5 protein-coding genes (1 of these 5 cut by a window edge) are annotated in these 43,248 nt (G+C 69.2%); 2 read left to right on the forward strand and 3 right to left on the reverse strand.

All coding sequences use genetic code 11. The features are described from left to right. The 3 genes in view from DI276_RS21780 to DI276_RS21835 are tightly spaced (at most 36 nt apart) and all read right to left on the reverse strand, a layout consistent with a single transcriptional unit that may run on beyond the window. Positions 1-5,111: the beginning of a type I polyketide synthase gene (locus DI276_RS21780; protein ID WP_112266210.1), read on the reverse strand. Its footprint begins 24,697 nt before the window's first position; only the first 5,111 of its 29,808 coding nucleotides appear in the window; its start codon is at positions 5,109-5,111; its stop codon lies beyond the left edge, outside the window. A gap of 24 nt (positions 5,112-5,135) precedes the next feature. Then, positions 5,136-32,759, reverse strand: coding sequence for a type I polyketide synthase (locus DI276_RS52250; RefSeq protein ID WP_232836815.1), 27,624 nt, complete (start codon positions 32,757-32,759; stop codon positions 5,136-5,138). Positions 32,760-32,795: 36 nt separating this feature from the next. After that, on the reverse strand, positions 32,796-40,592 hold the full coding sequence (locus DI276_RS21835; protein WP_112266212.1) for a type I polyketide synthase: 7,797 nt from the start codon (positions 40,590-40,592) through the stop codon (positions 32,796-32,798). Positions 40,593-40,860: 268 nt separating this feature from the next. Here DI276_RS21835 and DI276_RS21840 point away from each other — a divergent pair, with 268 nt between their 5' ends. Together DI276_RS21840 and DI276_RS21845 are read left to right on the forward strand one after the other, a co-directional pair. Then, entirely contained in the window at positions 40,861-41,883 is a 1,023-nt protein-coding gene (locus DI276_RS21840) for an FkbO/Hyg5 family chorismatase (RefSeq protein ID WP_112266214.1), read from the forward strand. A gap of 35 nt (positions 41,884-41,918) precedes the next feature. After that, entirely contained in the window at positions 41,919-43,127 is a 1,209-nt protein-coding gene (locus tag DI276_RS21845; RefSeq protein WP_112266216.1) for a 3-deoxy-7-phosphoheptulonate synthase, read from the forward strand. The last annotated feature ends 121 nt before the right edge of the window (positions 43,128-43,248 follow it).

Raw genomic sequence — 43,248 nt, forward strand, 5'->3', positions numbered from 1 at the left:
GCCGGGAAGCCCGTGACACCGTCGCGTTCCTCGAACACCAGGCGCCACAGGTCTTCCGGCGACGACACGCCACCGGGGTACTGGCAGGCCATGCCGACGATCACGACCGGGTCGTCGGAAACCGCGACAGAAGCCACCTCCGGCACCAAGTCAGTTGCGCCGAACAGCTCGTCCAGCAGGTAGGAGGCCAACGCACCGGCGGTCGGGTAGTCGAAGATCAGCGTCGCGGGCAAGCGGATGCCGGTCGACGCGGTCAGGCGGTTGCGCAGCTCGACGGCGGTCAGCGAGTCGAAGCCGAGGCCCTGGAACGTGCGCGTGCGGTCCACTTCGGACGCACTGCCGTGCCCGAGCACCGCGGCCACCTCGGTCGCGACCAGATCCAGCAGCGACTCCAGTCGGGCGTCCGGCGCCAGCCGCGACAGCGAGGCAACCAGACCGTCGGCGGCAACGGACTGGGCCGCAGCGCGCCGCTTCGGCGTCTTGATCAGGCCGCGCAGCAACGGCGGCGGAGCGCCCTGGGCACGCAGCGCCGGAAGGTCCAACCGCAGCGGCAGCAGGAAAGCGTCGGAACCGGCTGCTCCGGCGTCGAACAACGCGAGACCGTCGGCGACCGAGAGCGGCGGCATGCCGGAGCGGGCGATGCGCTGCATGTCGGCGTCCGACATCGCCGCGGTCATGCCCGAAGTTTGTTCCCAAGCACCCCAGGCCAAAGCGACCGCGTGCTGGCCCGAAGCGCGCCGCACCCGCGCCAGAGCGTCGAGGAAAGCGTTGGCAGCGGCGTAGTTCGCCTGCCCCGCACCACCGAATGTGCCCGCAGCCGAGGAGAACAGCACAAAAGGCACGTCAGGCAGCAACGAGTGCAGGTGCAGAGCCGCGTCGGCCTTCGGACGCAGCACGGTGTCCAGGCGCGAAGGATCAAGCGACTCGACAACACCGTCGTCCAGCACCGCAGCGGTGTGCACGACACCGCCGATGGAGTGCCGCGACAGCAACGACTCCAACGCCGAACGGTCGGAGACGTCACACGCCTCCACGATCACGTCCGCACCCAACTCCTGCAACGCCGACACGTCAGCCGAACCGGTGCGTGAGACCAGCAGCAGCTCGCGAACACCGTGCTCAGCAACGAGGTGCCGGGCCACCAGCTGTCCAAGTCCACCGGTGCCACCGGTGATCAGCACGCGACCGGACCACGACAGCCGCTCGGTGGGCAGAGCGGCCCGAGCCAGCCGAGCCGCCAGCACGACACCATCGCGGATCGCCAGCACCGGCTCGTCGGTCGTCAACGCGTGCAGCACCGCGCCAACCGAAGCCTCGGAAAGATCCAGGTCCACCAGCACAAAACGGCCGGGGTGCTCGGACTGCGCCGACCGCACGAGACCACGCGCGGCAGCAGCGGCGAGGTCATCGCCATCGACCGCGCCGCGAGTCACGAACGCGAGCCGGCCAGAAGGCCGCGACACGAACTCCTGGATCAGCGCCAGCACCCGCGAGCACGTCTCCCGCACATCGGTGCCGACAACAGGCACCAGCGTCAGGTCAGCGTCCGTGAGCTCGGCGACGACCGGCCCCGCGGCCAGAGATAGGACATCCGGCCCGAGCACCGCGACGGTCTGCTCCGCGAACCCGACCGGCAGCTCCACCGGCGCCCACTCGATGCGGAACAGCGAGTCACGTTCAACGGACCCCAGCTCGTCAACGGGAACCGGACGCGTCTGCAAAGCCTCAACGGACGCAACAGGAGCACCGGTCGCATCAGCGACGGCGATCTCCATCGAACCGTCCTCGCCCCGCGACAACCGCACCCGCACCGCCGACGCGCCCGAAGCGTGCAGAGACACGCCCTGCCACGAGAACGGCAACCCGCCCCGGCTGATCGACCCGAGATCACCGAACCCGGCAGCGTGCATGCCTGCGTCCAGCAACGCCGGATGCAGCCCGAAAGCACCACCGTCGACACCTTCAGGCAGCGCGACCTCGGCATGCACGACGCCGTCACCGCCACGCCACACCGCCTGCAGGCCCTGGAAAACCGGCCCGTAGTCGAAGCCCATGTCGGTGAAGCGCTCGTAGGAGCCAGAAACATCTACAGCCTCGGCACCAGCCGGCGGCCACACCGAAGCATCGAACGACACAGCGGAAGCGCCCGAGCCCAGCACACCGGAAGCGTGCTGAAGCCAAGGCGTGTCAACAGCTCCCTCGAGTCGCGAGAAGATCGCGACCGACCGACGTCCGGCAGAGTCCGCCGCACCAACGGAAACCTGCACCTGAACGGCAGCATCCGGCGTCAGCACCAAAGGTGCGGCAAGCGTCAGCTCCTCAACGCGAGAACAACCCACCTCGTCGGCGGCCCGCACGGCAAGCTCCAGGAACGCGGTGCCGGCGAACAGCACCCGCCCCATCACCACGTGATCAGCCAGCCACGGGTGCGTGGCCAACGACAGCCGCGACGTGAACAGATGCCCGGCCGAACCAGCCAGTTCCACCGCCGCACCGAGCAACGGGTGGCCGACCGATCCAAGGCCGGCTCCCCGCACGTCACCCGACGAGGCCAACGGACGTGGCCAGAACCGCTGCCGCTGGAACGCATACGTCGGCAGATCGACCCGAGCAGCGCCGGAGCCCTCGAACAACCGAGCCCAGTCGACCGGAACACCGGACACGTGCAGGCGAGCCAGGCCGGAGACGAACGCGAGCTCTTCGCCCCGGTCCTTGCGCAGCACCGGAACCGCGCCGTCGACCAGCGCCGACAGCACCCCGTCCGGCCCGATCTCGACGAACGTCCGCTCTCCCAGAGCCGTCACGTTGTCGTGGAACCGCACCGCGTCGCGCACGTGCGAAACCCAGTACTCAGGCGATGTCACGTCACCGGAAGCCTGGAACGGGATCGAAGGAGCGTTGAACGTCAGCCCGGAGACAACCGACCGGAACGCGGCGAGCATCGGCTCCATCAGCGGCGAGTGGAACGCGTGCGACACGGAAAGCCGCTTCGTCTTGCGATCCTCGAACCGCGCGGCAACCGCGAGCGCTTCCTCTTCCACACCAGCAACGACAACCGCAGCGGGCCCGTTGACCGCGGCGATCGACACGCCAGCGGTCAAGAACGGCGCGAGCTCGTCTTCGGTCGCCTGCACCGCGATCATCACGCCACCCGCAGGCAGCCCCTGCATGAGCGTCGCCCGCGCGGTGACCAGCGCAGACGCATCCTCAAGCGAAAGCACCCCGGCGACGTGCGCCGCCGCGATCTCACCGATCGAGTGGCCCGCGACGTGCTCCGGCACGATCCCGAACGACTCCATCAGCCGGTACAGAGCCACCTGCAACGCGAACAGGGCGGGCTGCGTGAAGCGAGTCTGGTCCAAAGCTTCGGCGTCCGAGCCCCACATCACCGACCGCAGCGACGGGTCGAGGTGCGAGAGAACCTCGTCGAAAGCGGCAGCGAAGACCGGGAACCGGGCGTGCAGCTCACGGCCCATCCCGAGGCGCTGCGATCCTTGGCCGGAGAAGAGGAACGCGAGCGTGTGCTCCTCCACCGCCACACCGCGCGCCAACTCCGTGCCGTCCGGCAGCACCACCACACGCTGCTCGAACGAAGCACGTGCCGTCGCCAGGGTGAACGCGATGTCCAGCGGCGACAGGGCATCCGCGACTGACTGCAGCCGAACCCGCTGCTCCTCCAGGGCAGCCGGGGTGCGGCCGGACAGAACCCACGGCAGCACACCAGGAGCAGCGACGTCCGCAGCCTCGACCACCAAGGGAGGTGCCTGCTCGAGAATCACGTGCGCGTTCGTGCCGGAAACGCCGAACGCGGACACACCGGCGCGCAACGGCCGGTCGACGGAAGGCCACGGCCGCGCGTCGTGCAGCAGCGACACGTTGCCCTTGGTCCAGTCGACCTGGGTGGACGGCGTGCCGAGGTGCAGGGTCTTGGGCAGCACTCCGTTCTGCAGCGCCATGACGACCTTGATCACACCGGCGACGCCCGCCGCGCCCTGCGGGTGGCCGATGTTCGACTTGACCGACCCGAGGTAGAGCGGTTCGGTGCGGTCCTGGCCGTAGACCGAGAGAATCGCCTGCGCCTCGATGGGATCGCCCAAAGTAGTACCCGTGCCATGCGCTTCCACAGCGTCCACATCGGACGGCGCGAGGCCGCCGTTCTGCAGCGCCTGGCGGATGACGCGCTGCTGTGACGGCCCGTTCGGTGCGGTGAGGCCGTTCGACGCGCCGTCCTGGTTGACGGCGGAACCGCGGACGACGGCGAGGATCTGGTCGCCGGCGCGCTGGGCGTCGGAAAGGCGCTTCAGCACCAGCACACCGACGCCTTCGGACCAGCCGGTGCCGTCCGCGTCGTCGGAGAACGCCTTGCAGCGCCCGTTCCCGGCGAGCCCGCCCTGCGAGGTGAAGGCGGCGAACCCGGCGGGCGTGGTCATGACGGCGACGCCACCGGCCAGCGCGAGGTCGCATTCGCCGCCGCGCAACGCCTGGGCGGCGAGGTGCAGCGCCACGAGTGACGACGAGCAGGCGGTGTCGACGGTGACCGCCGGGCCCTCCAGCCCGAGCAGGTAGGAGATGCGGCCGGACAGCACGGAAGCGGCGAAGGCCGTCGTGGCGTAGAGGCCGACGTCCTCGCCGGAGCGCGAGAGCAGGTCGGCGTAGTCCTGCGAGGTGGTGCCCATGAACACGCCGGTCCGGGTGCCGCGCAACGACTGCGCGTTCACGCCCGCGCGTTCCAGGGCCTCCCAGGCGGTTTCGAGCAGAAGGCGCTGCTGCGGGTCCATCACGACGGCTTCGCGGGGCGAGATGCCGAAGAACCCGGCGTCGAACGACGCCGGGTCTTCGAGGAAGCCGCCTTCGATCGTGGCGGTGTCGAGCTCGGAAACGTCCCATCCGCGATCGGCGGGGAATGCGCCGATCACGTCCCTGCCTTCCGCGACGACCTGCCAGAGGTCCTCCGGCGAGGCCACCCCGCCGGGGTACCGGCACCCGATGCCCACGATCGCGATCGGTTCCACCGCTGCCGCGATCAGCTGCTGGTTCTGCTTGCGCAGCCGGTCGATCTCCTTCAGTGACGACCGCAGAGCCTCGACGTACTGGTTAGCAGAGGTGGTCATCGCGCTTCCTTCTCGGATCGCCCGCTAGTTCATGGCATCCCCGATCGCCAGACGCAGGAGGGCTTCGCCGTCCATGTCGTCGATCGATTCCGCCTCGGCTGCAAGCACAACATCCGGAGCGCTGTTGTTTTCCCCACTCTCCTGGGCAAGTTGCAGGACGAGGTCGAGCAGGCCGGCCCTGCGCAGGCGGCTGACGGGGATCGACGCCAGCGTCTCCCGGATGTGCGCCTCGGGGTCGTCTGCGGCCGCGACCTCGCCGAGCAGCTCCGTGCGGATGAACTGGGCCAGCGCCGCGGGTGTCGGGTAGTCGAACACCAGCGTCGCGGGCAGCGCCACGCCTGTGACCGCCTTGAGGCGGTTGCGCAGGTCGACGGCTGTCACCGAGTCGAAGCCGACGTCGCGGAACGCCCTCGTCGGCCCGAACGCCTCCGCGCTCTCGAAGCCCAGCGTCGCCGCTGCTTCGGTGCGGACGAGGTCGAGCAGCGTGCGTGTCCGTTCCGCCTCGGGCAACGCCAGCAGCCGCTCCTTGAGCCCCGAGTCCGTCGCTTCTGGCTCTTCCAGGGCTTTCTGGACCGACGGGATGCCGATCAGCAGCGGGCTCGGCCTGGACGCGGTGAAGCTCGGCGCGAACTTCTCCCAGTCCATGTTGGTGATCGTCAACGATGTGTGGCCGTCCTCGACCGCCTGCTGCAGCGCGGTGATCGCGAGGTCCGGTTTCATCGTGTGGACGCCGCGGCGGCGCAGCTGTTCGGCGCCTTCCTCGTTCTCCGACGCCATCCCGGAGTCGGCCCAGGCACCCCACGCGATCGAGGTGGCTTTCAGCCCTTGGGACCGGCGGAAGTGCGCGAGGCCGTCGAGGTAGGCGTTGGAGGCGGCGTACGCGGGTTGCGCGCCACTGCCCCAGCTCGCCGCGCCGGACGAGAACAGGATGAACGCGTCCAGCTCGCTCGTCAGCTCGTGCAGCAGCCAGGCACTCGTCATCTTGGCCTTGAGCAGGCGATCCAGCTGGTCGATGCCGAGCTCGTCGGTCGGCGCGTTGCCTTCGACGATGCCGGCCGCGTGCACGACCGCTCGCAGATCGGTGACGCTGTCGATCACCGACTTGAGGCTTTCGCGATCCGACGCGTCGCAGGCCGCGATGGTGACGCGGGCTCCGAACGCTTCGAGTTCTTGACGCAGTTCCTGCGCGCCAGGTGCTTGGTCACCGCGGCGGCTGGTGAGCAGCACGTGCTCGGCGCCACGTCCGGCGACCCAGCGGGCGACGTGGCCACCCAACGCGCCGGTGCCACCGGTGATCAGAACTGTGCCGCGCGGCGTCCACTCGGTGGACTTCGGCGCGCGCTGGGCGGGAACAAGCCTGCGACCGTAGACGCCGGTGTCACGGACCGCCAGCTGGTCCTCGCCGCCGCCGTTGGTGATCGCGGCGACCAGGCCCTGTTCGATCTGGCCGTCGATCGTCTCCGGCAGGTCGACCAGGCCACCCCAGCGGCGCGGCAGGTCCAGCGCGGCGGCCCTGCCGAGGCCCCACAACGCGACCTGCTCCGGGTTGGTGACGTGGTCGGTGGCGCCGGTCGAGATCGCCTGCTTCGTGACGGCCCAGAACGGTGCGGTGCTGCCGACGTCGCCGAGTGCCTGGACGAGCAGGACGTTCAGCGCAAGGCCGAGCGGCGTCGAGGTGAACTCGTCGTGCGGCGTGTTCTCCGTGCCGAGCAACGAGATCACGCCGACCGGTTCGATGCCGATCAGCTCGGTGGCCAGCAGCGCGCGTTCGGCGTTGTTGCTGACCGTGATCCTCACGACGTCGTCGCCGAACGTCTTCAGCACCGCTTCGGTCCACTCGTCGGTCTGCTCGGGGACCGCCGCGAGCCACGTACCGTTGATCCCGGTCGCCTGGACGCCTCGCAGCAGCTGCCACGAGTCGCGGTAACGCCATCCGTCTACTGTGGACTGCTGTTGTTGCCTCGCGCGCCATTCCCTGAGTGCCGGAACGACGTTCTCCGCGTCCACGCCGAGCGCTTCCGTGAGGTCGCCGTTCTCGACGAGCTGCCAGAACGCGCTGTCCTCGGCGGTTTCCGTCTTGGCGCTCGCCTTCGGCCAGAACCTGCTGCGGCTGAACGGGTACGTCGGCAGGTCGATCTTCTTCCCGCCTGGGTATCGCCACTGGACGTCGAGACCCGCGACCCATGCCTCGGCGAGGCTCACGGTGAACCTTCGGCTGTTGCCCTGGTCGCGCCTGAGCGAGCCGACCGTGACCAGCTCCGCGCCGTCCGCGTCGGCCGTGGCCTGCGCGGACATCGTGAGCACCGGGTGCGGGCTCGACTCGACGAACACCCGGTAGCCGTCCTCGATCAGCTTCCGCGTGACGGCGACGAACTCGATGGGCCTGCGCGCGTTCTCGTACCAGTAATCGGCGTCGAGGGTCGCGGTGTCGATGCGCTCGCCCTTGACCGTCGAGTAGAACGCGATGTCGCTCGACCGCGGCGTGATCGTGCCGAGCAGGTCCATGAGCTTTTCGCGCAGTGGCTCGACCTGCGGCCCGTGCGAGGCGACCGTGCTTGCCACCACCCTCGCCCGGATCTCCCTGGCCTGGCACAGTTCCACGAACTCGTTGAGCTCCTGCAGCGCGCCGGCGACCGTGCACGCGTTGGGACTGTTGATACCTGCGATGGACAACACCGGCCACTGCTCGATCAGCTTGCGCGTCTCCTCGACCGGGAGTGCTACTGAGGCGACCGCACCGTTGCCGACGAGTTCGTCCGCGAACAGCTGGGACCGCAGGACCACGATCTTGGCCGCTTCGTCGAGGCTGAGCGCCCCGGCGATGTAGGCGGCGGCGATCTCCCCCTGGGAGTGGCCGACGACCGCGGCCGGCTCGACGCCGTTCTGTCGCCACGTCTCGGCCAGCGACACCATCACCGCGAACAGCGTCGGCTGCAGGATCTCGATGCGTTCCAACAGCTCGGCCTCGCCCCGCAGGACATCGACGACCGACCAGTCGACGAGCTTGCCGATCGCCTCTTCGCACTCCGCCATGCTTCGCGCGAACGTCTCGTCCTCGTCCAGCAGTTCGACCGCCATGCCGTGCCACTGGCTTCCCTGGCCGGGGAAGATGAACACCGGCGCACTCTCTTGCGCCACACCCTGGACCACTTCGTCCCCGATGAGCACCGCACGGTGATCGAACACCGACCGCGTCGTCAACAACGAGAACCCGATGTCCTCCGCCTTGCCTTCGAGCGCGCGCACCTGCTCGATGCGAGCCTTCAGCGAGGCCGGCGACTTCGCCGACACCACCAACGGAATCGATCCCGCCTGGGCCCCCCGGGGGGAGACCGAGGTCCCCACTCCAATCGTCGCATCCGGCACCGACGATCCAGCGTTGCGAAGATCCACAACGGCCGAGTTGTCCACAGTCGCTGAGTTGTCCACAGATTCCGCAGCGGCGCCCTGGCCAGGCGTTTCAGTGAGTACGCTGGAAACCGGGGGGACCCCCGCGCGCGAGACGGCCGATGGCGGCGCCTCTTCGAGGATCATGTGCGCGTTGGTGCCCGAGATGCCGAACGCCGAGACGCCCGCCCGGCGCGCGTGGCCGTTCGGCGACCACTCACGGGCCGATGTCAGCAGCTCGACCGTGCCCGCCGACCAGTCGATGTGCGAAGAAGGCGCGGCGACGTGCAGCGTCTGCGGGAGCACGCCGTGCTGCAGTGCCAGCACCATCTTGATCACGCCCGCGACACCCGCGGCCGCCTGCGTGTGGCCGATGTTCGACTTCACCGAACCCAGCCACAGCGGCGATGACCGGTCCGCGCCGTAGGTGTTGATCAGGGCTTGAGCCTCGATCGGGTCACCCAGCGCCGTACCCGTGCCGTGTGCCTCGACGGCGTCGACATCGCCAACGGACAGACCGGCGTTCGCGAGAGCAGCACGGATCACCCGCTGCTGCGAGGGGCCGTTCGGCGCGGTCAGGCCGTTGGAAGCGCCGTCCTGGTTGACCGCCGAGCCGCGAATCACCGCCAGCACCTGGTGGCCGTTGCGCACCGCGTCGGACAGCCGTTCCATCACGACCATGCCGACGCCCTCGGACCAGCCCGCGCCGTCGGCGTCGTCGGAGAACGCCTTCGACCGGCCGTTAGCCGCCAGCGCACCCTGCCGGGTGAGCTCGGCGAACGCGTAGGGCGTGGTCATGATCGTCGCGCCGCCGGATACGGCGAGCGAGCACTCACCGCCGCGCAGCGCCTGCACCGCGAGATGCATCGCCACAAGAGAGGCGGAACACGCTGTGTCGACGGTGACCGCGGGGCCCTCGAAGCCGAAGGTGTACGACAGGCGACCGGAGATGACCGAGGCCGCGAGACCCGTGGCCGCGTGTCCTTCCGTGTCTTCCGCCGACGACGTCAGCAGCGTTGCGTAGTCCTGGCCGTTGGTGCCGACAAACACACCGGTCTGCGAACCGCGCAACGAGAGGGGGTCGACGCCAACGCGCTCAAAAGCTTCCCACGTCGTCTCGAGGAGGAACCGCTGCTGCGGGTCCATTGCGAGAGCCTCACGCGGCGAGATCCCGAAGAACGCCGGGTCGAAGTCCGCGGTCCCGGCCAGGAAGCCGGCTTCGCGGGTGATCGACGTCGACAGCACCGACTCCACGTCCCAGTCGCGGTCGACCGGGAACGCGCCCATGCCGTCACGTCCGTCGAGCAGCAGCTGCCACAGCTCCTCAGGCGTGTTCACCTCACCGGGGAAGCGGCACGCCATACCGACGATGGCGATCGGTTCGTCGTTGCGCGCGACGACGGTGTCCGACGACTGAGCCGCACCACCGCGCAGATGGTCGGCAAGGCGGCGTGGCGTCGGGTAGTCGTAGATCAGCGAGGCGGGCAGCGTCTGACCGGTCGCCGCCGACAGCTGGTTGCGCAGCTCGACCGCGGTCAGCGAGTCGAACCCGAGGTCGCGGAACTCCTTGTCCACGCCCACCGCGTGCGGTCCGGCGTAACCGAGCACCGACGCGACGGCCGTCCGCACGGCCTCCAGCACGTCACCACCGAAAACAACCTTCTTACGCGCCTTGGGCTTCGCCGGCAGAATCGCGACACCAACAGTCGGCGCCTCCTCCGCGACCGCACGCCACATCGACTCCACTGCCAGGTCCGGCCGCATCGTGATCGCGCTCAGGTCCGCACCGACACCGTCGGCCATGCCGGAACCGGCCCACGCACCCCACGCGATCGACGTGGCGGGTAGCCCGGCGGTTCGTCGGTCTCGCGCGATCGCGTCGAGCACGGCGTTCGCGGCCGCGTAGTTCGCCTGGCCGGGATTCCCGAGCGCACCGGCGACCGACGAGAACAGCACGAAGGCGTCCAGTTCCAGCGAGCGCGTCAACTCGTCGAGCACCAACGCAGACAAAACCTTCGAGCGGAACACGTCCGCGAACCGTTCCGGCGCAAGACTTTCCAGCACGCCGTCACTCAGCACGCCAGCCGTGTGCACGATGGCGTTCGGCGAATACGTGCTCAGCAGCTCGGAAACCGCCGCCCGGTCCGCAACGTCGCACGCCACGATCTCCGCGCCGAGCTCGTCGCGCAGCTCAACTGCACCTGGCGCACCGAGCCCGCGCCGGCTGACCAGCACGATCTTGTCGACGCCACGTTCCTTCAGGTCGCGGGCGACGTGCGTGCCGAGCGCCCCCGTGCCGCCGGTCACGATGACGGTGCCAGCAGGCTCCCACATCGCCTCAGTCGGCTCGGCAGCGTTGTAACGTCGCGCGAACACTCCGTCCGCCCGGATCTCAACCTCGACCTCATCGCCGACGAGCACCGCAGCGAGCTGAGCGACGTCGCCAGTGACGTCGACCAAACCGCCCCACTGCGCGGGCAGCTCCAGCCCCGCCACCCGGCCGAGACCCCAGACCGCGCTCTGCGTCGCACTGGTCGCCGCGCCGCGCGTCACCGCCCATACGGGGGCACTGACACCCTTGCGCGCCAACGACTGGATCAGCTCCATCGTCGCGATCACGCCACGCGGCACGCCGTTCTCATCAACAGCACCGTCCAACGCCAGCAGTGACACGATCCCGTCGAACGGGCCCTCCGGAACCTCCTGCACCACGGTGCCGCTGACCGCCGCCGCAACCTCGCGAGCAAAGTCGTCCTCCGCGCCGAGAACCAGCCAGGTACCCGAAACCGAGCCGCGCGGCGTGATCCGTTCCCACGACTCACGATGGCGCCACGAGTCCACAGAGGACCTTGCTCGGTCGACCGGCGCGACGTCAAGCACAGTCGGCCAGTAGCGCTCGTGCTGGAACGCGTACGTCGGCAGGTCCACCCGCCGCGCTCCCGTGCCCTCGAACAGTGAGCTCCAGTCCACGGTCGCGCCACTGACGTGCAGGCGAGCGAGCCCAGCGACGAACGTCTGCTCCTCACCACGGTCCTTGCGCTGCAACGGGATACCGCTGACCATCGCCGACAGCACGCCATCGGGTCCGATCTCCAGGAACGTGCTGCCGTCGAGCGTCCGCATCGTGTCGTGGAATCGCACGGTGTCGCGGACATGCCGGACCCAGTGCTCGGGCGAAGTAACGTCACCGTGCACCACGAGCGGGATCTCCGGAGCGTTGAACGTCAGTCCGGAGATGGCCGAGCGGAAGTCGGCCAGCATCGGGTCCATCAGCGGCGAGTGGAAGGCATGCGACACCGCAAGCCGTTTCGTCCGACGGCCCTCAAACGAGGCGGCGATCGCGAGGACTTCCTCCTCGACCCCGGCGACGACCACCGCGTTCGGCCCGTTGACCGCTGCGATCGACACACCAGGCGTGAGCGTGATCTCGTCCTCGCTCGCCTCGATCGCGATCATCGCGCCACCAGTGGGCAACGCCTGCATCAGCGAGGCCCGCGTGGAGATCAGCGTGCACGCGTCTTCGAGGCTGAACACGCCCGCGACATGCGCGGCCGCGATCTCGCCGATCGAGTGACCGGCGAGCCGATCGGCCTTGATCCCGAACGACTCCGCGAGCCGGTAGAGCGCCACTTCCAGCGCGAAGATCGCGGGCTGCGCATTGCCGGTCTGGTTCAACGACTCCGCGTCGTCGCCCCACATGATCGACCGCAACGACGGGTCGAGGTGCGCGAGCACCGCGTCGAAAGCGTCCGCGAACACCGGGAACCGCTCGTACAACTCCCGGCCCATGCCGAGCCGCTGCGAGCCCTGCCCGGTGAACAGCAGCGCCAGGTCGCGCTCGGCCACCTCTCCCCTGGCGATCTCGACGCCGTCGACGAGCACCACCCGGTGCTCGAACGAGCTGCGCGACACCGCCAGCGAGTAGGCGAGGTCGAGCTGCGAGGCATCCACCGAGCCAAGGCGCGCAAGCTGATCAGCCAGCGCCTCCTCGGACCGGCCAGACACCACCAGCGGCGCTACCGAGGCGCTGACCGTCACCTCAGGAACCGCCGCCGCGAACTCCGGCGCCTCCTCGATGATCACGTGTGCGTTCGTGCCGGAGACACCGAACGACGAGACGCCGGCCCGGCGCGGGTGGCCGTTGCCGGCCCAGTCACGACGTTCGGTGAGCAGCTCGACGTTGCCGGTCTGCCACTCCACATTGGACGACGGTGCGTCGACGTGCAGCGTCTGCGGCAGCACACCGTGGCGCAACGCCATGATCATCTTGATCACGCCCGCGACACCACCGGCCGACTGCGGGTGGCCGAGGTTCGACTTGATGGAGCCGAGCAGCAGCGGCGTTTCCCGGTTCTGCCCGTACGTGGCAAGCACGGCCTGCGCCTCGATCGGGTCGCCCAGCGTCGTGCCCGTGCCGTGCGCTTCGACCGCGTCCACCTCGGACGGATGCAGCCCGGCGGTGGCCAGCGCCTGCCGGATAACGCGTTGCTGCGACGGACCGTTCGGCGCGGTCAGCCCGTTGGAGGCGCCGTCCTGGTTGATCGCGGAGCCGCGCAGCACGGCGAGCACCTCATGACCGTGTTTCCGCGCATCGGAGAGTCGTTCCAGCAGCACCACGCCGGCGCCCTCGGACCAGCCAGTGCCGTCGGCGGCTTCGGCGAAGGCCTTGCAGCGGCCGTCCGGTGCGAGCCCGCCGGCCGCCGTGAAGGCGGAGTATGCGTTCGGTGTGGTCATGACCGCGACACCACCGGCCAGCGCGAGGTCGCACTCACCGTTGCGCAGAGCCTGCGCGGCCCAGTGCATGGCAACGAGCGACGACGAACAGGCGGTGTCGATCGTGACCGCGGGGCCTTCGAGTCCGAGCAGGTAGGAGATGCGGCCGGACAGGACTGACGCCGAGAACGCCGTCGTCGCGTAGGGGCCGGTCTCCTCCAGCGACCGGTTAAGCAGCGACTCGTAGTCCTGCCCGGTCGTGCCGACGAAGACGCCGGTCAGGCTGCCCTGCAAGGAGGTCGGGTCGATGCCTGCGCGTTCCAAGGCCTCCCAGGAGGTTTCCAGGAGCAGGCGCTGCTGCGGGTCCATCACGACCGCTTCGCGCGGCGAGATGCCGAAGAAGCCCGCGTCGAAGTCGGCGACGGCGTCGAGGAAGCCGCCCTCGAACGTGGAGCTGGCGAGCCGGTCCAGGTCCCAGCCGCGGTCGGTCGGGAACCGGGAGATCACGTCGCGGCCCTCGAACACCAGGTCCCACAGCGCTTCCGGCGTGGTGACGCCACCGGGGTAGCGGCAGCCGATGCCGACGATCGCGATCGGGTCGTCCGTGACCTGGGTGGCCGCGCGGACCTCGATCTGTTGTGTGCCACCGAACAGCTCGTCTCGCAGGTGCTGTGAGAGCGTCGTCGCGGTCGGGTAGTCGAACACGAGCGTCGCGGGCAGTGCGAGGCCGGTCGCGGTCTTGAGGCGGTTGCGCATCTCGACCGCGGTGACCGAGTCGAAACCGAGCTCGCGGAACGCCCTGCCGACCGGGACCTGGTCGCTTTCCGCGTAACCCAACGTCTTCGCTGCCTCTGCTCGGACCAGGTCGAGCAGCGCGCGGTCTCGTTCGGCTTCACTCAGCTTGGCCAGCCGCTGCTTGAGCTCCGACTCCTCAACGGGTTCCTCGGCGAGGGCGGCGCGTACTTCGGGAATGCCGGTGAGCAGCGGGCTCGGGCGTTCGGCGGTGAAGCTGGGCGCGAACTTGGCCCAGTCGATGTTGGTGACGGTGAGCTGGGTCTGGTCGTCGGCGACGGCCTGGCGCAGCACCCTCATCGCGAGCTCGGGCGGCATCGAGCCGATGCCGATCCGTTGCAGCGCCTCGTACATGCCGTGGTCGGCCGCCATGCCGGCGTCTGCCCACGCACCCCACGCGATCGACGTCGCCTTGAGACCCTGCGACCGGCGCAGGTGGGCGAGGCCGTCGAGGTAGGCGTTGGCCGCGCCGTACGCGGGCTGGCCGCCGCTGCCCCAGCTCGCCGCACCGGACGAGAACAGGATGAAACGCGCTTCCGGCGCCAGTTCGTGCAGGTGCTTCGCCGCGGTGATCTTCGTGTCGAGCAACGCGGTGATGTCCTCGTAGCGGAGCTCGTCGATCGGGGCGTCGCCAGTGCCGATGCCCGCCGCGTGGACGACCGTCGAGAGGTCGTCGATGCTCGCGAGCAGGTTTGCCAGCGCTTCCCGGTCTGCTGCGTCGCAGGCCGCGATCGTCACGCGCGTGGTGCTTTCCAGCTCTGCCTTGAGTTCTCGAGCGCCAGGGGCGTCGAGGCCGCGTCGGCTGGTGAGCACCAGGTGCTCGGCGCCGGCCTCGGCCATCCAGCGCGCCACGTGGCCGCCCAGCGCACCGGTGCCGCCGGTGATCAGCACCGTGCCAGACGCCTGGAAATCAGGGCTGTGGTGGGCGTTCGTGCGGACGAGACGGCGGGCGAACACGCCGTTGTCCCTGATCGCGACCTGGTCCTCGGTGCCGGTCAACGCAGCTGCGAACCGTTGCGCGGCTTTGGCGTCCAGCGTCTCGGGCAGGTCGATCAGGCCGCCCCAGCGACGCGGCAGGTCGAGCGCGGCGACGCGGCCGAGCCCCCAGATCGCGGTCCGGTCCGGGTCCACGGTCTCGGTGCCGATCGCGACGGCCTGGCGTGTGACGGCCCAGATCGGCGCGCTGACTCCGGCTTCGGCGAGTGCTTGGACCAGGGTGATCGTCGCTTGCAGGCCGGTCATCGCGATGACGCCGTCGATCGTCTCCGGCAGTCGTGCGATGAGGTCTTCCCGGCTGATCTGCTCGTCGACGTCGATGTGCACGGCGTTCAGCGCGTCGATCACGTCTTGGGCTTCGGTGCCGGACGTGACGACGAGCCACGTGCCGGTGGCCGTTCCCGTGACGATGACCGGGGTCCACTGGTCGCGGTAGCGCCAGGTGTCCATTGTGGATTCGGACTTGCGCCGGTTGCGCCACTGCGCGAGCGTTTGCGCGACACCTTGCTCGACGCCGAAGTCCTCGAGACCGCCGTTGTCGACGAGCTCCCAGAACTCGGCGTCGACCGGGTCGGAGGTGTCCTTGACCAGCGGTTCCGGCCAGAACCTCTGCCGGTCGAACGGATACGTCGGCAGCACTACCTTCTTGGCGTTGGGGTACCGCCACTGGACGCCGGGCCCCGCGACCCACGCCTCGGCGAGCGAGGTGGTGAACCGCTGCTTGTCGCCCTGGTCGCGGCGCAGCGAGCCGATCGCGACGATCTCGGTGTTGATCGCTTCCGCCGTCTGCTGCGCGGGCAGCATCAGCACCGGGTGCGCACTGTTTTCGATCAGCACGCGGTGGCCGTCTTGGACAAGCCTCTCGACGACCTTGGCGAAGCTGACGGGCTGACGGGCGTTCTGGAACCAGTACTCGGCGTCCAGGTTGACGGTGTCGATGCGCTCGGCCGTGACGGTCGAGTAGAACGGCACGCTGCTGGTCTGCGGCGTGATGTCGTGGAACAGCTCCAGGATCTGGTCGCGGAGCCGGTCGACCTGCGCGCAGTGCGAGGCGACCGTGCTGCCGATCACGCGGGCTCGGATGTCCTTGGCGACGCAGCTCTCCACGAACTTCTCGAGCTCGGGGATCGCGCCGGCGACCGTGCAGGCGTGCGGGCTGTTGACGCCCGCGATCGCCAGCTCTTCCGGCAGCAACTTCTCGACTTCGTGTGCCGGCAGGGCGATGCTGGCGACCGCGCCGTTGCCGACGAGCTCGTCCGCGAACAGCTGCGACCGCTTCACCACGATCTGCGCGGCCTGGTCGAGGCTGAGCGCACCGGCGATGTAAGCGGCCGCGATCTCCCCTTGCGAGTGGCCGACGACCGCCGCGGGCTCCACCCCGTTGGCGCGCCACGTCTGGGCGAGCGAGATCATGATCGCGAACAGCGCGGGCTGCAGGATCTCGATGCGTTCGAGAAGTTCGGCGTCGCCGCGCAGCACCTCGATGACCGACCAGCCGGTCTGGTCCGCGATCGCCCGGTCCGCCTCGGCCATCCACCGCGCGAACGTCTCGTCCTCGTCGAGCAGCGCGACCGCCATGCCGGGCCACTGACTGCCCTGGCCGGGGAACACGAACACCGGCCCCGGTCCGTCCGCCACCGCGCCTTCGACGACCTCGTCGCCGATGATCACCGCCCGGTGCTCGAACCTGCTCCGCCCGGCCAGCGAGAACCCGACGTCGATCGGCTCCGCGCCGTCCGCCACCAGCGCCTTGATCCGCTCGACCTGGGCCCGCAGCGCCCCCGCCGACTTGGCCGACACCGCCAACGGCATCGCCCCAGCCGACACCGCCCCGACCTGCGGAATCGATCCCGATTGGCCGACCCCCAGGGGGGAGCCACCCCCCATCCCCATCATCTCAGGCAGGTCCGACAATTCCGGGGCCTCGAGGATGACGTGCGCGTTCGTGCCCGAGATGCCGAACGACGACACACCGGCGCGACGCGGCCGGGACACCTGAGGCCAGTCACGCGACGACGTGAGCAGCTCGACGGCACCCGCGTCCCACTCGATGTGCGAAGAGGGCGCGGACACGTGCAGCGTCTGCGGCAGCACGCCGTGCTGCAGCGCCATGATCATCTTGATTACGCCGGCGACACCGGCCGCCGACTGGGTGTGGCCGATGTTCGACTTGATCGAGCCCAGGTAGAGCGGCTCGGCGCGGTCCTGCCCGTACACCGCGAGCAGCGCCTGCGCCTCGATCGGGTCACCCAGCGACGTGCCCGTGCCGTGGGCTTCGACGGCGTCGACGTCAGCCGCGGAAAGGCCCGCCGATGCCAAAGCGGCACGGATCACCCGTTGCTGCGAAGGACCGTTCGGCGCGGTCAGGCCGTTGGAGGCACCGTCCTGGTTGACGGCCGTGCCCTTCAGGACCGCGAGGATGTTGTGGCCGTGCCGCACGGCGTCCGACTGCCGCTCCAGCACGAGCAGACCGACGCCCTCGGAGAACCCGGTGCCGTCCGCGCCCTCGGAGAACGCCTTGCACCGCCCGTCCGAGGAAACGCCGCGCTGCCGGGAGATCTCGACGTACGTCGCGGGCGTCGACATCACCGCGACACCACCGGCGAGCGCCAGCGACGACTCCCCCGTCCGCAGCGACTGCACGGCGAGGTGCATTGCCACCAAAGAAGAAGAGCACGCGGTGTCGATCGTGACGGCCGGGCCTTCGAGACCGAGCACATAGGACACTCGGCCGGACGCGACCGACGGCGACGATCCGGTGCCGTGGTGGCCCTCGAACTCACCGCCGAGCAGCTGCGCGTAGTCGTTGTACATGACGCCGGCGAACACACCGGTCGCGCTGCCCCGCAACGAGACCGGGTCGATCCCGGCACGTTCGAACGCCTCCCACGCCGTCTCCAGCAGCAGGCGCTGCTGCGAGTCGGTGGCCAGCGCCTCCCGCGGCGACATCCCGAAGAACGCCGGGTCGAAGTCGCCCGCGTCGTGCAGGAAGCCGCCGAGCCGCGTGGCCGAGGTGCCGATGTCGTTGCCGGAGAACAAGGTGTCGAGGTCCCAGCCGCGGTCGGACGGGAACTCGGAGATCGCGTCCGTGCCGTCGAGCACCAGCTGCCACAGTTCCTCGGGTGTCGACACCCCGCCGGGGAACCTGCACGCCATGCCCACGACAACGATCGGGTCGTCGTCCGAAACCGTCCGCGTCGCAACAACCGCGCCGCCGTCCGCGCCGAACAGCTCGTCGCGCAGGAACGTCGCCAGCACGTGCGCCGTCGGGTAGTCGAACACCAACGTAGCGGGCAGCCGCAGCCCGGTCACCGCCGTGAGACGGTTGCGCAGGTCGACGGCGGTCAACGAGTCGAAGCCTAGGTCGCGGAACGCCCGCCCGGCGTCGAAGCTCTCCAACGCCAGCACCGCGCTGACCTGCGCGCGGATCAGCTCAAGCAGCGCGTCGAGGCGTTCGGCGGCCCCCAACGGACGCAGCTTCGCAGCCAGGCCGGTCGCCGCGTCCGATCCGGCGACCGTGCGGCGCGCGCGAGTCCGGATCAGGCCGCGCAGCAACGGAGGAACGTCGCCCTGCGCTCGCAACGTCGCCAGGTCCAGGCGCGCGGGCAGCAGCACCGCTTCGCCGCTCGCAACCGCCGCGTCGAACAGCGCGGTGCCCTGCGCCGGGGTGATCGGCGGCATTCCAGCCCGCACCAGGCGTTCCCGGTCGGCATCGGTCAGCGAACCGGTGAGGCCGACCGTGGCCTCCCAGGTGCCCCAGGCCAGCGACACGGTGTTCGGCCGGTGCTGGGCGAGCGCGTCGAGGAACGCGTTGGCCGCGGCGTAGTTGCCCTGGCCCGCGCCGCCGAGAATGCCCGCAGCAGACGAGAACAGCACGATCCTGGCGTCCGGCAACAGTTCGTGCAGGTGCCATGCCGCGTCGACCTTGGGTCGCAGCACAGTGTCGAACTGCTCGGGCGTCAGCGACTCGATCACGCCGTCGTCCAGCACGCCGGCCGTGTGCACAACGGACTTCACAGCGTGCTTCTTCAGCAGCCGCTGCACCGCTTTGCGGTCACTGACGTCGCACTTGACGACCTTGACGGTCGCGTCCACCTGCCAGTCCGGCTTCTTGCCGCTCCGGCTGGCGATGATCAGTTCCGTAACGCCGCGCGCTGCCACGAGGTGCTGCGCGATCACGCCACCGAGTCCACCGCCGCCGGTGATCAGGACCGGGCTTTCCCAGACGATCTCCTGCGCCGCTGCGACACGGCTCAGGCGCGGCGCCTGCAGCTGTCCTTGCCTGATGCGCAGCTGCGGTTCGTCCGCGGCAAGCGCTTGCGGCAGAACGGCGTCGTCGTCGATGTCGACCAGCACGAACCGGCCGGGATGCTCGGACTGCGCCGACCGCACCAGCCCCCACACCGCCTGACCGGCGAGATCTCCTTCGCGCGTCACGAAAGCCAGCCGCTCAGCGCGTTCGCCGGAGATCCACTCCTGGAGCTTGGCGAGCACCCGTGACGTCAGCGTCCGCGTCGATTCGATGACGTTGCCGTCGCCGACGACGTGCTCGACGACCACGTTTTCCGCTGCTTCAGCAGGCAACGCGACCGGCGTCCACTCGACCCGGAACAGCGAGTCGCGATCGATCTCGTTCTGCGGCAACGCAACAGGCCGCACGACGAGCGACTCGACCGTCGCGACCGGCTGTCCGGCCGTGTCGGCGAGCGCTATCTCCATCGCGTCGCCGTTGGACCGCAACCGAACCCGCAGCTCCGTCGCACCGGTGGCATGCAGCGACACGCCTTCCCACGAGAACGGCAGTCCAGCGCCGTCCTTCGCGAGCAATGCGGCGTGCAGCGCTGAGTCCAGCAACGCCGGGTGCAACCCGAACCCCGTCGTGTCCTCGGACGTGACGACCTCGGCGTACACGTCGTCGCCGTCCCGCCACACCGCACGCAGTCCCTGGAACGCGGGCCCGTACTCGAAGCCCATGTCCGCGAACCGTTCGTAAGCCCCTTCAACGTCAACGCTTTCCGCGTTCGGCGGCCACGTCGTCGCGTCGAAGTCACTGTCTACACTGCCTGCAGACAGACTTCCAGAAGCGTGCTCGACCCACGGTGCGTCGTCCTCGGTGCGCGAGTAGATCACGAACCGGCGCCCGCTGGAGTCCTCACCTCGGACCACGACCTGCAGCTGCACCGAGCCGGCGAGCACGAGCGGCGCGGAGATCGTGAGCTCGTCCAGCTTCTCGCAGCCGATCTCGTCCCCGGCCCTGACCGCCAGCTCGACGAACGCCGTGCCGGGCAACAGAGCTGTGCTGCTGACCGCGTGATCCGCCAGCCACGGGTGCGAGCGCGCCGACAACCTCGACGTGAACAGCACGTCCTCGCTGCCCGCGACACTGACCGCCGCACCGAGCAGCGGATGCTCCACCGCGCTGAGTCCCAGCCCGGACGGGTCACCGGAGCGAACCCGCCGCGCCGGCCAGAACCGCTGCCGTTGGAAGGCGTACGTCGGCAGGTCGATCAGCTTGCCACCAGGAAAGTCCCAGGTGACGTCCAGCCCGCTGACATGGGCCTGCGCCAGTGCCTTGAGCAGCTGCTCGGGTCCGCCCTCGTTGCGCCTGAGGGTCCCGAGCACGACCGCGTCGTGGTCACCCGCGGTCTGCTCGACACCGATCGTCAGCACCGGGTGCGCGCTCGGCTCGACGAAGAACCGGAAACCGTCGCGCAGCAAGGCGTTCGTGGCTTTCTCGAACTCGACCGTCTGCCTCAGGTTGGTGAACCAGTAGCCGGCGTCCATGATCGCGGTGTCGATCGGCTCGCCGGTCACCGTGGAGTACAGCGGGATCGTGCTGGTGCGGGGTTCGATTCCGGTGAGGTCGTTGAGCACCCGCTCGCGAATCGCCTCGACCTGTGGCGTGTGCGACGCGTAGTCCACCGCGATCATCCGGGCCCGGACTTCGCGTTCGACGCACTCGGCCACGATCTCCGCGAGCGCCTCGACCTCACCGGCGACCACCGTCGACCGCGGCCCGTTGACCGCCGCGACCGCCACCCGTTCCCCGTAACGCGCGATCAGCGGCCGCACCTCGTCGACGGGCAACGACACCGACAACATGCCACCACGCCGCGACAACGCCTCATCAACAGCCTGCGACCGCAACGCCACCACACGTGCCGCGTCCTGCAGGCTCAACGCCCCGGCAACGGCCGCCGCCGCGATCTCACCCTGCGAGTGCCCGACAACCGCCTGCGGCTCAACGCCATACGAGCGCCACACCTCGGCCAACGACACCATGACCGCCCACAACACCGGCTGCACGACGTCGACCTGATCCAGCGGCAACTCTTCGCTGAGCACCTCGACCAGCGACCAGCTCACGTACGGCCGCAACGCCTCGTCGCACTCCGCGATCCGGCGCGCGAACACCTCGTTGCTCGCCAGCAGCTCACGTCCCATGCCGACCCACTGCGAGCCCTGGCCGGGGAACACGAACACGGCCTTGCCCGCAGTCGCGACCTGCCCGGTGACCACCTCGTCCCCGATGACCACCGCCCGATGATCAAAGCTCGCCCGCGCCGCCAACGTGAACCCGACATCAACCGCGTCAGCCTCAACCGCCCTGACCCGCTCGACCTGAGCTTCCAACGCCTCCGCCGACTTGGCCGACACCAGCCACGGCGTCGGAATCGATCCCGACTGGGGGCCCCGGGGGGAGACCGAGGTCCCCACTCCAATCATCTCACCCGGCACCGACGAATCCGGGCCGCGGAGACCGACCACGGCCGAGCTGTCCACAGGCGTCGAGTTGTCCACAGAAAACGGGGTGGGGGTTGCGGCCTCGAGGATGAGGTGGGAGTTGGTGCCGGAGACGCCGAACGACGAGACGCCAGCGCGGCGTGGACGATCCACGGAAGGCCAGGAGCGCGTGGAGGTGAGCAGCTCGACAGCGCCGGTCTCCCAGTCGACGTGCGAGGACGGCGACGTGATGTGCAGCGTGCGCGGCAACACGCCGTGCTGCAGCGCCTGCACCATCTTGATCACCGACGCGACACCCGCGGCGGCCTGGGAGTGGCCGATGTTCGACTTGATGGAGCCGAGCAGCAATGGCGTGGAGCGGTCCTGGCCATAGGTGGCCAACAAAGCCTGCGCCTCGATCGGGTCGCCCAGCGGGGTGCCGGTGCCGTGCGCCTCGACGGCGTCGACATCGGCGACCGACAGCCCGGCCGAGGCCAGCGCCGCGCGGATCACCCGTTGCTGCGACGGGCCGTTGGGCGCGGTCAGGCCGTTCGAAGCGCCGTCCTGGTTGACCGCCGAGCCGCGGATGACCGCGAGGATGCGGTGGCCGTTGCGCAAAGCGTCCGACTGGCGTTCCAGCACCACCTGGCCGATGCCCTCGGCCCAGCCGACGCCGTCCGCGGAGTCGGAGAACGCCTTGGAGCGTCCGTCTTCGGAAACACCGCGTTGCCGGGAGAACTCGATGAACGTCGACGGCGTCGACATCACCGTCACACCACCGGCGAGCGCGAGCGAGCACTCCCCCGACCGCAGCGACTGGATCGCCCAGTGCATCGCCACGAGCGACGACGAGCACGCCGTGTCGACCGTGACCGCGGGCCCCTCGAAGCCGAACACGTAGGACACGCGGCCCGACGCAACGCTGCCCGCGCTGCCCTGCCCCTGGTGCCCTTCCATGTCGCCGCCACCGACGACGGACTGGTAGTCGTTGTACATCAAGCCGGTGAACACACCGGTCGCGCTGCCCCGCAACGAGGTCGGGTCGATGCCCGCGCGTTCGAGGGCTTCCCAGGCGGTCTCCAGCAGCAGGCGCTGCTGGGTGTCGGTCGCCAGCGCCTCCCGCGGCGACATCCCGAAGAACGACGGATCGAACTCGGCCGCGTCGTGCAGGAAGCCACCGGACCGCGTGTAGGAGGTGCCGATGTGGTCCGGATCCGGGTGGTAGAGGCCTTCGAGGTCCCAGCCGCGGTCGGCCGGGAACCCGGTCACCGCGTCGACCTCGTCGATCACTAGCCGCCACAGCTCTTCCGGCGTCGTGACACCGCCAGGGTAACGGCACGCCATGCCGACGATGACGATCGGATCATCCGAAGTGGACACCAACGCGGGCAACGACTCCACCGGCGAGACCGCACCTAGCAGTTCGTCGCGCAGATAGGACGCCAGCGCGCCGGACGTCGGATAGTCGAAGATCAACGTCGCGGGCAGGCGGATACCGGTCGACGCGGTCAGCCGGTTGCGCAGCTCGACGGCGGTCAGCGAGTCGAACCCGAGGTCGCGGAACTGCTGCGCCGGATCAACGGCATGCGCGCCACCGTGGCCCAGGACGCCCGCCACTTCGGCGCGAACGACCTCGAGCAACGCCTCCAGCCGGTCGGCTTCGGACAACGCCGACAGCCTCGACACCAACGTGACCGCGGTGTCGGAACCCGCGACGGAACGCTTCGAGCGCGTCCGCACCAAGCCGCGCAGCAGCGGAGCCACGTCACCCTTGGCCCGCAGCACAGCGAGGTCGAGCCGGGCCGGCACCAAGGCACCTTCGTGCGCGATGGCCGCGTCGAACAGCTCAACGCCCTGCTCCACCGAGATCGGCGGCATGCCGGCGCGTCGCATGCGTTCGACGTCCACTTCGGACAGATGCCCGGCCATGCCGCCTTCCCAGGCGCCCCAGGCCAGCGACACCGTGTTCGGCCGGTGCTCTGCGAGGGCGTCGAGGAACGCGTTGGCGGCCGCGTAGTTGCCCTGGCCCGCGCTGCCGAGCGTGCCGGCCACCGACGAGAACAACACGAGCTTGGCCTCAGGCAACAGCTCATGCAGGTTCCAGGCCGCGTCGACCTTGGACCGCAGGACAGCCGACACCCGCTCGGGCGTCAGCGACTCGATCACACCGTCGTCCAGCACACCGGCGGCGTGCACGATCGACCGGACCGGATGCTTCCTCACCAGCTTCTGCACGGCCTTGCGGTCGCTGACATCGCATTTCGCGACCGTGACCCGCGCGTCCAGCTCGACAACCCACTCCGGCTTCTCACCGCGCCGGCTGACCAGCACCAGCTCGTCAACACCCCGCGCGACAAGATGTTTCGCGATGACACCACCCAACCCGCCGGTACCGCCGGTGATCAGCACCGGGCCCTGCCACGCGACCTCGCGCTGCACGGCGGCAACCCGCGCGAGCCGAGCGGCCTTCACCACGCCGGCACGAATGATCAGCTCGGGCTCGTCGATGCCCAACGCCCGCGACACGAGCTCGCCGGAGTCGGTGTCGATGATGCCGAACCGGCCGGGGTGCTCGGTCTGCGCCGACCGCACAAGACCCCGCACCGCCGCACCTGCCAGGCAGCCCATGCCGGTGACGAACACCAGCTTCTCCGGCCGCTCCTGAGCGATCCACTCCTGCAACCGCGCCAACGCTTGCGCGACAAGGGCGTGCGTGGCCTCGACGACCTCACCTTCGGCGACAACGTGCTCCACCACGACGTCCGCAGCAGGCTCTGCGGGCACCTCCACCTCGACCCAGTCGAGCTGGAACAGCGAGTCGCGGTCGATCGTGCTGAGTTGCTCGGCGGACACCGCCCGCACCACCAACGCGTCCACCGACGCGACCGGCGTCCCAGCCGTGTCAGCCAGGGCGATGGCGATGCTGCTGCCGTTGCGGGTCAGCTTCACGCGCAACGCCGTCGCTCCGGTGGCATGCAGTGACACGCCTTCCCAGGAGAACGGCAGCCCGGCGCCGCCATCGACGAGCAGTGCCGCGTGCAGTGCCGAGTCGAGCAGCACCGGGTGCAACCCGAACCCGCTCGCCGCGACACCCTCAGGCAATGCGACCTCGGCGAACACGGTGTCGCCGTCCCGCCACGCCGCCCGCAGCCCCTGGAACGCCAGCCCGTACTCGAACCCGCTCTCCGCGAACCGCTCGTAGGCATCCGCAACGTCGACCGGCTCCGCACGCGGCGGCCACTCGCCAACCTCGGCAACGACTCCGCCCGACCCGAGCACACCCGTCGCGTGTTCTGTCCACGGCTCGTCGACCGCGTTCTCCGGCCGGGAGTAGATCGAAATCGACCGGTGGCCGTTCTCCTCGTCTCCCACGATCAGCTGGACTTGGACGCCGCAGCTCTCCGGCAGCACCAACGGCGCCGCGAGCGTCAGTTCCTCGACGCGGTCAAGCCCGACCTCGTCCGCTGCCCGGACGGCCAGTTCGACGAGTGCTGCACCCGGCACGAGCACCGCGCCGTGCACGGTGTGGTCGGCCAGCCACGACCGCCGCGACAGCCGCGCGGTGAACAGGTAGCCGGCTCCTCCGGCGAGTTCGACTGCGGCGCCGAGCAGCGGGTGCTCCACCGCGCCGAGGCCTGCGGACCGGACGTCCGACTTCGCGGTGTTCTCCGGCCAGAACGACTGGTGGTCGAACGCATACGTCGGCACGTCGACCCGTCGACCACCGGTGTACAGCTGCATCCAGTCAACATTGACGCCGTCAATGTGTACTTGACTCAATGCAGTCAACATTGATTCAACATCAGACTTGACGCGCGTCAACGTCGGAATCAACCCGTCAACCATCGCCGTCAACTGCGCGTCAGGCCCGACTTCAAGGACCGTGGCGTCACCCAATGCGGTGACGTTGTCGTGGAAGCGCACCACGTCACGCACGTGGTTGACCCAGTAGTCGACGGTGGTGACATCGCCGGATGTTGACATTCCGACAACCGGCTCGTGGAACTCGATGTCCGAGATCGCCGCGCGGAAGTCGTCGAGCATCGGCTCCATCAACGGCGAGTGGAACGCGTGACTGACCTTGAGCCGCTTGTTCTTCCACCGCTCAGCGAGGGCGAGCACTTCTTCTTCGACGCCCGCGATCACCACGGACCGCGGTCCGTTGACGGCGGCAATGGACACGCCATCAGTCAGGTGCGCGCACACCTCTTCTTCGGACGCAATGACCGACACCATCGCGCCACCGGCCGGCAACGCCTGCATCAACGACGCACGCGCCTTCACTAGCCGACAAGCGTCCGCAAGGCTCAACACCCCGACAACGTGCGCGGCAGCGATCTCGCCGATGGAGTGCCCGGCGACCTTCGCGGGCTGCACGCCGAACGACTCCAGCAGCCGGTACAGCGCGACCTGGATCGCGAAGATCGCGGGCTGTGTGTTCCCGGTCTGGTTCAATGCCTCGACGTCGTCGCCCCACATGACGTCACGCACATCAAGGTGCTCCAACACCTCGTCCAACGCGCGCGCGAACACCGGGAACGACTCATACAGCTCGCGCCCCATGCCCAGCCGCTGGGAGCCCTGCCCGGAGAAGACGTACGCCAGCGGCTTCCCGCTCACTGCCCCCTTGGCGGCAACGCGCCCGTCGAGCACCACGGCCCGGTGGTCGAACTGCGTCTTCAACGCGAGCGAGTAACCGATGTCGCGCGCATCCCCGTCGAGCTCCAGCACCCGAGCGACCTGGGCGTCCAGCGAAGCCGCCGACTTGGCCGACACCAGCCACGGCACGCCCGCCTGGATCGATCCGGGTTGGCGGGCCCCCTGGGGGGAGCCACCCCCCATCCCAATCATCTCAGGCGGGTCTGACAGTTCTGGGGCCTCGAGGATCACGTGGGCGTTGGTGCCGGACACGCCGAAGGAGGACACGCCGGCGCGGCGTGGGCGGGAGACCGCCGGCCACGAGGTCGCGGAGGTGACGAGGGTGATGTCGCCGGCGTCCCAGTCCACGTGGGTGGAGGGCTCGTCGGCGTGCAGGGTTGCCGGGACGAGGCCGTGGCGCATGGCGTGGACCATCTTGATCACGCCGGCGACGCCCGCGGCCGCTTGGGAGTGGCCGATGTTCGACTTGATGGAGCCGAGGAGCAGTGGCGTGGCACGGTCCTGGCCGTAGGTGGCCAGCAGAGCCTGGGCTTCGATCGGGTCGCCCAGTGTGGTGCCGGTGCCGTGGGCTTCGACCACGTCGACGTCGGAGACGGACAGGCCGGCGGAGGCCAGGGCCGAGCGGATCACGCGTTGCTGCGACGGGCCGTTCGGGGCGGTCAGGCCGTTCGAAGCGCCGTCCTGGTTGATCGCGGAGCCGCGCACGACCGCCAAAACAGCATGTCCGTTGCGAATAGCGTCCGACTGGCGTTCCAGGACCAGGAGACCGACGCCCTCGCCCCAGCCCACGCCGTCGGCCGCGTCGGAGAAGGACTTGCAGCGGCCGTCCGCGGAGAGGCCGCGCTGGCGGGAGAACTCCACGAAGGTGGAGGGCGTGGACATGACCGTCACGCCGCCGGCCAGGGCCAGGGAGCATTCGCCGTTGCGCAGGGCCTGGGCGGCCAGGTGCAAAGCCACCAAGGACGACGAGCAAGCCGTGTCCACGGTGACGGCCGGGCCCTCGAAGCCGAAGGTGTAGGAAACGCGGCCGGACGCGAACGTGCCGGCGCTGCCCATGCTCTGGTAGCCCTCGAACTCGCTGCCGCTGATCACGACCGAGTAGTCGGTGTACATGACGCCGGCGAACACGCCCGTTGCGCTGCCGCGCAAGGAAATCGGGTCGATTCCTGCGCGTTCCAGGGATTCCCAGGCGGTTTCGAGGAGCAGGCGTTGCTGGGAGTCCGTCGCCAGAGCTTCGCGCGGGGACATGCCGAAGAACGCCGGGTCGAACAGCGGGGCGTCGTGCAGGAAGCCGCCCGAGCGCGTGTAGGAGGTGCCGATGTGGTCGGGGTCCGGGTGGTAGAGCGAGTCGACGTCCCAGCCGCGGTTCGAAGGGAAGTCTGTGACGGCGTCCACGCCGTCGACGACGAGGCGCCACAGGTCTTCCGGCGACGACACGCCTCCGGGATAACGGCAGGCCATGCCGACGATGACGATCGGGTCGTCGGAGACCGACGAACGCACTTCGACCGGCGGAATTGCTGTGTCGGAGCCGAAGAGTTCGTCGTGCAGATACGAAGCCAGCACGCCCGCGTTCGGGTAGTCGAAGATCAGGGTGGCGGGCAGGCGCAGGCCCGTCACGGCGGTGAGCTGGTTGCGGAGCTCGACGGCGGTCAGCGAGTCGAAGCCGAGGGACTGGAACGCGCGGCCGGGGTCGATCTCGTCGGTGCCCGCGTGGCCGAGGACCGTGGCGACCTGGCCGCGCACGAGGTCCAGCAACGCTTCCAGGCGTGCGTTTCCGTCCAGACTGGACAGACGGTCGCCCACGGCGGTCGCGGCGACGGCGCGGCGGGGGCGGGTCTTGATCAGGCCGCGCAGCATCGGCGGGATGTCGCCGCGGGCACGCAGCACCGGCAGGTCGAGGCGGACCGGGACGGCGTTGCCGGCACCCATGGCTGCGTCGAAGAGTTCGACGCCCTGCTCGACGGTGAGGCCGGGGATTCCGCTGCGTGCCATGCGTTCCGCGTCGGCGCCCGAGAGCATGCCCGCGATCCACGGACCCCACGCCAGCGACGTGCCGGCGAGGCCCGCGGAGCGGCGGTGTTCCATCAGAGCGTCGAGGAACGCGTTGGCGGCGGCGTAGTTGCCCTGGCCGGCCGTGCCGATCGTGCCCGCGACGGACGAGAACACGACGAAGGCGTCGAGGTCCGAGGTCAGCTCGTGCAGGTGCCAGGCGGCATCCACCTTGGGGCGCAACACGGTGTCGACGCGGTCGGGCGTCAGGGACTCGACGATGCCGTCGTCGAGGACGCCCGCGGTGTGCACGACAGCGCGAACCTCGTGCCGTGACAGCAGAGATTCCAGCGCGGAGCGATCCGCGACGTCGCACGCTTCGACGATCACCTGAGCGCCCAACGCTTCCAGCTCCGCGACGTCGGCCTCGCCGCGCCGGGAAACGAGCACCAGGTCACGGACGCCGTGTTTGGTGACGAGGTGACGAGCGATGATCAGGCCGAGACCGCCAGTGCCGCCGGTGATGAGAACCTTGCCCTGCCAGGAGAACTCCTCGGCGGGAGTCCGGCGGGCGAGCCGCGGCACGAACGCTTCGCCATCGCGGAACCGGATCTGTGGCTCGTCCAACGCGAAAACCTGTGCGGGGACATCGCCGTCCGACTCGACCAGCACGAAACGGCCGGGGTGCTCGGTCTGCGCCGACCGCACCAGGCCCCACACGGCCGCTGCGCCGAGGTCACCGGGACGCGTGACGAACGCGAGGCGGTCCTGGCGTTCGTCCGCGATCCACTGCTGCAGGCGCGCGAGCACCCGTGACGTCAGGTCGTGCGCGGACTCGGCCGGCGAGCCGTCGGAGACGACGAGTTCGACCCCGACCTCGGCGGTCTCCGCGGGCAGAGCGATGGGCGTCCAGTCGACGTGGAAGAGCGCCTCTCGCGCGATACCTGAGTCAGTGGAGATCGGGCGGGTGACGAGCGAGTCGACCGACACGACCGGCGTGCCGTTGGGATCTGTTGCCGTGACTGCGAACGACTCGCCCTGGGGACGGATGCGCACGCGCAACGCGGAAGCACCGGTCGCGTGCAGCGAAACACCCTGCCACGCAAAGGGCATACCGCCCTCGGACGTGCTGAGGTCGGCGGCGTGCAGAGCGGCGTCGAGCAGCGCGGGGTGCAGGCCGAAGCGGTCCGGCTCGGCGACGGCGACCTCGGCGTAGACGTCGTCGCCCAGCTTCCAGGCCCCACGCAGGCCCTGGAACGCCGGCCCGTACGCGAAGCCGTTGTCCGCCAACCGCTCGTAGAACCCTTCCAGCGCAACCGCTTCCGCACCGGCGGGCGGCCAGACCGTGGTGTCGAACTCGGTGTCGGTGGTGCCGGACGCGAGGAAACCCGTGCAGTGCTCGAGCCACGGCGTGTCCGCGTCGAAGCGTGAGTAGACCGCGATGGAGCGGCGCCCGGTTCCGTCCGGTGCGCCGATCGCGACCTGGACCTGCACCGGGTCGTTGAGGACGAGCGGTGCCGACAGCGTCAGTTCGTCGAGGCGGTCGAGGCCCAGTTCGTCGGCCGCGCGCAACGCCAGCTCGACGAACGCGGTGCCGGGGAACAACACCCGGCCGCCGACTACGTGATCTGCGAGCCAGGCCTGTGTCGCTGTGGAGAGTCTGCTGGTGAACAGCACGCCCTGTCCGTCGGCGAGTTCGACCGCCGCGCCGAGCAACGGGTGGCCGACCGCAGTGAGGCCGAGGCCGGACGCGTCGACGTTCTTCGTGGTCGACGGCCAGAAACGCTGCCGCTGGAACGCATACGTGGGCAGGTCGATTCGCTGGCCGCCCTCGTAGAACGGCGTCCAGTCGACGCTCGTGCCCTCGACGTGCAGGCGGGCGAGTGCGGTGATCAGGGTTGGGGTTTCGGGACGGTCCTTGCGCAGCGTCGGAATGCCGTTCACCAGCGCCGACAACACGCCGTCCGGGCCGATCTCCAGGAACCTCTTGTCCCCCAGGCTGCGCACCGCGTCGTGGAAGCGGACCGTGGCGCGGACGTGGCGCACCCAGTACTCGGCGTTCGCGACGTCGCCCAGGCCGGGGATCGTCGACGTGTTGAACGTCAGGCCGCTGATGGCTGCGCGGAAGTCGTCGAGCATCGGCTCCATCAGCGGCGAGTGGAATGCGTGGCTGACTTGGAGTTGCTTTGTCTTGCGTCCCTCGAACCGTGCGACGACCGCGCGGGCTTCGTCTTCCACGCCTGCGATGACGATGGAGTCCTCGCTGTTGATCGCGGCGATGGACACACCCGGCGTGAGGTGCGGGACAACTTCGGCTTCGGTGGCCTGGATCGCGATCATCACGCCACCTGACGGCAGCGCTTGCATCAGGCGCGCGCGTTCGGTGACGAGCTTCGCCGCGTCTTCGAGGCTGAACACGCCCGCGATGTGGGCGGCGGCGATCTCACCGATCGAGTGGCCGGCGAGGTGGTCGGCCTTGACGCCGAACGACTCGACCAGGCGGTAGAGGGCGACCTGCAACGCGAAGATCGCGGGCTGTGCGTTGCCGGTCTGGTTCAGGGCCTCGGCGTCGTCACCCCACATCACGCTGACGTCGAGGTGCTGGCTGACCTCGTCGAACGCCGCGCGGAACGCCGGGAACGCCTCGTACAGCTCGCGGCCCATGCCGAGGCGCTGCGAGCCCTGGCCGGTGAACAGCATCGCGAGCTGCTTCTCGGCGACGGTTCCGCGCGCGACCTCGGCACCGTCGAGGAGCACCGCGCGATGGTCGAACAGCGTGCGCGACGCCAGCGAGCGCCCAACGTCCTTCGCGTCCGCCGACACGTCCGCGAGCTGGGCGACCTGCCCAGCCAGCGCCGCCTCCGACTTGGCCGAGACCAGCCACGGAATCGATCCCGACTGGGGGCCCTGGGGGGAGACCGAGGTCCCCACTCCAATCGTCTCATCGGGAGCCGACGAACTCGGGCGGCGGAGATCGACAACCGCCGAGTTGTCCACAGGTGCCGAGTTGTCCACAGAAAACGGGGTGGGCGTTGCGGCCTCGAGGATGAGGTGGGAGTTGGTGCCGGAGACGCCGAACGACGAGATGCCGACGCGTCGCGGGCGATCCGCCGAAGGCCACGGGATCTCGGACGTCAGCAGGGAGACGGAGCCCGCGGACCAGTCGACGTGCGAGGAAGGCGACGTGACGTGCAGGGTGCGCGGCAGGACGCCGTGCTGCATCGCCTGCACGACCTTGATCACCGAGGCGACGCCCGCGGCCGCCTGCGTGTGACCGATGTTGGACTTGATCGAGCCGATGTACAGCGGAACTGAGCGGTCGTGGCCGTAGGTGGCGATCAGCGCGGCGGCCTCGATCGGGTCGCCCAGTGTCGTGCCGGTGCCGTGCGCTTCCACGGCGTCGACATCAGCGGGAGACAGTCCGGCGGAAGCCAGCGCCGCGCGGATCACCCGCTGCTGCGAAGGGCCGTTGGGAGCGGTCAAGCCGTTCGAGGCGCCGTCCTGGTTGACGGCCGACCCGCGCAACAGGCCGAGAACCTGGTGACCGGCGGCGACAGCGTCGGACAACCTCTCCAGCACCAGCAGGCCGGCGCCCTCGGCCCAGCCGACGCCGTCGGCGGAGTCCGAGAAGGCCTTGCAACGGCCGTCAGCGGCGAGGCCGCGCTGTGAGGTGAACTCGACGAAAGCATGAGGCGTGGCCATGATCGTGATGCCGCCGGCCAGAGCCAGCGAGCACTCGCCGGAACGCAGAGCCTGCATGGCCAGGTGCATGGCCACCGAGGACGAGGAGCAGGCGGTGTCGACGGAGACCGCGGGGCCCTCGAAGCCGAACGTGTAGGAGAGCCGGCCGGAGAGCACGGACGCGATGAGGCCGGTGGAGGCGTGCCCGTCGCCGTCCACCGACACCAGGTCCGCGTAGTCCTGGCCGTTCGTGCCCACGAAGACACCGGTCGAGGAACCGCGCAGCGAAGCGGGGTCCAGACCGGCGCGCTCCAGGGCCTCCCAGGTGAGTTCCAGCATGATGCGCTGCTGCGGGTCCATGCCCAGGGCCTCGCGCGGCGAGATGCCGAAGAAGTCGGCGTCAAAAGCCGCAAGATCGGTCAGGAACCCGCCCTCGGCAGCCAGCGATGCACCGGCGCGCAACGACGACAGGTCCCAGCCGCGGTCCGTGGGGAAGGGCGTGACCACGTCACGGCCGGAACTGACGACGTCCCACAGTTGCTCGGGAGTGACCACACCGCCGGGAAAGCGGCACGACATGCCCACGATCGCGATGGGCTCGCTGTGCTTCTGCTCCAGCTCGAGGACGCGTTCGCGAGCCCGGCGCAACTCGACCGTGACTCGCCTCAGGTAGTCGGCAACCTTGTCCTGCTGCTCTTCCTGCACTGGTCCGTCCTCATTTCGTGCGGGCAAACACTGCTACTACGAGAGGTCGAGCAACTCGTCGTCGATGATGTTCAGGAGGTCCTCGACGGAGACGTTGCGAATGTCGTCGTCCGAAGAGGACACCGGCTTCTTCAAACGGCCGAGCAACTTCTCCAAGCGCTCGCGGATCACGTCGTGGTCATCGGCCGACGACGCCAGCGCGGCCTCGAAGCGGGCCAGCTCAGCCAGCGCGGAACCGTCCACAGAGGACGAAAGACCGGTCAGCAGGTGCTCGGCGACCAGCCGCGGCGTCGGGTAGTCGAAGACCAGGGCCGAGGGCACGGGCAGGCCGGTCGCGGACTTGAGGCGGTCGCGCATCTCCACGGCGGTCAGCGAGTCGAAACCCTGGTCGCGGAACGCCTTCTCGGCGTGGATCGACTCGACACCCGCGTGACCGAGAACTGCGGCGGCCTCGGAGCGCACCAGGTCCAGCAGCACCCGCAAGCGGTCAGCCTCGGACAAGCCGGCGAGCTTCTCCTGCAACGCCACGTCGGCGCCGGCGACGTCCTCGTCGGAGGACAGCGCGGCAACGACTTCCGGGATCGACGAGAACAGCGGCGACGGACGGGACGCGGTGAAGCCGGGCGCGAACCGGGCCCAGTCGGTGTTCGTGACGGTCAGCACCGTTTCGCCGTCCGACACCGCCTGCACCAATGCCGTCAAAGCCAGGTCCGGGTCCATCGGCAGCACGCCGTGCCGGCGCAGTTGGTCGTAGGCCTCCGGATCGGTCGCCATGCCGGCCTCGGCCCACGCACCCCACTGCACGGACGTCGCCACCAGGCCCTGGCCGCGGCGGAACTGCGCAAGGCCGTCCAGGTAGGCGTTCGCGGTCGAGTAGGCGGGTTGACCGCCACTGCCCCACGCCGCCGCGCCTGACGAGAACAGCACGAACGCGTCGAGGTTGCCTGTCAGCTCGTGCAGGTTCCTCGCCGCGACCATCTTGGCGCGCAACAACTCCCCGAGCTGATCAGTCGAAAGCTCCGTCAACGGAGCATCACCCGAGTCGATGCCCGCACAATGCACCACAGCGGTCAACGATGGCAGCCGCTCCAGCAGTTCAGCCAAAGCCGCGCGATCAGCGACATCGCAGGCCTCCACCGAGACCTCGACACCGAACCCTTCGAGCTGTGCCACCAAATGCTCGACACCAGGAGTCAGCGGACCACGGCGCGACGTCAGCACGACGTGTGAAGCGCCCCGAGCAGCAACAGAACGCGCCACGAACCCGCCCAGCGCACCGGTTCCGCCGGTGATCAGGACCGTGCCCGACGGCGTCCAGTCCTCGCCGTGCTCACCACGCGGCGCGGGCACCAGGCGGCGGGCGAACGCACCGTTGCCGCGCACCGCGATCTGGTCCTCGCCCAGCGAGTTCACCAACGCCGCCTGCAGACCCTGCGCGATCTGGGTGTCCACGCTGCCCGGCAGATCGATCAGCCCACCCCACCGGCGCGGCAGCTCCAACGCAGCCACCCGCCCCATGCCCCACAACGCGGCCTGCACGGGCGAAGTCACGATGTCGCCATGTCCCGTCGACACGGCACCTCGTGTCACCGTCCACAACGGAGCATCACACCCGGCCTTCAACAGCTCAAGGGTTCCGGACAGCGCGTAGGGCACGTCACCCGAGTCGTCCGCGACACCGAGCAACGACACGACGCCCGTGAACTCCCGGCCCGCCAATCCCGAGACCTTGTCCAACGGGACCGCGACGCCGCCGAGGATCTCCACGACGTCGCGCGTCCAGTCATCCTGCTCCCCCGGCGGCACGACGACCAGCCACGACCCGGAGAACGCACCGGACAGCGACAACCGGTGCCACGACTCCCGGAACCGCCACGAATCCACCACGGACTGCGCCCGCTGCCGAGTCCGCCACGACGACAGCGCCGGCACCACGGCCGCCGCCACCTCGGGGTCGAGGTCCAGCACCGAAGCCAGCTCGTCGTTCTCCACCAGCTGCCAGAACGCGGCGTCCAGCGGATCCGCCTTGCCGACCGCCACTTCGGGCTCCGGCCAGAACCGGGACCGCTGGAACGCATAGGTCGGCAGGTCGACCCGAACCGCGCCGGTGCCCTCGAACAACCGCGACCAGTCGACCGGCACACCCACGACGTGCAGGCGCGCCAACGCCGACACGAACGAAGCCTCCTCCGGCCGTTCGCGGCGCAGCACCGGCACGACCGCGGTGTCCAGCGGCACGGCACCGGTCTCGGTCATCTCCGCCACCAGAGCGGACAGGACGCCGTCCGGTCCGAGCTCCAGGAACGCCGACACACCCTGACGCCCCAACGTCCGCACGCCGTCGGAGAACCGCACGGCCTCACGCACGTGCCGCACCCAGTACTCCGGCGACGTCAGCTGCTCGCGCACGGCAAGCTGCCCGGTCACGTTCGACACGACCGGGATCTGCGGCTCGGAGAACGACAGGCCCTCGACGACCGCGCGGAAGTCGTCCAGCATCGGGTTCATCAAGGGCGAGTGAAACGCATGGCTCACCGTAAGACGCTTAGTCTTGCGGTCCGCGAACCGGTCGACCACCGCGTCGACACCGGCCAGCGAACCCGCGACCACCACCGACCGCGGCCCGTTCACAGCAGCCAACGACACGTCGTCGCCGAGCAGCGGCAGCACTTCCTCCTCGGTGGCCTGCAGCGCCACCATCGCGCCACTCAGCGGCAACGCCTGCATCAGCCGTGCACGCGCGTCCACCAACCGGCACGCGTCCTCCAGCGACAGCACCCCGGCCACGTGCGCGGCGACGATCTCCCCGATCGAGTGCCCGCCCACGAAGTCCGGTCGCACGCCGAACGAAGCGGCCAACCGGTACAGCGCCACCTCGATCGCGAACAACGCCGGCTGTGTGTACCGGGTCGCGTTCAGCGCATCGGCGTCGTGGCCCCACATCACATCCCGCAGCGAGACGTCCAGGTGCTCGAGCACCGCGTCGAACGCGGCAGCGAACACCGGGAACCGCTCGTACAGCTCCCGCCCCATGCCGAGCCGCTGCGAACCCTGCCCGCTGAACAACACCGCGAGCGGCCGCTCCGACGCCACCCCGCGCGCGACCTCGACACCATCGAGGAGCACCGCGCGGTGCTCCAGCTGTGCCCGCGTCGACACCAGCGACGCGGCGACGTCGAGAGCCGGAGCCTCGACCGCCCGGATCCGCGCGATCTGCGCTTCCAACGCCGTCGCGGACTTCGCCGACACCACCCACGGAATCGATCCCGATTGGTCGGCCCCCCGGGGGGAGCCACCCCCCATCCCCATCATCTCAGGCAGGTCTGACAATTCCTCCAGGATCACGTGGGCGTTCGTGCCCGAGACACCGAACCCGGACACCGCCGCACGCCGTTCCCGCGACACCGAGGGCCAAGGCTGGTTCGAGGTCAGCAGCTCGACCCGGCCCGTCCCCCATTCGACGTGCGAAGACGGCGACGTCACGTGCAACGTGCGTGGCAGCACCCCGTGCCGCAACGCCATCACCATCTTGATCACGCCCGCCACACCCGCGGCGGCCTGCGTGTGCCCGAGGTTCGACTTCACCGAACCCAGCCACAGCGGCACATCGCGATCCTGGCCGTAGGTCGCGAGCAACGCCTGTGCCTCGATCGGGTCACCCAACGTCGTGCCGGTGCCGTGCGCCTCGACCGCATCGACGTCCGAAGTGGACAAACCAGCGGACGCAAGCGCTTGCCGGATCACCCGCTGCTGCGACGGCCCGTTCGGCGCGGTCAAACCGTTCGAAGCACCGTCCTGGTTGATCGCCGAGCCCCGCAGCACGGCCAGGACCTGATGCCCGAGACGACGAGCATCCGACAAGCGTTCCAAGACCACCAGGCCGGCACCTTCAGACCAGCCGGTGCCGTCAGCCGAATCCGAGAAAGCCTTGCAGCGGCCATCAGCGGACAGCCCGCCCTGCCGCGAGAACTCCACGAACGTCTGCGGCGTCGACATGATCGTCACGCCACCCGCCAGCGCGATCGACGACTCACCAGACCGCAACGACTGCGCGGCCCAGTGCAGTGCGACCAAAGACGAAGAACAAGCGGTGTCAACGGTGACAGCGGGCCCCTGCAGACCCAACGTGTACGCCACCCGGCCGGACACCACGCTACCCGCGGTTCCGGTCGTCCAGTACCCCTCGGTACCGGCCGGCGCGTCCAGCAGTCCAGCACCGTAATCGTGGTACATCACGCCGGCGAACACACCGCCGTTGGTGCCGCGCAACGACACCGGGTCGATGCCCGCCCGTTCCAACGCCTCCCACGACACCTCCAGCAGCAACCGCTGCTGCGGGTCCATCGCGAGCGCCTCACGCGGCGAGATCCCGAAGAACTCCGCGTCGAACTCGGCGGCGTCGTGCAGGAATCCGCCCGAGCGGGTGTGCGAGGCGCCGTCGAACAGCTTCTCCAGGTCCCAGTTGCGGTCCGTCGGGAACGGCGACACCACGTCCGCGCCCGACATCACCAGCCGCCACAGGTCCTCCGGCGACGAGACACCACCGGGATAGCGGCAAGCCATGCCGACGATCGCGATCGGCTCGTCCGAATGAGAACGCGCGACCTCCGAAGGCACCACCGATGCCCGCTCGCCCAGCAACTCAGCCCGTAAGTGCCGGGCCAGCACCACCGGAGTCGGGTAGTCGAACGCAACCGGCGCGGAAAGATGTAACCCCGTAGCCGCGGTCAGCCGGTTGCGCAGATCCACGGCGGTCACCGAGGTGAGGCCGAGCTCGCGGAACGTCTTCTTCGACTCCGCCCGCTCCGCACCGGTCAGCCCGAGCACCCCCGCGACCTCGGTGCGCACCAGGTTGAGCAGGAAGATGTCCTGCTCCTCCGGCGACATCGCCACCAACCGCTGCCGCAACGCCGACAAGTCGCGCTCGTCCGGCGTCGCCAGCCGCGCCGACACGTCGATCAGGCCGCGCAGCAACGCCGGCACCTCGGTCGACGACGTCTGCTCACGCAAAGCAGCGCTGTTGATCCGCATGATCACGGCCTGTGCGAGACCCGCGGACGTTGCGACGTCGAACATCGCGGTGAACTCGTGCGTCGACAGCTCACCAACACGTGAAGCGGTCGTCGGTGCGTCCGTCGAGCCGACAGCGAGGAACGTCGCGGAAAGCTCGCGCTTGCGGCGGTACCGGGCCAGGGCATCCAGGAACGAGTTCGCCGCCGCCTGCTCCCCCGACCCCACCAGACCCAAAGCGCCGGCGACCGTGCAGAGCATGACGAACGCGGTGACGTCACCGCTCTTCGTGAGCTGGTGCAGGTTCACCGCACCGTCCACAACGGACCTGAACACGTCGGAACGCGGCACGGTCGGTTTCGCCGGGTGCTCGCCCTCGCTGTGGATGACCGCGGTGATCGGCCGCTTCAACTTGCCCAGCACGTCGGCCAGCGCGGCCCGATCCGCCACGTCACACGCCGCCACCGCGACCCGTGCGCCCAGCTCGGACAGCTCGGCCTCCAACTGGGCGGTCGCCTCGTCGGTACGGCCGCGCGGACTGATCAGCAACAGGTGCCGTGCGCCATATGCAGCAACGAGATGTCTGGTCAGCGCCGCGCCCATCGTGCCGTCCGCACCCGTCACGACAACGGTGCGTTTCGGGTCGATGCGCAACACCTCGTCGCTGTCGACCGACGCGGACACGCGCTTCAAACGAGGCATCAACGCGATACCCGACCGGATCGCCAGCTGCGGCTCGTCCGCGGCGACCGCCAACGGCAGCACCCCGGCCGACGGGGCCAGGTCGTCGATGTCGATCAGCGTGAACCGGTTCGGGAACTCGACCTGCAACGACCGCAGCAGTCCCCACACCGGCGCGTGCACGAGGTCGCGCACGTCCTCGACACCGGCGGCCACCGCGCCGCGAGTCAGCACGACCAACCGCGAGTGCGCGAACCAGTCGTCGTTGACCCACGTCCGCAACACGCCACCGACCTTGCGCAACGCCTCCTGCGCGGCCGTGGTCAGCTTGCCGCCGGTGTCCATGTCGTCCGGGCAGCACAGCACCGCGACGTCCGGCGCCTTCTCACCGTCCACAACAGACATGTGCAGCGCGGCCGCGTCGACGTGCGTGGCGACGTGGACACCGGCCGACGCCAGAGAAGCGGTCAGCCCGAACACGTCCGGCCCGACGACCGCCCAGCGCTTCGCGAGTTCCAGCGAGGTCGTGCGGACCGACGGCATCGGCGCCCAGTCCATGCGCAGCAACGACTCGTGCTGCCCGCCGCTCGCGGCCCGCAACCGGGCCGGGCGGTCGAGCAGCACGTGCCGCGTGATCTTGCCGGATGTGGTGCGCGGGATGTGGTCGATCTCGTACAGCTCTTCGGGCACCTTGAAGTTCGACAGCTGCTCGCGGCAGGCGTCGTACAGGCGCACGGGGTCGAGGCCCTGCTTGCCGGGCACGACGAACGCGATCGGCACCTCGCCGAGGATGTCGTGCGGCTTGCCGACCACCGCGGCGTCCGCGACACCGGGAACGCGCAGCAGCACCTCCTCGACCTCGCCGGGGTGGATGTTCTCGCCGCCGCGGATGATGAGCTCCTTGACGCGGCCGGTGATCGTCACGTACCCGTAGAGGTCGCGGCGGGCCAGGTCACCGGTGCGGTACCAACCATGAGGCATCGCCTGAGCGGTCGCTTCCGGCTGGTTGTGGTAGCCGGCCATGAGGCTCGGGCCGCGCACCCACACCTCGCCCTCGGCCTCCGCGTCCACGTCGATCCCGGTGTCCGGGTCGACCAGCCGCACCGCAAGGCCGGGCACCGGCAGGCCGCACGAACCGGGCACCCTGGTGCCGTGCGCCCAGTTCACCGCGATCAGGCCGCACGTCTCGGTGCTGCCGTAGCCGTCGAGCAGCGCGACACCGAACAGCGCCTCGAACTCGACGCGCAACGCCGGCGGGCACGCCGAACCCGCGGTGAGACAACGGGTCAGCGCGCTCGACGACACCTCACGCGTGCGCGCGACCTGCAGAAGATGGTGGTACATGGCGGGAACACCGCACATGAACGTGTAGCTGTCGCCTTCCAGCGCGGTCAGCACCTCGTCGGCTGCGAACCCGTCGAGGATCCGGGCGAACGCGCCGACCGCCGTGACGCCGACGACGCACAGCACGTGCGCGAGGGAGTGGTGCAACGGCAAGGGCCACAACACCTTGTCGTCGTGGTTCAGGCCGATGACGGGTGCGTAGCAGGCCGCGACCGACCACAGGCACGCGCGCTGGGTCGAGAGCACGCCCTTCGGTTTGCCGGTGGTGCCGGAGGTGTAGAGCATGAACGCCACGTCGTCGAGGCCCTGGTCGTCCCGCGCGGGAACAGACGGGTCGCGCGACATCAGATCCTGGTACGAGACAACGGAGTCCGAGCGCGGCAACGGTTCGTCGCCGCTCACGACCACGCGCAGGTACGGGCGGCCCGGCAGCAGCTTGCGGACCTGGTCGAGGTGCGCGAAGTCGGTGATGACGACGCGAGCGCCGCTGTCGTCCAGCACGTAGGCGAGCTCGGCGTCCGCGGAGTGCGGGTTGAACGGCACCGCGACGGCGTTCGCGCGCGTGACCGCCAGATAGCTCTCGACGATGTCGACGCTGTTTCCCAGGAAGATCAGCGCCCGGTCACCCGGCTGCAGCCGCAGATCGGCGAGGTGCCCGCCGAGCCGCCGGGTCCGCTGCTCCAGTTCCGCGTACGTGACCGCGCGCCGCGAGTCCGCGAACGCGACCTTCTCCGGCTCGTTCGCGGCGTGGTATCGCAGCAGGTCGGACAACGGCCGGATCAGCTCGGTTCGAAACATCCCGACGGCGCTCCCTATTTACTGGCGACGTGGCTTGCACCTCGAGCGATGCTAGCCTCGGCCTCATCGGTCCAGTAAGTAGGAAATCCCCTAGCACCCCCCTAGGACCCCCCTATCATCCCGCGCCGGAGTGCTTTCCCAGGCGGAGCCGTTTTGCGGAGCCCGGCCGGTGGCTAATCTTTGGTCACCGGCCCGGAAGAGAAGCCCGAAACAAAGTACCGGTTTCATTCCGCAAAACGTTTTACCTACTCCTCGGAGGGGCATTCCCATGACTCAGGCGCAGCAGCAGGTGAACCTCCCCAGTTCGGTGTTCACCGGCCTGACCGAAGTCAGCCACGTGGCGGCCACCGGAAACGTTCTCGGCGTCATCAACTACACCACCGAGTGCACCGACCCCCGCGTCGAGAATGGCCTTCTCACGCTCGACCTGCACATGGCCGCCACCGACGCGGAGGCATTCGCGGAGGTGTGGACGACCGGGCGCGCGGTCGAGACCGGCGAGCACCACGGCGTCGTTTACGCCCACGACGGCGAGTACCTGCTCGTGGCCGGCCGCATCGCCCCGACCGGGCGCTACACCGAGGACACCCGCGCGGCCTACGTCGCGGCGCTCGACTTGATGGACACCCTCGGTTACAAGAACTGCTTCCGCATGTGGAACTTCATCAACGACATCAACGCCGACAACGCCGAGGGCCTCGAGATCTACCGGGACTTCTGCAAGGGCCGCGCGGAGGCGTTCGAGCTCTTCCACTTCGGCGACAAGGAGGTGCCGAGCGCGACCGGAATCGGGTCGCGGGGCGGCGGGATCGCGTTCTACTTCCTCGCCTCCCGCTCCGCCGCGCTGACGTCGGTGGAGAACTCCAAGCAGCTGGCCGCCTACCACTACCCGAGGCAGTACGGCCCGCGCCCGCCGAAGTTCGCGCGGGCCACCTACCTCGCCGGCACGCACACCGACCGCAGGTCAGGGCAGGTCTACGTGGCCGGCACCGCCAGCATCCGGGGCCACGAGACCCTGCACGACGGCGACATCGTGGCGCAGGTGAAGTTGTCATTGGACAACATCGAGCACCTCATCTCCGACGAGAACCTGGCGGACTACGAGATCACGCAGGGCAACTCCTTGCTGGACCTCGACAACATCAAGGTCTACGTCCGGCACCGCTCCGACATCCCGACCGTGCGCAGGATGTGCGAAGAGCGTTTCTCCCCGAACGCCCGCATCCAGTACCTGAACGTCGACGTGTGCCGCGCCGATCTCCTCGTGGAGATCGAGGGCATCGTCGCCTGAAACGTCCGGCAGAACCAGAAACAGGAGTGAGCACAATGCCTCAGACGGTGAAGCTGACGGAGTTCACGTACCCGCGGACCGCCGCCCCGTGGATGACGCTGCCGGCGACCCAGCAGCCCCACTGGCACCACCACCCCGAGTACGACCTGATCGAAGCCGAACTGTCCGGCGCACTCCCCCTGGTAGCCCATTCCGAAATTCGCGAGGCGAAGCGCGCGCTCGGTCTCGCCGCGCTCGGTGAAGCGCGCGTCCTGCAGCTGGGCGACTGCGCGGAGTCCTTTTCCGACGCCGACCCGGTGACAACTTTCGGAAAGGTGCGGAACATCCAGCGGATCGCCGCCCGGATGTCGGAACGGTCCGGTCAGCAGGTGGCACGTTTCGGACGGATGGCGGGCCAGTACGCGAAGCCTCGTTCGAGCAACTTCGAAACCGTGGACGGGGTCGACCTGCCGTCGTTCCGCGGTGAGCTGGTCAATTCCTTCGACGCGGACAACTTCGCCCGCCGGCACGACCCCGAACGAATGTTGATGGCCTACGACGCGTCGTCCGCGGTCATCCGAGAAGTGCGCACCCATTGGGTGGGAACTGCTGAGGAACTCTCCGGTGGTCCTTGGGTAGCTCACGAAGCATTGGTGCTGGATTACGAGAATGCGCTCATCCGCACCGACGAGCGCACCGGCGAACAGTTCCTCACGTCGACGCACTTCCCGTGGATCGGCGAGCGCACCCGCCAGCTCGACCACGCGCACGTCAGCATGTTCGCCTCGATCGCGAACCCGATCGGCTGCAAGATCGGCCCGACCGCGGACCCGGAGACCGTGGTCCGGCTGTGCCAGCTGCTCGACCCGCACCACACGCCGGGCCGGTTGACGTTGATCGTCCGCATGGGCCGCGAGGACATCCACGTCGCGCTGGCGCCGATCGTGCGGGCCGTGCAGCGGGCCGGTCACCCCGTCGTCTGGGTCTCGGACCCCATGCACGGCAACACGATCAGCACCGAATCTGGGCGAAAGACTCGACTTGTCAGCCATATCATCGAGGAGGCCACGGCGTTCCGGCACATCCTCGAGACCGAGGGCGCACACGCGGCGGGCCTGCACCTGGAAGCGGCCGCGACCGACGTGACGGAGTGCGTCGGCGGGCCTGTCCCCGACGAGAAGGCTCTCTCCGAGCGCTACGAGACCCTCTGCGACCCGCGGCTGAACCCCGAACAGGCGCTCGGAGTGATCGACTCGTTTTTCTGATCTCGCGCAGACAGGGAAACCTCGATGACGTCACCGCAGCTGGCCGGCCGGGCCGCAGCCGACACCACCGCTGATGTGGCGGTGGTCGGCTGCGGCCCGGTCGGCCTCGTTCTGTCCATCC

The organism is Lentzea terrae, from assembly GCF_003265345.1.
Classification (GTDB): Bacteria; Actinomycetota; Actinomycetes; order Mycobacteriales; family Pseudonocardiaceae; genus Lentzea; species Lentzea terrae.

Coding starts and splice junctions, on each gene's coding strand:
- DI276_RS21835 (WP_112266212.1), bottom strand. CDS start 40,592: ATGTTTCGAACCGAGCTGATCCGGCCGTTGTCCGACCTGCTGCGATAC.
- DI276_RS21845 (WP_112266216.1), top strand. CDS start 41,919: ATGCCTCAGACGGTGAAGCTGACGGAGTTCACGTACCCGCGGACCGCC.
- DI276_RS21840 (WP_112266214.1), top strand. CDS start 40,861: ATGACTCAGGCGCAGCAGCAGGTGAACCTCCCCAGTTCGGTGTTCACC.